Annotated in this window: 47 protein-coding genes and 1 pseudogene (2 of these 48 running past the window's edge); 27 read left to right on the forward strand and 21 right to left on the reverse strand. The window is 66.1% G+C overall.

All coding sequences use genetic code 11. The features are described from left to right. Both AC6I6X_RS03375 and AC6I6X_RS03380 read left to right on the forward strand, forming a co-directional pair. Positions 1 to 714, forward strand: partial view of a metallophosphoesterase gene (locus AC6I6X_RS03375; RefSeq protein ID WP_497929088.1) — the 3' portion only. It extends 87 nt beyond the left edge of the window; 714 of the gene's 801 nt are visible here — the last part of the coding sequence; the start codon falls outside the window, past its left edge; the stop codon is at positions 712 to 714. A 144-nt stretch (positions 715 to 858) separates the two neighbouring features. Continuing rightward, positions 859 to 1329 carry a molybdopterin-dependent oxidoreductase gene (locus AC6I6X_RS03380; RefSeq protein ID WP_497929089.1) on the forward strand — a complete coding sequence of 157 codons (471 nt, stop codon included), beginning with the start codon at positions 859 to 861 and terminating at the stop codon, positions 1327 to 1329. Positions 1330 to 1384: 55 nt separating this feature from the next. On the opposite strand, the gene AC6I6X_RS03385 is transcribed toward AC6I6X_RS03380, so the two are convergent. Then, positions 1385 to 1714 carry a hypothetical protein gene (locus tag AC6I6X_RS03385; RefSeq protein WP_497929090.1) on the reverse strand — a complete coding sequence of 110 codons (330 nt, stop codon included), beginning with the start codon at positions 1712 to 1714 and terminating at the stop codon, positions 1385 to 1387. 232 nt (positions 1715 to 1946) lie between these two features. Here AC6I6X_RS03385 and AC6I6X_RS03390 point away from each other — a divergent pair, with 232 nt between their 5' ends. Beyond that, on the forward strand, positions 1947 to 2189 hold the full coding sequence (locus AC6I6X_RS03390; RefSeq protein WP_497929091.1) for a helix-turn-helix domain-containing protein: 243 nt from the start codon (positions 1947 to 1949) through the stop codon (positions 2187 to 2189). A gap of 60 nt (positions 2190 to 2249) precedes the next feature. On the opposite strand, the gene glnA is transcribed toward AC6I6X_RS03390, so the two are convergent. Continuing rightward, entirely contained in the window at positions 2250 to 3605 is a 1356-nt protein-coding gene (gene glnA / locus AC6I6X_RS03395) for a type I glutamate--ammonia ligase (protein ID WP_497929092.1), read from the reverse strand. Positions 3606 to 3894: 289 nt separating this feature from the next. After that, complete coding sequence (locus tag AC6I6X_RS03400) at positions 3895 to 4218, reverse strand: DUF8106 domain-containing protein (protein ID WP_497929093.1); 324 nt, start codon at positions 4216 to 4218, stop codon at positions 3895 to 3897. Between the two features lie 214 nt (positions 4219 to 4432). Here AC6I6X_RS03400 and AC6I6X_RS03405 point away from each other — a divergent pair, with 214 nt between their 5' ends. After that, entirely contained in the window at positions 4433 to 5200 is a 768-nt protein-coding gene (locus AC6I6X_RS03405; protein WP_497929094.1) for a peptidase M10A and M12B matrixin and adamalysin, read from the forward strand. Positions 5201 to 5448: 248 nt separating this feature from the next. Here the strand turns inward: AC6I6X_RS03405 and AC6I6X_RS03410 are convergent, their stop codons facing one another. From AC6I6X_RS03410 to AC6I6X_RS03420, 3 genes are all read right to left on the reverse strand, one after another. Further along, positions 5449 to 5799, reverse strand: a complete 351-nt coding sequence (locus AC6I6X_RS03410; protein WP_497929095.1) for a winged helix-turn-helix domain-containing protein — start codon at positions 5797 to 5799, stop codon at positions 5449 to 5451. 261 nt (positions 5800 to 6060) lie between these two features. Then, positions 6061 to 6870 carry a trehalose-phosphatase gene (gene otsB / locus AC6I6X_RS03415; RefSeq protein WP_497929096.1) on the reverse strand — a complete coding sequence of 270 codons (810 nt, stop codon included), beginning with the start codon at positions 6868 to 6870 and terminating at the stop codon, positions 6061 to 6063. A 3-nt stretch (positions 6871 to 6873) separates the two neighbouring features. Next, entirely contained in the window at positions 6874 to 8616 is a 1743-nt protein-coding gene (locus AC6I6X_RS03420; protein WP_497929097.1) for an alpha,alpha-trehalose-phosphate synthase (UDP-forming), read from the reverse strand. A 290-nt stretch (positions 8617 to 8906) separates the two neighbouring features. Between AC6I6X_RS03420 and AC6I6X_RS03425 the strand changes: the two genes are divergently transcribed. Beyond that, on the forward strand, positions 8907 to 10112 hold the full coding sequence (locus tag AC6I6X_RS03425; protein WP_497929098.1) for a M24 family metallopeptidase: 1206 nt from the start codon (positions 8907 to 8909) through the stop codon (positions 10110 to 10112). A gap of 642 nt (positions 10113 to 10754) precedes the next feature. Here the strand turns inward: AC6I6X_RS03425 and AC6I6X_RS03430 are convergent. Further along, complete coding sequence (locus AC6I6X_RS03430) at positions 10755 to 11885, reverse strand: iron transporter (RefSeq protein ID WP_497929099.1); 1131 nt, start codon at positions 11883 to 11885, stop codon at positions 10755 to 10757. 154 nt (positions 11886 to 12039) lie between these two features. Between AC6I6X_RS03430 and AC6I6X_RS03435 the strand changes: the two genes are divergently transcribed. From AC6I6X_RS03435 to AC6I6X_RS03465, 7 genes are all read left to right on the forward strand, one after another. Beyond that, positions 12040 to 12843, forward strand: coding sequence for an SCO family protein (locus AC6I6X_RS03435; RefSeq protein ID WP_497929100.1), 804 nt, complete (start codon positions 12040 to 12042; stop codon positions 12841 to 12843). Between the two features lies 1 nt (position 12844). After that, positions 12845 to 13438 carry a TlpA family protein disulfide reductase gene (locus tag AC6I6X_RS03440; RefSeq protein WP_497929101.1) on the forward strand — a complete coding sequence of 198 codons (594 nt, stop codon included), beginning with the start codon at positions 12845 to 12847 and terminating at the stop codon, positions 13436 to 13438. Between the two features lie 62 nt (positions 13439 to 13500). Further along, positions 13501 to 14175, forward strand: a complete 675-nt coding sequence (locus AC6I6X_RS03445) for a cytochrome C biogenesis protein (RefSeq protein ID WP_497929642.1) — start codon at positions 13501 to 13503, stop codon at positions 14173 to 14175. Positions 14176 to 14274: 99 nt separating this feature from the next. Next, on the forward strand, positions 14275 to 14406 hold the full coding sequence (locus AC6I6X_RS03450; protein WP_497929102.1) for a hypothetical protein: 132 nt from the start codon (positions 14275 to 14277) through the stop codon (positions 14404 to 14406). Between the two features lie 102 nt (positions 14407 to 14508). Further along, a complete protein-coding gene (locus tag AC6I6X_RS03455; RefSeq protein WP_497929103.1) occupies positions 14509 to 14934 on the forward strand; it encodes a universal stress protein in 426 nt (141 codons plus the stop codon). Between the two features lie 375 nt (positions 14935 to 15309). After that, positions 15310 to 18474: a bacterio-opsin activator domain-containing protein gene (locus tag AC6I6X_RS03460; protein ID WP_497929104.1), complete on the forward strand. Its 3165-nt coding sequence runs from the start codon at positions 15310 to 15312 to the stop codon at positions 18472 to 18474. A 297-nt stretch (positions 18475 to 18771) separates the two neighbouring features. Next, positions 18772 to 19494 (forward strand): helix-turn-helix domain-containing protein, encoded by a 723-nt coding sequence (locus AC6I6X_RS03465; RefSeq protein ID WP_497929105.1) that lies wholly within the window; start codon positions 18772 to 18774, stop codon positions 19492 to 19494. Between the two features lie 237 nt (positions 19495 to 19731). On the opposite strand, the gene AC6I6X_RS03470 is transcribed toward AC6I6X_RS03465, so the two are convergent. Continuing rightward, complete coding sequence (locus tag AC6I6X_RS03470) at positions 19732 to 19917, reverse strand: DUF5786 family protein (protein ID WP_497929106.1); 186 nt, start codon at positions 19915 to 19917, stop codon at positions 19732 to 19734. Positions 19918 to 20898: 981 nt separating this feature from the next. Between AC6I6X_RS03470 and glmS the strand changes: the two genes are divergently transcribed. Continuing rightward, positions 20899 to 22713, forward strand: coding sequence for a glutamine--fructose-6-phosphate transaminase (isomerizing) (gene glmS / locus AC6I6X_RS03475; RefSeq protein ID WP_497929107.1), 1815 nt, complete (start codon positions 20899 to 20901; stop codon positions 22711 to 22713). A 458-nt stretch (positions 22714 to 23171) separates the two neighbouring features. On the opposite strand, the gene glmU is transcribed toward glmS, so the two are convergent. After that, a complete protein-coding gene (glmU, locus tag AC6I6X_RS03480; RefSeq protein WP_497929108.1) occupies positions 23172 to 24353 on the reverse strand; it encodes a bifunctional sugar-1-phosphate nucleotidylyltransferase/acetyltransferase in 1182 nt (393 codons plus the stop codon). Between the two features lie 403 nt (positions 24354 to 24756). On the opposite strand from glmU, the gene AC6I6X_RS03485 reads away from it, so the two are divergent. Further along, on the forward strand, positions 24757 to 24966 hold the full coding sequence (locus tag AC6I6X_RS03485) for a DUF7563 family protein (protein ID WP_250142577.1): 210 nt from the start codon (positions 24757 to 24759) through the stop codon (positions 24964 to 24966). An 862-nt stretch (positions 24967 to 25828) separates the two neighbouring features. Beyond that, positions 25829 to 26089 (forward strand): MarR family transcriptional regulator, encoded by a 261-nt coding sequence (locus AC6I6X_RS03490; protein WP_497929109.1) that lies wholly within the window; start codon positions 25829 to 25831, stop codon positions 26087 to 26089. Positions 26090 to 26149: 60 nt separating this feature from the next. Here AC6I6X_RS03490 and AC6I6X_RS03495 read toward each other — a convergent pair whose 3' ends face one another. Next, positions 26150 to 27166, reverse strand: coding sequence for a lipid II:glycine glycyltransferase FemX (locus AC6I6X_RS03495; RefSeq protein ID WP_497929110.1), 1017 nt, complete (start codon positions 27164 to 27166; stop codon positions 26150 to 26152). Between the two features lie 2 nt (positions 27167 to 27168). After that, positions 27169 to 28794: an alkaline phosphatase family protein gene (locus AC6I6X_RS03500; protein ID WP_497929111.1), complete on the reverse strand. Its 1626-nt coding sequence runs from the start codon at positions 28792 to 28794 to the stop codon at positions 27169 to 27171. Between the two features lie 224 nt (positions 28795 to 29018). Between AC6I6X_RS03500 and AC6I6X_RS03505 the strand changes: the two genes are divergently transcribed. Further along, on the forward strand, positions 29019 to 30134 hold the full coding sequence (locus AC6I6X_RS03505) for a DegT/DnrJ/EryC1/StrS family aminotransferase (RefSeq protein ID WP_497929112.1): 1116 nt from the start codon (positions 29019 to 29021) through the stop codon (positions 30132 to 30134). 87 nt (positions 30135 to 30221) lie between these two features. On the opposite strand, the gene AC6I6X_RS03510 is transcribed toward AC6I6X_RS03505, so the two are convergent. Beyond that, positions 30222 to 31895, reverse strand: a complete 1674-nt coding sequence (locus AC6I6X_RS03510; protein ID WP_497929113.1) for an ATP-binding protein — start codon at positions 31893 to 31895, stop codon at positions 30222 to 30224. Positions 31896 to 31965: 70 nt separating this feature from the next. Here AC6I6X_RS03510 and AC6I6X_RS03515 point away from each other — a divergent pair, with 70 nt between their 5' ends. After that, entirely contained in the window at positions 31966 to 32238 is a 273-nt protein-coding gene (locus AC6I6X_RS03515; protein ID WP_497929114.1) for a hypothetical protein, read from the forward strand. Between the two features lie 481 nt (positions 32239 to 32719). Next, the gene (locus AC6I6X_RS03520) at positions 32720 to 33049 is read left to right on the forward strand and encodes a hypothetical protein (RefSeq protein ID WP_497929115.1); all 330 of its coding nucleotides are present in this window, start codon (positions 32720 to 32722) and stop codon (positions 33047 to 33049) included. On the opposite strand, the gene AC6I6X_RS03525 is transcribed toward AC6I6X_RS03520, so the two are convergent. Continuing rightward, positions 33046 to 34965, reverse strand: a complete 1920-nt coding sequence (locus tag AC6I6X_RS03525; protein WP_497929116.1) for a DEAD/DEAH box helicase — start codon at positions 34963 to 34965, stop codon at positions 33046 to 33048. The genes AC6I6X_RS03520 and AC6I6X_RS03525 overlap by 4 nt on opposite strands. 425 nt (positions 34966 to 35390) lie before the next feature. On the opposite strand from AC6I6X_RS03525, the gene AC6I6X_RS03530 reads away from it, so the two are divergent. Continuing rightward, positions 35391 to 35567: a hypothetical protein gene (locus AC6I6X_RS03530; protein ID WP_497929117.1), complete on the forward strand. Its 177-nt coding sequence runs from the start codon at positions 35391 to 35393 to the stop codon at positions 35565 to 35567. Here the strand turns inward: AC6I6X_RS03530 and AC6I6X_RS03535 are convergent. After that, positions 35560 to 36510, reverse strand: a complete 951-nt coding sequence (locus AC6I6X_RS03535) for a transcription initiation factor IIB (RefSeq protein ID WP_497929118.1) — start codon at positions 36508 to 36510, stop codon at positions 35560 to 35562. The two genes, AC6I6X_RS03530 and AC6I6X_RS03535, sit on opposite strands and share 8 nt — an antisense overlap. Before the next feature lie 734 nt (positions 36511 to 37244). Between AC6I6X_RS03535 and AC6I6X_RS03540 the strand changes: the two are divergent. Beyond that, positions 37245 to 37840, forward strand: a pseudogene (locus tag AC6I6X_RS03540) (DUF7344 domain-containing protein). 296 nt (positions 37841 to 38136) lie between these two features. On the opposite strand, the gene AC6I6X_RS03545 reads toward AC6I6X_RS03540, so the two are convergent. The 4 genes from AC6I6X_RS03545 to AC6I6X_RS03560 all read right to left on the reverse strand — a co-directional run bounded on the left by AC6I6X_RS03545 (position 38137) and on the right by AC6I6X_RS03560 (position 44916). Beyond that, complete coding sequence (locus AC6I6X_RS03545) at positions 38137 to 39942, reverse strand: hypothetical protein (RefSeq protein ID WP_497929119.1); 1806 nt, start codon at positions 39940 to 39942, stop codon at positions 38137 to 38139. Between the two features lie 617 nt (positions 39943 to 40559). Next, positions 40560 to 41507 carry a hypothetical protein gene (locus AC6I6X_RS03550; protein WP_497929120.1) on the reverse strand — a complete coding sequence of 316 codons (948 nt, stop codon included), beginning with the start codon at positions 41505 to 41507 and terminating at the stop codon, positions 40560 to 40562. Between the two features lie 311 nt (positions 41508 to 41818). Next, positions 41819 to 43051 carry a GNAT family N-acetyltransferase gene (locus AC6I6X_RS03555; protein ID WP_497929121.1) on the reverse strand — a complete coding sequence of 411 codons (1233 nt, stop codon included), beginning with the start codon at positions 43049 to 43051 and terminating at the stop codon, positions 41819 to 41821. A 62-nt stretch (positions 43052 to 43113) separates the two neighbouring features. Then, positions 43114 to 44916 carry a hypothetical protein gene (locus AC6I6X_RS03560; protein WP_497929122.1) on the reverse strand — a complete coding sequence of 601 codons (1803 nt, stop codon included), beginning with the start codon at positions 44914 to 44916 and terminating at the stop codon, positions 43114 to 43116. A 285-nt stretch (positions 44917 to 45201) separates the two neighbouring features. On the opposite strand from AC6I6X_RS03560, the gene AC6I6X_RS03565 reads away from it, so the two are divergent. Beyond that, positions 45202 to 46542, forward strand: a complete 1341-nt coding sequence (locus AC6I6X_RS03565; protein ID WP_497929123.1) for a hypothetical protein — start codon at positions 45202 to 45204, stop codon at positions 46540 to 46542. Between the two features lie 417 nt (positions 46543 to 46959). Here AC6I6X_RS03565 and AC6I6X_RS03570 read toward each other — a convergent pair whose 3' ends face one another. Further along, on the reverse strand, positions 46960 to 48552 hold the full coding sequence (locus AC6I6X_RS03570) for an alkaline phosphatase family protein (RefSeq protein WP_497929124.1): 1593 nt from the start codon (positions 48550 to 48552) through the stop codon (positions 46960 to 46962). A 278-nt stretch (positions 48553 to 48830) separates the two neighbouring features. Here AC6I6X_RS03570 and AC6I6X_RS03575 point away from each other — a divergent pair, with 278 nt between their 5' ends. The 6 genes from AC6I6X_RS03575 to AC6I6X_RS03600 all read left to right on the forward strand — a co-directional run bounded on the left by AC6I6X_RS03575 (position 48831) and on the right by AC6I6X_RS03600 (position 55000). Next, positions 48831 to 49781: a polysaccharide deacetylase family protein gene (locus AC6I6X_RS03575; RefSeq protein ID WP_497929125.1), complete on the forward strand. Its 951-nt coding sequence runs from the start codon at positions 48831 to 48833 to the stop codon at positions 49779 to 49781. Between the two features lie 89 nt (positions 49782 to 49870). Beyond that, positions 49871 to 50971 (forward strand): Gfo/Idh/MocA family protein, encoded by a 1101-nt coding sequence (locus AC6I6X_RS03580; RefSeq protein ID WP_497929126.1) that lies wholly within the window; start codon positions 49871 to 49873, stop codon positions 50969 to 50971. Continuing rightward, positions 50968 to 51882: a hypothetical protein gene (locus AC6I6X_RS03585; RefSeq protein ID WP_497929127.1), complete on the forward strand. Its 915-nt coding sequence runs from the start codon at positions 50968 to 50970 to the stop codon at positions 51880 to 51882. The genes AC6I6X_RS03580 and AC6I6X_RS03585 overlap by 4 nt, the downstream gene beginning before the upstream one ends. A gap of 5 nt (positions 51883 to 51887) precedes the next feature. After that, positions 51888 to 52853 (forward strand): NAD-dependent epimerase/dehydratase family protein, encoded by a 966-nt coding sequence (locus AC6I6X_RS03590; protein ID WP_497929128.1) that lies wholly within the window; start codon positions 51888 to 51890, stop codon positions 52851 to 52853. A gap of 97 nt (positions 52854 to 52950) precedes the next feature. Further along, positions 52951 to 54051 carry a DUF354 domain-containing protein gene (locus AC6I6X_RS03595; protein ID WP_497929129.1) on the forward strand — a complete coding sequence of 367 codons (1101 nt, stop codon included), beginning with the start codon at positions 52951 to 52953 and terminating at the stop codon, positions 54049 to 54051. A 130-nt stretch (positions 54052 to 54181) separates the two neighbouring features. Further along, complete coding sequence (locus AC6I6X_RS03600) at positions 54182 to 55000, forward strand: formyltransferase family protein (RefSeq protein ID WP_497929130.1); 819 nt, start codon at positions 54182 to 54184, stop codon at positions 54998 to 55000. A gap of 79 nt (positions 55001 to 55079) precedes the next feature. Here AC6I6X_RS03600 and AC6I6X_RS03605 read toward each other — a convergent pair whose 3' ends face one another. Beyond that, positions 55080 to 56687, reverse strand: coding sequence for an alkaline phosphatase family protein (locus AC6I6X_RS03605; RefSeq protein WP_497929131.1), 1608 nt, complete (start codon positions 56685 to 56687; stop codon positions 55080 to 55082). Positions 56688 to 56796: 109 nt separating this feature from the next. Continuing rightward, positions 56797 to 57671: the 3' portion of a lipid II:glycine glycyltransferase FemX gene (locus AC6I6X_RS03610; RefSeq protein ID WP_497929132.1), read on the reverse strand. The gene runs 136 nt beyond the window's last position; 875 of the gene's 1011 nt are visible here — the last part of the coding sequence; its start codon lies off the right edge, out of view — the gene reads right to left on this strand; the stop codon is at positions 56797 to 56799.

The following is a 57671-nucleotide window of genomic DNA, read 5'->3' on the forward strand; positions in this document are numbered from 1 at the left end:
CGAACCCTGCTGGTCGCCGACTACCACGCCGGCTACGAGGCCGGACTCCGCTACGAGCGCGGCGTCGACGTACCGAGCCACGCCCCCGACCGACGCGAGCGGCTGCTGAGGCTCGTCGAGCGACTCGCCCCGTCGCGCCTCGTCGTCCTCGGCGATCTCATGCACTCGATCGGCGATCCGGGCGGTGCCGAACGCGGCGAACTCGAGGTCCTGTTCGAACGCCTCCCGGACGCGATCGACGTCACCGTGGTGAAGGGGAACCACGACGGCGGGATCGAGGACTGGCTCGGGGACGCGACCGTCGTCCCGGGCGAGGGAATCGCGCTGGGCGACGTCGGAATCTGTCACGGCCACACTTGGCCCGCCCCGGCGGTCCTCGAGTGCGAGGTCGTCTGTATCGGCCACGAACATCCATGCGTCCGTCTCGAGGACGAGATCGGCGGCAGCCGCGTCGAGCGGGCGTGGCTCCGCGGACGACTCGATCCGTCCGTCTTCAGGGATCGATCGGCCTACGACGGCCTGTCGTGGCTCGCGGAGGACGGCCCGGAACCGCCGCGACTGGTCGTCGTGCCCGCGTTCAACGACCTCGTCGGCGGCACGTGGATCAACGTCTCCGGGCAGTCCTTTCTCGCGCCGTTTCTCCCGGACGGCCTGGCCGACGGCGAGGCCTATCTGCTCGACGGGACGCGCCTCGGCCCGTACCGATCGGTCTGACGGCCGACCCGACTGGACCGGTCGCGGACGCGAACCCACTCACTGGGAATCGAGGGTAGGCATTAGGAGCGTCGCGTTCGATCGTTGACTACACGCGGGCCAGTACGCTCTGGCCGGGGACGCACCGGCGGCCGAACGACGACCATGACCGAAAACGACCACCAGCAACTCGTCGCGGCGCTCGCCTCGCCGATCCGAATCGTCGGCGAGCGGTGCGTGACCGTCTCCCCCGACGAACTCGTCGATCTCCCGATTCGCAGTCGCGAGGTCGAAATCGTCTGTGACTCCGGCGATCGACACACCGACCGCTGGCAGGGTGTCCCGGTCCTCGACCTGCTCGAGCGTGTCTCGGTTCCGGCGGAGACGACCCACCTCCTCGTCGAATCCGCTGACGACTACCGCGTCTGCGTCGATATCGAGGCCGCGCTCGATGGGGTCGTCGCCGTCGCCAGAAACGGCACCCCGCTTGCCGACGCCTCGGAATACGAATCACGGTTCGTCTCGGACGCGACGCGGGGACCGCGCACGGTGAAAGACGTCAGGCGGATCGAACCCCGATCGCTCGCCCCCGGCGAGGATCCGGACGCGTACGAACGGTTCGACGCGAACGATTGACCGATCCTGCGACGTGAGCGACCGCATTCCGGTCGTCTCACAGCCGATGGGCACGTCACCGCGTGACGGCCTTCGATCGGATTTCGTCGTCCTCGCGCCACTGGTAGTAGTAGTACGTCGTGCCGGCGACTTCCTCCACCGAGACGGTCGCCGTGTCGGGAACGCCGCTGGGGACGGGCACGTCAGCGGGGCTGCCAGCGTCGTCGGCCGGTCGCCTTGCATCCGATTCGCGCTCGTCCCTGCGCTCGGCCCACGAGGCGAGGCCGTCGACGTACGCCGCGACGGACCGGATCGTCTCGCCGTCTTCGTCCCCGAGCGCCGCGAGAAATGCGCGGAGATCCTCGTCCAGGTCGTCCGGCGGAATCGGTCGATCGTCTGCGTCCATACTGGGTACGATTGGAACGACGACGATAAAACTCCGTTCGTTGCGTCCCGTCGACCGGAGCAACCGGTTTCGGTGGAGTGGAATCGATCTCATCGGTTCGCAACATGTGGTCGACTGACAGCACGTGACGATCGCTGAGTGGTACCACAGCTCATATTAATTCACCGTATGCGTCTTAAACCCAACCGGGTCGAAGAGTTATATATCGGAACGTGGTGCTACAGACCGACTCATGATAACTGAACAACACCACAAGCGACTCGCTCCGGAACGGGTCGAACCGGTGCCGGACGACCTCGACTCCGCACAGGCGAAACTCGTCTACCTCTATCTCGCGGCGACGGGTGGAACGACCGTCGAAGACCTGAGTCGGACGCTGGCGATGAAGAAAATCACCGTCCTGAGCCTACTCAACACCCTCTCGAGCGGCGGCTACGTTACACAACGCGACGAGACGTACGTCGTCACCGAGTGATCGATCGGCAACCGGCCAGCGAGAACGGCCGCGACGACCCAGTGCGGAGACCGCGACCGATCAGAACGTCTCGAGGTACCGATCGAGTTCCCACTGGGAGACGTCGACGAGGTACTCCTCGAACTCCTGGCGCTTGGCCTCGACGAACTTGGGCGCGACGTGGTCGCCGAGCGCCTCGTAGACGGTCTCGTCCTCCTCGAGCGCGTCGACGGCCGCGCCGAGGTTCGAGGGGAGCGTGTCGATGCCGTACTCCTGGCGTTTCTGCTCGTCGAACTCGTAGATGTTCTCGCGAACCGGGTCGGGAGCCTCGAGGTCCCGCTCGATGCCGTCCAGACCGGCGTGGATCATCGCCGCGAACGCCAGGTACGGGTTACAGGACGGGTCGGGTGAGCGAAGTTCGATCCGCGATGCGGCGGGGACGCGGGCCGCGGGCTTGCGGATCAGCGCCGAGCGGTTGCGATCGGACCACGCCACGTAGACGGGGGCCTCGTAGCCCGGGACGAGTCGTTTGTAGCTGTTGACCGTCGGGTTCGCGACGGCCGTGATCGCGGGCGCGTGTTCGAGGATGCCCGCGAGGAACGAGTGGGCGGTCTCGCTCAGGTTGAACTCGTCGTCCTCGTCGTGGAAGGCGTTCTCGCCGTCCTCGGTCAGCAGCGAGAGGTGGGTGTGCATCCCCGAGCCGTTGATCTTCGGGATCGGCTTGGGCATGAACGTCGCGTGGAGGTCGTGTTCGGCCGCGATGGCGCGGACGACGGTACGGAACGTGCCGACGTTGTCCGCCGTCGTGAGCGCGTCGTCGTACTCGAAGTTGATCTCGTACTGACCGCGAGCGACCTCGTGGTGGCTGGCCTCGATCTCGAAGCCCATGTCCTCCAGCCCGTAGATCATGTCCCGACGGACGTCGCTCGCGAGGTCTTTCGGTGCGAGGTCGAAGTAGCCGCCGTGGTCCGCGGTTTTCGTCGTCGCGCGGCCCTCCTCGTCCTCCTCGAACATGAAGAACTCGGGTTCTGGGGCCGCACTGACCGTATAGCCGAGGTCGTCCGCGCGCTCGAGCGCCTGCTTGAGCACGTAGCGGGGATCGCCTTCGAACGGTTCGCCCGTCGAGGTGTCGTAGACGTCACAGATCATCCGCGCCGCCGCGCTGTCCTCGGTGCGTCTCCACGGGAGGATCGCGAACGTCTCCGGGTCGGGCACGAGACGCATGTCCGATTCCTGGATGCGCACGAAGCCCTCGATCGAGGAGCCGTCGAAGTAGATTCCCTCCGTGAAGGCCTTCTCGGCCTGACGTGACGGCACCGAGACGTTCTTGACCGTCCCCAGGATGTCGGTGAACTGGAGCCGGAGGAAGTCGACGTCCTCGTCTTCGATTCGTTCGATCACGTCCTCTTCTACCGAAGTCAGGTTCCCATCTGTCATCTTCTACTCGACCCGAACAACGATGTCCATTATTAAAGCTTTGCTGTTGTGGGCGAATATCCTCCATATGGCGAATGAGATGGACATTCGTGGTATAATTTTGGTGGTTAAGACGCCCTGTGGTTGACGACGTGAGACGATCCGGGTTCAAACTGGACAATGATCCGCTGTCCGTAGCGAAGGCTGCCCGCGAACTGTCTCGAGGACGCCCAGAGAATCCGAACGATCGAGGAAATGTATCACTCGGGTCGATCTGCTGGATCGACCCTATCGATTCCGCTCAGTCATCCTATCGATTCCGCCCGGTCAGGTGCGTCAACGCACGCACACCGTGCAGACTCGCGTCGACGCTTGCTCGCCAGACGTCGATCGATCGCCAGGCGACACGTCCCCACACCGTCGCGGGCACCGCGTGGTGGTCGGCCTCGCCCGATCGCGGGCGCCGCGTAATCGGCGTCCCACACACCGGACAGGCGTACTCGACGCTCCCCGTCCGCACGCGCCGAGTCCAGTCACCGTCGATCGCGTTCGCGTGGTTACACTCCGGGCAGTACAGCGTCGACTTCCGTCGAACTGGTCCCGTTTCGCGACCGTGTGTCGTGGGCCGAATCATCGTCCGGGCTACGGTGGCGACCCGTAAAGACCCTGTCCAGCACGATTTTTCGTCCAGAACGCCCGGCCAGGGTGACTGAATCCGCGGCCGCGACGGCGTCGGTCCGGTATCGGGCAGTTCCGGAACCGATCGGATACGATGGGTTCGCGAGGGTATATAAAGTCGACACAGATTAACCAGCACGGTTACCACACCCTGCTCGGAACCCGCGATCGTGAACCGCCGGGCCTTCCTGGGGACTCTCGGTACCGTCGCGTCGCTCGGGACGATCGGGTACGCGACCCGAGACGCCGACGATCGACTCGAGGTACGCGTGTGGCTCACGGAGCGCGCTGCGGAGTACGACGCGGTCACGACCCGTATCCGAGACTATCTCGGCCGGATTCTCGACCTCGATCGCTGGTCGCTCGACCTCTCGTTCGGGGGTGTCGTCCCCGTCTCGACAGAGGACGGCGCGCGCGTCACCAACCGGGGCGAGTGGCCCCGCGCCGTCGCCGCCGGCGCGATCGGCCGGCGCGACATCGAGCCAGCGGCCGACGTCAATCTGCTCCTCACCGACGGCCAGATGGAGGACGCACCGACGGGGTACGGCGTCCCCCACGTCGCGTCGGTCGGTGGGGCCAGGTACATCGCCACGCTTCCGCCGTTCGACGAGTTGCTCGCCTCGATGTCCGCGGGCGAACGCTCCCGGAAGATCGTCCCGAACACGACGTCGACCCGGACGATCCAGGTAGTCGTCCACGAGATCGGTCACGCGCTCGGACTCACGCACGAGCACGGCGTCGCCTACCGGTACGGCGACTCGATCGTGACGTCGCCGATGCTCAGCAGTTACGCGTGGTCTCCAGACTACGACGGCGACGAGTCCGCGTGTGGCACGAGCTATCCCGATCCGGACGGACTCGACCGGAAGCTCAGCCTCGTGTTTTCGACGTGCACGAAGCGGGCGCTGACGGAGTACGACGGTAGTCTCACCGCCTGAGTACGGGCCCCTCGGCAAATCGTGCGGGACGATCGGGATCGACAGCCACGGGCGTGTCGACTCCCACGCGGCTCGTGGTTGTGTCCCGGCGACGCGTACTCCGCTACGATCGTCCCGAGAACGCGTACACGCCGCTGGTGACGTCGCTACTTCGCTTCGGGAGCCGTTACGCTATCGGATACCCTCGACCTGTCCTCGAGAAAGTCGTCCGGTACGACGGGACCGCCCCATCGATCGGGCCGAGTCCGTTATTCGTCGTCGTTTCCGTCGCTGTCTCCGCGCGCAAAATTGACTTGCTGGTCGCCCTCCGCCGACGCACTGGCGTCGGGACCCTCGATAAGCGATTCGAAGTCGTCAGCGTCGTCGTATTGATCGCGGTAGACGAGAGCCGCTTTCCCCATCGACGTGATCTCGTAGAGTCCGGAGCGCTCCGCAGGCCCGATCTTGGTGACCAGGCCGTAGTCCTCGAGGACCGGCAGTCTGGTGTTGATGTTCTTTCGGCTCTTGCCCGTATGCTCGGCCAGATTCGTTGCCACGTTCCGCCCCTTGTCCTCGAGTTCCTCGAGGATCAAGAAGTCAGTCGGCTGACGTAATTTCACGTTCAGTCACGCCCCTACTCCCCCATATTTCCAGCGGCGACTAATTCTTTCGAATCAGTTCCTTGGATTTGGAATGGTGATCGGTTCCAGAATAGTTGTATTTGTTATATTTTGTCCGGCGGATCCACATCGTAGAAGTACGCCGAATCGACGACCGCGACGATCGGGACGATCGGATCGACGAGCACGATACCCGGGACGAGGGTGCGACGACCACGGTAATCGGTACGAACGGATCGACGAACTCGCCGATCGATCCGACTACCGGTCGAGCAGTTCGACGCCGGTCGACTCGAACCACTCGAGCACCGTCGCGACAGCGTCGGGAGACCCGACTCGCAGAGACGCGGCCGACGGCTCGTCACCGCCGACGCGGATCCCGAATCCGCTCGATTCGACGGCCCGAAACGCCGATTCGTCGGTGACGTCGTCGCCGACGTAGACCGACACCGTCTCGCCGGGGACGTCCGCCTCGATCAGTTCCACCGCGTTCCCCTTCCCCCACGGAATCGCCGGTCCAATCTCGAGGATGCACTTCCCGGGGGAGAGCGCGATTTCGTCCCCGCCGAACCGATCGACGATCGCTCGCGTCCATCGACGAACGACGGGTCGGACGGCTTCCGGAACCGATCGCAGGTGTACCGTGCCCGTCAGTCGCTTGTTCTCGATGCGACAGTTCGGAATCGTCCCGACGGTCCGCTCCAGGAGCGAACAGAGCCGCGCGATTCTGGTGGCCCGGTTCCGGGCGACCGGGTGAACGGCGATCGATCCGTCGCGCTCGAGTTCGAGGCCGTGATTCCCCGCGTAAACGTCCGGCCCGTCGACGCGTTCCCGGACGTCCGGGAGTGCGCGGCCGCTCACGACGGCCGTCGTGACGCGTGGCTCGGCCGCGAGCGTCGCCACCGCAGCCTCGTTCGCCGGCGTCGCGCTGGCGGCGTCGGGTTCCACGACGATGGGGGCGAGCGTCCCGTCGAAGTCCAGACAGAGTACCAGCCGCGAGGCGTTCCGGACGGCCCGGCGCACTCGCTCGGTACCCTCATCGAACGGGATCGGTGGCGTCTGGGTCGCCATTCGTCAGACCGGGGGCGTCCGCTCGCGTGGATTGCGGTCGTGATCGGATCCGGGGCCACTGCCGCCCGTTCTGCCGTGGACGCGCCTGATCCAGTCGAACTGCGTTCGCATCCACGACTCGATATCGGCGTCGAACACCCGCGCGCGAAGAGTGTTCATTCGTCGCTGTCGTTCGTACGACGGCATCGTGAGCGCGCGTTCTAGCTGATCCGCGAACTGGGCCGTATCAGTCGGGTCGATCGACAGCGCGTGGCTCCCGAGGCGATCGTGGGCCCCGGTCCGATCGCTCAACACCAGGCAACTGTCGGCGTCGACGCTCGCCGCCACGAACTCCTGTGAGACCAGATTCATCCCGTCGAGCAGAGGGCTCACGACCATCACGTCCGCGTGCCGGTAATACGCCGCGAGCGTCTCGGCGTCCAGGTACTCCTCGGTGTAGACGATCGGCTGCCACCCGTCCCGTTCGAAGCGGCGATTGATCCGTTCGACCTCGCTTCTGACCAGTTCCCCGTGGCGTTCGTAGGACCCGATCTCCGTCCGGGACGGCGTCGCCTTCTGGACGAACGTGAATTCGCCCCGCCAGGACGGATTGCGTTCGAAGAACCGCTCGATCGCCGCCAGCCGTTCCGGGATCCCTTTCGTGTAATCGAGCCGATCGACCCCGAGGCCGAGCGCGGTGCCACGGGGAATGTCGAGCGACTCGAGCAGGGCCGATCGATCGAGATCGGCTGCGAGGGCGTCGTCGGCATAGGACTGGGCATCCACGCCCATCGGCGTCGCCACGACCTGCGTCGTCCTCCCGCCGTGGTGGACGGATCGAGCCCCCCAGTCGACGGTGGCCTCGGGGAGGTATCGATCGACGCTCTCGAGAAAGTTATCGACGTACCAATCGACGTGAAACCCGAGCAGATCGTTGCCGAGCAGCCCCTCGAGCAGTCGTCGCCCGGCCGGACAGTACCGGAACGTTTCCGCTGACGGCCACGGGACGTGCCAGAACTGGGCGACGGTCGCCGATGCCGGGACGCCCGCCCGGATCGTGCGTGGCGCGAGCGCGAAGTGATAGTCCTGGATCCAGATCACCGCGTCTTCCGTCGCGTGCTCGATCGTCGCGTTCGCGAACCGCTCGTTGACGGTCCGGTACCACTCGAAGTCGTTCGATCGATCCTCGACCAGATCGAGGAACTCGTGACACAGCGGCCAGAGGACGCGATTACTGAACCCGCGATAGTAGGAGTCGACCGCTTCGTCGGAAAGCTGGATTCGACGAAGGGTGTAGGCCTCCTCGCCGGGCGGGACGGCCACGCAGTGTTGCTCGTCGGTCACCGCGAAGTCCGCGTCGCCGTCGCCCCACGCGATCCACGTCCCGTTAGTCTGCTGGACGACCGGGTCGAGGCCCGAGGTAAGTCCCCCGGTCGGTTCGTCGACCGAAATCGATCGCTCCCCGGGTGTCCGTTCGACGGTCCCCTCGGGACGCGGGACGGCCCCGGTATTCGATCGTGAGTCCGCGGCCCTCGATCGTGAGTCGGCGCTCGAGCCATCCGTGTCGTCCGTTTCGGCGTTCGAATCACCCATTTCAGCGTCCGAATCGTACGAGTGGCGGTATGGCTGCCGGTTCGAGACGACGATCAACGTTCCCGGACAGGACGATCCGTCGGCCTCCGTCTCCGTCGTTCGGCCGTTTCCATCGGATCGCAATTGTCGGTTATACACAGTCGTCGACGACACGTACTCCTCGGGAACTCGCATTCGCTACGTCAAGACAGCCTCGTCACCGGTTGATTCGTCGCCTGCAACCGCATGGAGATTTAATACCCCCCTTCTAGTAGTCAGCCGCACGATACCGTTCGGATTCGGCGACCATTCCGATCGGCCGATCGAGTCGGTGAGTACCGAGGACCGACTGGAGAGCTACAACTACCGGCCGGAATTTCCGAATACTGACCGTGGATAGACGAACACCGGCAGTGGAACCCTGTGTTTCGAGGGACGACCCTCGATCGCGAAACGTTCTTTTCTCGAACGGTCGAACGCGACATATGAGTTCCCCTCCGAGTTCCGTCCTCGAAACGCGAGTCAGTGCCCTCCAGCACCGACTCGATGCGGTGGACGCCGACCTCGCGGTCTGTGTCCCCGGGCCGAACTTGACCTACCTCACCGGGTTCGACGAATCGCCGTCGGAACGACACCTTCTCCTGTTCGTCCCGAGAACGGGTGCGCCGACACTCCTCGCGCCGGCGATGTACGAGCACCAGCTCCGTGCGTGTCCGATCGACGACCTGCGACTGTGGGACGACGAGGAGGATCCGCTGGCAGTCCTCGCGACCGTCGTTTCGGACCTCGCCGTGGCCGACGACATCGCGTCCGCTGACTCGACGGAATCGACGCCGGACGAGGGTCCCACGGTCCTCGTGGACGATCGCATGTGGGCGACGTTCACCCAGGACCTCCGTGACGTACTGCCGACTGCGACGTTCGACCTCGTGAGTACCGCGATCGAGGACCTACGGATTCGAAAGGACGAGACCGAACTCGACGCACTTCGTCGCGCCGCGTCGATCGCCGATCGGGTGTCCATCGAGATACGCGCGCGCGGGACCGACCTGATCGGGACGACCGAGGCGGCGTTGGCGACCGAAATCGAGTCCTTCCTCGAATCCGCCGGCGGCGACGGGACGTCGTTTGCCACCATCGTCGCGTCGGGACCGAACGCCGCACTGCCCCATCACCACAGCGGTTCGCGTGAAATCGAGGCCGGCGATCCGATCGTCGTCGACTTCGGGACGTACGTGGACGCGAACGGTGACAACGAACTGGGACGGTATCCCAGCGACCAGACCAGGACGTTCGTCGTCGGCGATCCGTCCCAGAAGTACGAGCGCGTCCACGAAGTCGTTCGTGAAGCACAGTCGGCCGCGATCGAGACCATCGAACCGGGGGTCACGGCCGGGGCGGTCGATCGGGCCGCCCGGTCGGTCATCGAGGCGGCCGGCTACGGGGAGGCGTTCGTCCACCGGACCGGGCACGGCGTCGGCCTCGAGGTCCACGAACCGCCGTACATCGTGGCGGACAGCGATCGGGAACTCGAACCCGGGATGGTGTTCAGCGTCGAACCCGGGATCTACCTGCCAGAGGAGTTCGGCGTCAGGATCGAGGACCTGGTCGTCGTGACCGACGCGGGCGTCGAGCGATTGAACGAGTCGCCACGAGGGTGGGAGAGTGGGGATCGAATGCGAGGCGATTGAGAGTGGGGATCGGATGCGAGATTATCCCGCTCTAACTGTCTACTCCCTGGCGCAGGACTCAATAGTAGTAGAGTTCCAGTTCGTGGCCGCAGTTTCCACAGGTAGCCTCCTTTCCCTGTAAACGGCTGGAATCGTCTGCGCCCCCGATCCCGGGGCCGGGAGGGACGGTCGTGGAAACGTCAGTATCGCACTCCGGGCATCCGATCGTCATCCCTGATTGGTTCGCACGAGACATGACCCGCACGTTGTCGACGTCACCCATTAGTTATACTAATCGTACGACGTTACTTGGGTTCGGTTTCCACTGTTCACGTGTTCTATGAGAAGATTTATTCGCTCCGATCGGCCTGAACAGTGCCACCACTGGGTGCGGGTCAGTTCAACTGCTCGGGGCTATAGTAGCAACTGAAAGTCAATGCGCACCTGATCGCAGGACGGCTTTGCGATCAGTGTGTAAATCGTTTCAGTTGCTACTATAACTGGATGCCGGCTGTTTCAACCGATCGTCGGCCAATGTCGAAGAGCGACCCCCGAGCGCACTGGTCGATCGGTCGGCGTCCGTTCCCCGGAGCACCGAACCTGAACGATTACACCGAATCCGTGCGATCCACTCAACCGAGCGACTACACCGACTACGCGCGATTACACCAGGTACGTGACGTCTTCGAAGTCGAAAAATGCCGTTTCGTAACCGTCGTGGCGCGACACCTGCGGCGGGGTGTCGATCGAAATCGTGATCTCGTCGCCCGACTCGAGTCGATCGAGCCCCGTCCCGTAGTGGTGTCCGAACTCGTCGTCGAGCGTCTCGTTGAGCGGTCCCTCGTGGACGACTGTCCCCTCGCGTTCGATCGCGACGGACAGCGAGGTGAACGGCAGGATAACGTCGTTGTACGGCGTTCGGGGGCAGACTGCCAGCGACGTCGAGCCGTCGGAATACCGATCGTCGTCGGCGACGACGGCGGAAATCTTCGCATCTCCGCTTCGCTCGGTGCCGAGCACGTCGCCGGGAAGGTCGTCGATCGGCGGTCCCCGCGACGTCGGTGCGGGGCCGACGTCGTGATCGGTGCCCGATCCGGTATCGTCGTGATCGGTATGGGCCCCGGATTCGTGGTCGTCGTGCTCCATCAGGGGGAGTGCATCTCGCGTCCCCCGTCGCTCTTCGTCGATCAGTTCGACGTCGATGTCGTGAACGTCCGACTCCGCGTACTCGAAGTCGACCGCGAGCGTCGCGGTCGTGTCGAGACGCCCCTCGAACGCGCCGGTCCGGTCCGCGTCGACGGGTCCGACCCGGGCACGAACCGTGTACGATCCCTCGCCCGGCAACGGAACGTTGTCCCCGTAGTGAAACCCCATTCGCTGGGCGAGCATCGGCCACGGCGAGTTCCCGACGCCGTCGATCGGGTCGCCGTCCCGGAGGATCTCGTACTGGACGTTCACCGGAAGGACGGTGTCCGTCTCGCGATCCCAGACGGTGAGCATCAGGTGGAGGCTGTCGTCCGGGTCGACGTCGACGAGACTGCCCCCTTCGCCCGGGATCCAGAATCGGTGTGGAATCGTGTACGTTACCTCGATGGCGACGTCGCCGTCGGCCGCCCGTCCGTACGTGTCCATCATCTCCCTGCCAGCGGGGAGGTAGACGGCGTCGGGTCGATCCTCGACGATCGGCGGGTTCGCCCAGGCCGACTGTTCTTCGAAGCCGAGGCGTTCGAGACAGCCGGCGGTTGCGACACCGCCAGCGACGGCCGTTCCACGGAGAAAGCCCCGACGATTCATTGTCGATGGATTGGCAGTGCCCGAAAAAACCGCTGTCGGTTCGATCGTCGAAAACGATACGAAATCGCCTGACAGTTCGATGGTCGAACGTGAGACACGGGCGTTCGTCGATCGAACCAACGACCATTTGGCGCTCCCATCCGTGGGGTGAACTATGGAACGGCGGACCTATCTACGCTCACTCGGGGTCGCAGGCCTCGCCGGCGTCGCCGGCTGTCTCGACGATGGACTCGCTGGAATCGGTTCGAACGACGGGACGGTCCTCGATCCGCCCGAGATGAACCGCGGCGATCCGTCACATCCGATCCACGGCGAGGAGTTCCCGTCGTTTTCGCTTCCCGATCCGATCACCGGCGAGATGGTGTCGCGGGACGATTTCGTCGGCGAAAAGTCGTTCGTGATGACGTACTTCTACTCGTCCTGCCCGGACGGTGCCTGTCCGGCCCTGCTCTTGCGGCTGCGGCGGATCCAGGAGGACGCCGCGGAACGGGGGTACGAGGACGACGTCGGTCTCCTCGCGGTGACGTTCGATCCCGAACGGGATACGGGGGAGACCTTAGAGCAGTACGCCGTCGAACAGGGCGTCGACCTCGACGCTGGAAACTGGCACTTCCTTCGGCCCGAGGACGAGGACGAGGCCAGAGCGGTCATCTACGAGGATTTCGGAATGCGGTACGAACGCGTCGACGACATGGACGAACTCGAGGACGGGACCCACGACGAGAACGGCGGAGACGCGAACGGGAACGAAAGCGAGCAGGGATCCCACGGAAACGAGACCGGAAGCGACCACGAGGAACACGATCACGGCGAGTACATGTTCACCCACTACAACCTGATCACCCTCGTCAACGAGGACGGGATCGTCGAACGCGCCTATCCGAACGCGATCGGCGATCGCGAGGACGTCAGTATCGAGACGATCGTCGAGGACACGCGAACGGTGGTGACCGACTGAGATGCGACGGCGAGAGGCCCTCGCGGGGATCGCCAGCGGGGGTGTTATCGTCGCGGGGAGTGCGATCGCCGTTCTCGGACTTCCCTCGGGCGAGGACTTGCCCGGCGAGTTCGGATCGTCCGAAGACGGATCGTACGAGGTGTCCGACGACCCGCTCGCGATCGAGACCGTCGACGCGCCGGGAAGCGAGGCCGGGGAGGTGGTCGTGCCGTCGCCGGATCGTGCCACGTTCGTCGACATCTTCGGCACCTGGTGTCCGCCGTGTATCGAGCAAATGCCGGCACTCGCCGAGGCACACGATCGGATCGGCGACGAGGTGCTGTTCATCTCGGTCACGAACGAATCGGTCGGCGAAGATCGCGCGATCACCGAGGCCGAACTCGTCGACTGGTGGGACGAACACGGCGGGAACTGGACGCTCGGCCTCGATCCCCGGGCGGAACTGACGGAGCGGTACCTGGAAGGTGGCTACCCCACGGCTGCGGCCATCGACGCTACGGGGACGGTCCAGTGGGCAGATTCTGGTGTCAAGTCGGCGGACGAACTCGTCGCCGGAATCGAGCAGGCACTCGCCGCCGGGGAGGACGGAACATGATCGCGGCGGTTTCGGGACCGCAGATCCTGGCGAGTCTGGCATCGGTCCCCGACGCGGCGTTGTTGACCTCGGACGCGGCACTGCTAACGACGCTCGTATTCGCGCTCACGGCGGGCGTTGCGACCTTCTTCTCTCCCTGTGCGTTCCCGCTGTTACCCGGGTACGTCGGCTTCTACGTGAGCCAGACGGAGGGCGACGACGCGTCGCTCGGCGGCGCCGTCAGTCGCGGCCTCGTCGCGGGCGTGGGCGTTCTCGCCACGTTCGTCGCCCTGGTCGGGGCGGCCTACTGGGTCGGTCACACGACGCTGTCGAACGTGGTCGTGTTCGAACCGATCGTCGGGGCCGTGCTCGTCGTCCTCGGCGTGGTCGTCGTCCTCGATCGCGCGCCGACGCTGTCCGTTCGCCTCCCGAAGCGGCGATCGAACGTCCTCGGGTTCGGGATCTTCGGCGCTGGCTACGCGCTCGCGGCGGCCGGCTGTGTCGCGCCGCTTTTCGTCGGCGTGGTGGGGCGGGCGCTGTCGTATCCGCCGGCGGAAGCGGCGCTCGTCGTCGGCACGTACGTCGGGATCGTCGTCCTGCTCATGGCGTCGCTGACGGTCGCGACCGGCATGGGACTGGTCGCTGGTGGCCGGTTCGTTGCCCACAGCAAGACGATCAAGCGGATCGCCGGCGCCGTGATGATCGTCGCCGGCCTGGGGCAGTTGTACCTCGCTATCTTCGTGCTCGACGTGCTCTGAATACGCGACGCGCCGTGCCCCATCGGCTCACGTCGTTCACCGTGCTCCCAACGCCTGTTGGTGGATCGTTTACGGACCGCCGTCGGGACTAGCGCATTCGTGAGACGTGAACGGTGCCCGAACTGTCTGGAGCGGTGCGGGCAGGAAGTCGATCGAGCAGTTACCGATGCCGGACTCGAGCGGGCGTTCGAGTGCGAGAACTGCGGCAACGCCTGGACGGTGGTCTTCTGAGATGCGATCGGCACCGGTTCGTTCGGGACAGGGCAGGGCCGGTTCGGCCGGCAGGGGCAGGTCCGGGATGTATTGGGATCCCCGACGAAGTGTCGCCGAGAAATGTACCAGGACCTGTTGATCGCGACCGACGACAGTGACGGGTCTCGACGGGCGACCGAGCACGCGATCGCCCTCGCCGACCAGCTCGGCGCGAGGCTTCACGTTCTGTCGGTCTCCGAGGAGGGGCCCCACAGTACGGAGAAGAAGGACAAACTGCGATCGGATCCCGAAAGCGAAGCACACCGGGCCGTCGAGCACGCCGCGGAGATGGCGTCGGAACGGGGCGTCGAGGTGACGACTGACGTCCGCCAGGGCGTCCCACAGGAGCAGATCGTCGACTTCGCCGAGACGAACGATATCGACATGATCGTCGTCGGGACGGTCGGCCGGAGCGGCCTCGATCAACTCGTCGTCGGCAGCGTCGCCGAGGAGGTCGTTCGCGAGGCGACGATGCCCGTCGTGACGGTCCGGGAGACGTCCGCGTAACGGGCCGGAACGCGCCCCCGTTCGGATCGGTCCCGCCCGGTGCCCACCGTTCGGAGGTCGGACGCGAGTCCCGCTCGATTCCGGCCGTTCGGAAGCCAGCTCCGTCAGGCTCCGACCTCGGTCCCGATCGGAGCCGACCGTCGTCCGGCGCCGGTACGCACGAATTCGGTAAGCCAGTGTTACTCACGAATACGGAATCGATAATTAACGGCACGGGCCGCCAAGCACGGCTATCGTGGCTGTCCGTCCCGGCGTCGCGCGCCGAACGCCGATCGACGTCGGTTCGTTCGACCGGGGGTGCCGGCTGGAGACCCCGACCGCGACCGTTCTCGGCCCCGGCCCACGGTCCGATCGGCGTCCGGAGGTGATCGCTCCGTGAGCGACAGTGGCGCAACCGTTGTCGGCGACGTGGTTCGCGTGCTCGTCGTCGGGGAATCGGACCGGATCGACGCGACGGCGACCGCGCTGTCCTCGGCGTTCGAACCCGTCTCACTGCTTCGCGAACGGACGGTCGCGGACGCCCGACAGCGACTCGCGGCGACCGACGTTCACTGTCTCGTCTGCGCGTACGATCGGGCGGACGGGGAGTCGCCCCTCGATCGGTTGCTCGAGGCGGACGGCGACGTGCCGATCGTCGCGGTCACCGACGAATCCTCCGCCGAAGCGGCGATCGAGGCGGGTGCGACCGACGTGATCGATCCGGCGTCGTCGGGTCGTCTCGTCGCCGCGCGCGTCAGGAACGCCGCTGAGCGGTATCGACTCGAGACGGAAGCGACTGGACCGACGGAGCGTCGCTATCGGTCGATTCTCGAGGGATCGACCGCACTCGTCTGCGTCGTCGACGAGTCGGGGGCGATCGACTACGTGAACCCGGCGGTCGACGACAGGATGGGGTACACGCCGGCGGAACTCGAACGAACGACGCTTTTCAGGCTGATCCATCCCGACGATCGATCGATCGCCCGTGAGACGCTCTCGGCGGCGGCCGACGGGTCGCTGGGGGCGACGGAACGAACGACGATTCGGCTGGGTCACGCGGACGGCACGTGGCACGTCTCGGATCTCGCCGTCGTCAACCGCGAGTCGGACCCGAACGTCGACGGGCTCGTCGTGACCGTCACGAGCGCCACGCCTGACGGGCTGGCGGACGACGCGCTCGCGGACGCGATCGACCGACTCGACGCCGCGTTCTTCACGGTCGGAACCCGGTGGGAGCTACAGTTCGTCAACGAGCGGGCGCGCACGCTGTTTACCGACGCGCCGCCGGAACCGGGAACCGTCGTCTGGGACGCGTTGCCCGAGTCGGTCCGCGGCGAGTTCGCCGATCGGCTTCGGGAGGCGTCGGCGACGGGATCGGTGGTCGCGTTCGAGTCGACGCATCCGGCCGTCGACGATCGGCTCGTGATCGAGGCCCACCCATCGGAGAGCGGCGTCTCCGTGACCGCACGGGTGAGAGCCGACGCGACGACGACCGCAATCGAACGGGAGCGTCTCGAGCAGTTCGAAGCGATCGTCGACGCCCTCGAGGACGGGATCGCGGTCCTGGAGGGGGCGACCATCACCTACGCCAATCCCGCGTTGTTCGATCTCGCGGACGCCGAGACGCTCGTCGGACGCGATATCGAGACGCTCGTCGACGACGATCTCGCGGCCGAGATTCGGGAGCGAGCCGACTCCCCGCTCGTGCGGTGGATGGAACCGCTCACCGGCACGATCGAGATCAACGGCGATCAGCGACCGGTCGACGTCTCCGTCGTAGCGCTCGGATCGGCCGACGGCGATCGAACGTGCTGTGTCGTCCGCGATCGACGCGGGTCGCCGTCTGCGGCCGTCTCGACGCTCGCGAAGGCCGCCACGTCGCTCCGACGAGCCGAGACCCGATCCGACGTTCGCGAGGCGATCGTCGACGCAGTGGGTTCGTATTCGGCCGCCGACGTGACTGTCTGGTACGACGTCGACGAATCGATGATCCGGCCGGCGGCCGTCGCCACGTCGACCACGGACGACGCGGATCTGCCGGCGATCGATCGCCGTGACGACCCGTTCGCGGGGGTGTTCGGCGACGGGGGTGTCAGCGTCGCCGATCCCGACGAAATCGAACCGGTACTCTCCCGATCGGGTATCCGGGCGGAACGAGTGCTCACCGTTCCCATCGGCGAGGACGGGATCCTGCTCGCGACCAGTTCGGATCCGATGGGGTTCGACGGGATCGATCTCGCGCCGATCGAGACGCTGGCGACGATGGCTGCCACCGCGCTCGACTGGCTCGCGGCCGAGAGCCGACGTCGGACCCTCGAGCGCGATCGGACGGATCTCGAGGGACTCCTCGAGCGAGCGGACGCGGTCCTGGACCTCGAACGGGACCTGTTCGCGGCGAGTACCCGGCCGGCCGTCGAGAACCGACTGGCGTCGGGACTCATCGCGCTCGATACTGCCGGCGGAACCGGGTCCATCGAACTCGCCTGGATCGGCGAGGCCGCCGTCGGGAGCGACGCGGTGACGCTGCGAACGCGGGCCGGTCGTGACGGATCGTTCCTCGAATCGCTGCCCCTCACGGTCGATCCGGAGACGGGAGACCCGGCCGGCCGGACGGCTGCGAGCCGCGAGCCGACCCTCGTCGAGGATCTCGCGGAGGGCGACCCGGATCGATGGCAACGGCTCGCGCTCGATCGCGAGTTCCGCGCGGCACTGAGCGTCCCGCTCGGCTACGACGACCTCTCGTACGGGACGGTGACGGTGTACGCCGATCGGCCGGGGGCGTTCGACGAGCGAACGCGGGCGATCTGCGAGCATCTGGCGACGGTCGCCGGGTACGTGATCACGGCCATCGAACGCAAACGCGCGCTGGTCAGCGACAGCGTCACCGAACTCGAGGTCGCGGTCCCCGCGGAATCGGATCCGTTGACGACGCTCGCGGATCGCCTCGACGGACGGATCGACGTCCGAACCGTCGTTCCGCGGTCCTCCGGCGGGACCACCGTCTTCTGTACGATTCCGGACGCGGACGAGACGGCGATTCGCGACGCCGTGGCCGCGATCGACGCGATCGAACGATCCCGGTTCGTCGGCGACGGAGCTGCCGATTCGCTCGTGGAACTCGGCTGCGCCGACGAGACCGTCGCGGAGACGCTCGCGGAGCACGGGGCCGTCCTCAGGTCGATTTCGCCGGACGAGGATCGGACTCGCCTCGTAATCGACCTCTCGAGTACCGTCGACGTGCGGTCGTTCGTCGACATGCTCGATCGGAAGTACACCGGTGCGGAACTGACTGCGCGTCGCGAACACGACCGGACGGGACGACCCGATCGCTCGTTCGACGCGGAACTCCGCGATCGACTCTCCGAACGGCAGCTACGAACGCTGGAGACGGCCTACTACAGCGGCTTCTTCGAGTGGCCCCGGGAGAGTACCGGCGAGGAAGTCGCCGAGTCGCTCGGAGTCTCCCAGCCGACGTTCAGCCGACACTTCCGGCTGGCCCAGCAGAAGGTGTTCACGCTCCTGTTCGAGGAGACCGATCGGTCGTTCGCCAATGAGGGGTGAGCGGTGCGATCGCCGTCGGAACCGATCGTCTGGTACGCCGTTCAACGGTGGTAGTGCCGTCTTACTGGACGAAACACCTCGGGTAACACGGGATTTCCCGGTATCGAAGTTCGCGCCCTCGCCGCGTCGATACGCGTCGGATACCCGACCGATGAATAGGTATTGACGACAGCTAACTGATCGATTCCGTATCTAGCGTCTACGATCATGTGCTCGGCGTCGAAATGGGCTGTTAATGAGTGAGTTCGTGGTAAGCCAGTCTTACACCGGCCGTTCATCCGGACGGCGGATGTCGCTGTGAGCATCGAGATCGCCGACGCCGAACGCACCGCGACGCCGGAGCGGACCGGGGTGCGTTCGGTGGCCGACGGCGGGATCGTCGCGCAACTCCGTCTCGATCACTCGGCGCTGTTTCTACAGCCGACCCTGCGGCGCGAACGGGACGTGACGGTCGAACCCGACTACTGGACCACTACCGAGGGGGGCCGAACGCTCGTCTTCGTCACCGCGTACGGCTCCGACGGCGACTTCGATCGGTTCGAGGGCAATCTGGAGATGGATCCGACCGTTTCCGAACCGGTCTGCGTCGATCGCTATCCAGATCGACGCGTCTACCGGATCGCGATCGCGGACCAGACGATCCGCTTCGTGTCCAAGACGGCCGAACTCGACGGGCGACTCCTCGACTGCTGTAGCAGTCGCGACGGCTGGCTGGTCCAGCTCCGGTTCCCGAACCGGGACGCGCTCGTGGACTTCAACGAGTTCTGCCGGGACCAAGACGTCTCGGTCGCGGTCGAACACCTGCGCGTCTCCGACGACGGGGACGACGGCGTCGTCGCCCTGACGGAGAAACAACAGGAGTTGCTCACGGTCGCCCACGAGGAGGGTTACTTCGACGTTCCCCGGGGCATCTCTCAGGACGAACTGGCCGATCGCCTCGGCGTCTCGAAGTCGGCGATCTCTCAGCGCCTCCGGCGCGCGATCGGCGCGCTCTGTACGTCGTCGCTGTCAGCCCGGTAGCGGGACCCGTCACGCCGATCGGAGCGGGGAAGACGGTCAAATCGGGCGAAACGCGTTATCCCGTGCGAGTCAGCACTGGGTCGTCTCGACTCGTCTCAGCGATCCAGCCTGGGACGGAAACCTCGTCTCCGCGATCCAGCCTCGGACCCGACGCTGACGAGACGCTGTTCGCTGTCTGTCTACCGGTATCGAACGCGAAAAGGCCGAAATCAGGCGCCGAACCGCGACCGTGACGAGTTAGTCGTCCGACTCGTCGTCTTTCATCGAGCCGAGCTGGGAGACGAGTTCGTCCGTCGAGACGTCGGACTCGAAGGACATCTGGCCGTCGTGATCGTTCTCGTGGACGTTGACGGCCTCTACGTCGTCCTCGTCGTCGGCCGTCTGTTGCTGTTGTTCGGATTCGTCGTAGCTACCAAAACCCATATACGTACGTGTGACCCCGCCGGTCAAAGGCGTGCCGGTTCGGAACCGTTTCGCGACTCGTTCACGTCCCGTTCGATCGTCGATAGCGAGGCTCACCGAAGCCGTTCTCGATGCTTTCGACGGTTCTGGGACGTTGCCGTCTGAACCTGAGGATATCGTGCGTCGCCGGTTCCACCGTTATTCGCGAGCCGAACAGTCGTTCTACCCAGACAGACCGATGTTCGAACCGCTGTGTCGGTCCGGCCGGATGCGCCTGGTCGTCGAAGATCGGGGTCCGAAGCAGTGGCTGTCCGCGGAGCGTCGAATCGGTGATCTCGGTAGAAGCCAGTAGTCGATCGACTGGTAGATTGAATGATCTTTCACCAATTTTCGCTTGCAGGCGAAGTATATGGTGTATGTTGGCACGAAACCACAACTAAGTGAGTGCCTGTGCATCGATAGACCGACGATCGAGTGAAAGCGTTTCCTTTCGATCGACCGCCGGATCGCTGCTGGAGTGGGCTCGACACCCCGTGTGTCGCCCCATACTGTCGATTCATCTGGTGCTACAGCTGAGGTTCCGGACGTTGCTGTCTCGATTGCAGAACATACTGCGTGTTGTGGGCCTATCTGGGCAGGATATTCGCACAAAACGAAGAATAATTGAATATTCAGTAGAAAAACCCTCCGGAACAGACCACAGTCATCGCTCCGGTATGGACGCGGTGCGAAGGCGGATCTCCCGTTTTACCCGGCAACTACGGCTTCTGGTAGCCCGTCTATAGTAATGGATTCGTGCCTGCTTCCCTGTAGCATGTCCGTCCACCGGTCGTCATCTCGACGGGTCTTCACGGACGATCAACTGATCATGAAACGCCAACGATTGTCACGGGCGGCGGTTCGACGTCGGCGGTTCCACGTCTCTCCACGCACCGGTCTCGATTCGACGACTGATCGCTCTCTGCGGCCGACCGACTCCACGGCGGGCGGGAGGTAGTTTCGATGTGTGGAATCATCGGCCGGGTGGGATCCGGCAACGCAATCGAGACGCTCCTGACGGGACTCGAGAACCTCGAGTACCGTGGCTACGACTCCGCCGGCGTCGCCGTCCAGAACGGGTCCGGTATCGCCGTCCAGAAACGCTCCGGGAAGGTAGCGGAACTCAAGGCGTCGATCGACGACCGCTCGATCGAGGGCGAGGTCGGGATCGGTCACACCCGCTGGAGTACGCACGGGCCGCCGACCGACGAGAACGCCCATCCTCACACCGACGGGACCGAGGACGTGGCGGTCGTCCACAACGGGATCATCGAGAACTACGCCGAACTGAAGTCCTGGCTCCGCGATCGGGGCCACGAGTTCACCAGCGACACCGACACCGAGGTCATTCCGCACCTCGTCCAGTACTACCTCGACGAGGGGCTCCCGAACGAGGCTGCCTTCCGGCGGGCGATCGACGATCTCGAGGGGAGTTACGCCGTCACCGCCATGCTCTCCGGCGAACACGTCCTCTACGCCGCGCGGCAGGGGTCCCCGCTGGTCGTCGGCATGGAGGATGGCGAGTACTTCCTCGCGAGCGACGTCCCCGCATTCCTCGAGTACACCGAGACTGTCGTCTACCTCGAGGACGGCGACGTCGTGGTCGTCGACGAGGACGGCGTCGAGTTCACCGACCTGGAAGGAAACCCCGTTTCCCGCGAACCGGAGACCGTCGAGTGGGACCCGGAACAGGCGGGCAAGGGCGAGTACGATCACTTCATGCACAAGGAGATCCACGAGCAGCCGACCGCGCTGGCCCAGGCGATCGAGGGCCGGATCGAACCCGGATCCGGCCGGATCGCCCTCGACGACTTCGAACCCGGGGCGTTCGAGGGAATCGAGAGCGTCCAGCTCGTCGCTTGTGGCACGTCCTACCACGCCGCGCTGTACGGCTCGCTCGCCCTGAACGCGGCCGGCATTCGTGCGACGGCGCTGCTGGCGAACGAGTACAGCGTGTCGGCACCGCCGGTCGACGACGACACGCTGGTCATCGCGGTCACCCAGAGCGGCGAGACGGCGGACACGCTGAACGCCCTCCGGCAGGCTCGCGCCAACGGTGCCAGGACGCTCACGCTCACCAACGTGGTCGGATCGACCGCCGCACGCGAAGCCGACGACGCACTCTTTATACGTGCGGGCCCGGAGATCGGCGTCGCCGCGACCAAGACGTTCTCGTCCCAGGCGGTCATGTTGCTGTTGCTCGCCCAGCGACTGGCCGCGGACGTCCGCGGTGAGCCACACGCCGATCTCGACTCGCTCCTGCCGGAACTCGCCGCCATGCCCGATCGAATCGACGCGGTACTCGCGGCCTCGACCGCCGAGCGGGTCGCGCGGCGGTACGCGGACAGCGAGTCGTACTTCTTCATCGGCCGGGGGCTTGGCTTCCCGGTCGCACTCGAGGGGGCCCTGAAATTCAAGGAGATTACCTACGAGCACGCCGAGGGGTTCGCGTCGGGCGAACTCAAACACGGGCCGCTCGCGCTCGTGACCCCGGAGACGCCGGTCTTCGCGATCTTCACCGGCGAGGAAGACGAGAAGACGCTGAAGAACGCCGAGGAGGCCCAGACTCGCGGTGCGCCGGTCGTCGCGGTCTGTCCCGATGGCCACCGGGCGGTCGCGGTCGCGGACGACCATCTCCGGATTCCCGAGACGGACGCGGACCTCGCGGGACTGCTCGCGAACGTCCAGCTCCAGCTCCTGTCGTACCACGCGGCGGACCTCCTCGATCGGCCGATCGACAAGCCGCGGAACCTCGCGAAGAGCGTTACCGTCGAGTAGCGCCCGGTCCGTCGCGGGACGATTCGGGTCGCTCTCGAAACACGGTTCGCTTCGGGAGAACACCTTCGTGTCGTCGGGTAGCGAGGCCGCTATCGGGTATTCGATAGCGGTCCGGAACCTCGATCGAGTACGGATCATCGAGGTCGAAGGACCCGGGACCACCCCCATAGTCCCGGGTCCACACGACCTCGGTGACGACCCGAACTCGAACGACGTCGGAATCGTACCTGGAGGGGCAGTGGCGATCGAACAACGTGTGGTACCGATCGATTCCCTCCAGTTCGACTAGCTATTCCAGGTCTTATAAATCCCACACCTGATAACTACGGCCGTAGCGACAGGTCTCTCGGAGTAGCCGCGAGACCACCCGCGTCACGCGATCGGACGCCGATCGAGACGATTCAGCCGATCGATCGGTCGCCCGGTCTCGGCGTCGACGGAGCGACGCCCGCCGTTCGTCAGAGATCGCGGTCGACGACTTCGCCGGGGCGGGTCGTCGCGCCGGTCGAGAGTTTCAGACCGGGCGTGAGGCTGGTGTTGATCCCGGTCTTGACGCCGTCACCGGCGACGATCCCGAACTTCCGTCGACCGGTCGAGACGCGGTCGCCTTTGACGGTGAACCGGACGTCCCCGTCGTCGTGTCGCAGGTTCGCGACGGTCGTCCCCGCGCCGAAGTTCACGTCCCGCCCGAGGACGCTGTCGCCCACGTACGAGAGGTGGTTGACCGCAGCACCCTGTGAGAGTACGCTGTTTTTCACTTCGACGCCGTTACCGACCGACGCGTTCCGTCCGATCAGCGTCGCGCCGCGAACGTAGGCGTTCGGCCCGACCGACGCGCCCGATCGGATCAGGGCCGGGCCCTCGACGAGAACGCCCGGTTCGATCGTGGCTCCGAACTCGACCACCACGTTTCCCTCCAGGTGGGCCGCGTCGCTCACCTCGCCGTCGATTCGTCGGTCCTGGTCGGCGAGTTTCCACTCGTTGGCCTCCAGCAGTTCCCACGGTCGACCGACGTCGAGCCACCGATCGAGGGTGATCGGCGTGACGGCGAACCGGTCGACGACGGTCGCGAGGACGTCCGTGATCTCGTGTTCGCCGCGTTCGCTCGCGGGCACGTCGAGCCACTCGGTCGCCCGCTCCGGAAACGCGTATGCCCCGGCGTTCGCGAGGTTCGTCGGGGGATCTGCCGGTTTCTCGACGATGTCGGTGACGGTGCCGTCGGCAGTGCTGAGGACGCCGTAGTTGCTGGGGTCCGCCACTTCGACGGCACAGACTGCCGGACAGGCGTCGAACAGCCGTTCGATCCCGGCCGGGTCGTAGAGGTTGTCACCGTTCAGGACCGCGAACGGGCCGTCGAGGCGATCGCTCGCGGTTTCGACGGCGTCGGCAGTCCCGGCCTGCTCGTGCTGTTCGGCGTAGGTGACCGGGACGCCGCGATACTCCGCCCCGAAGTAGTCTCGAACCGTCTCCTGCTCGTAGCCGACGACCAGTACGATCTCGTCCGCCCCAGCGTCGATCGCTGCGTCGACCGTGTGGGCCACGAGCGGCCTGTCCGCGACGGGCAACATCGGTTTCGGCAGCGATTCGGAGAGCGGTCGAATCCGGGTTCCCTGACCGGCTGCGAGAACGACGGCTTGCATAGCGATGGCTGACGGTGATCGAGGGGATTACTATACAGCCACTACTCACCCGCCGTCGGTTCCGGCCCGGATCCGGGGCGGCCGGTCCGGCGATTTCCGACTGAATCGACCGATCATCGGCCGATCGATCGGCCCGGGTCGCCACCGTTCGGTCGGTTCGGGCCGGACCGGTTCCGCCCGGGTCTCGGTCGGTCGGGAGAGTGGCTCGAATCCGCCCTCGAATGGACATTAAACTCCGTGTTACTGTCTATAAATGATGGGTTTCTGGCGATATGAACCGTAACACTGCCGATCTCTGAACTGTGTCGTTTGGCAGTTAATTCGGGTTGAAATGTCCCACTACGTCGCTCGTCGCGAGTTATGCGGTCTATATTAAATACCGTTCTGTGGCAACGCGTTGGTGATGTCGACTGAACCAACCGACGCCAAGTGGACGCCGATGACGTCCGGTCAGCAAACGAGTGCCCCCCGCTGTGTCAACTGTGGTCACCAGGTCACCCGCCAGTTCGCCCGCGTGTTCGGAGACAACCGCGACGTGGTCCACGCCTGTCCCGAGTGTGCGACCTACCGCGAAATGAAGACCTCCGACTTCATCCCGAAAGAACGACGCTAGTCACGGATCGGCGACTCACGGATCGGTGGCCCGGCCGACTGCGCGCTCGGCCGGATCGATTGACGGCGGGGTCGAACTGGGTGGCGGCGTGGCGATGGGGGGCTGATTTCAGGGAATCAGAATGACGGCGTGTTCGTCTCCATCGCCCATCGCGACCTCATCGACCCAAACACGAACCAGTTGCCCGTCGAAGGACGTCTCGGCGGCGTCCACCGTTCTCGTCCCGGCACCCTGCGTGCGATTGCGTGTCCCCGCACGGAGCAGGTGTCGGCCACATCCGGTTCGATACCCCGACATCGTATCGACACGAGAGCGGCCGTCGTCGACGGCTCCCGCTGGCGTCGGCTCGCTGTGAGCGCCTCGGTGAACGGTCGACCGGTGGCGTGAGCGTTTCGTCCCACCACGGCCCCCATCGGAGGTGACCCGACCTCCGCGAGCGCGTGTTCGGCGGTGTCGGCCGATCCGACTTTTCCACGGATCACGGCCCGCCGGACGGGCGCGCCCGTTCTCGCACTCACTCGCAATTCTACGGCGTGCCTACCGGACCTCGGGACGAGCCCAGCGATGGCGCGTACGGGACGATTTCGCCGTGCGGGAGGGTGTTTTGCCCTCGTTATTCCGATGGGACGATCGCACGCAACAGTGGTGAGCGTTCACGTGGAGATTAGTCACGACCTATATTTTTGAACGTTCGTCATCGTATAACCGTCCCACTCACCCACGATTGCGTACAGATGGATTCACCAGTACCCCCACGCTCGACCCCGGGTCCTGCCACGGGTTGGGCACGACCGCAGGCACGACGCGAAGCGTCACGATCGACCCCGACGCGAGACGATCACCGTGGCCGATCGGGGCAACGATGAGCACGTCCGAACACGAGTCCGAGATCGAGGGAGAGGCGTCGACCCCGTCGCTCGGTGAGCTTCCACCCAGTTCGAAACTCGTCTACAAGGTCCTCGAGTACGAGGGGCAGCTAACACAGGACGAGATCGCACGGGAGTCACGACTGTGCGCCCGAACGGTTCGCTACGCGCTCGGAAAACTCGAGGGGGCGGACCTCGTCGCCAGTCGGGTCTGTCTGAACGACGCCCGGAAGTCCACGTACTGGATCGAGAAGTAACCGTCCCGTCGACGACACCGGGCCTGCCACGTTGGATTTTTCGGCTGCAACGAACCGTGTTCAGGCCCAGTGGCGCTTGCGATACGTATCGATCATGAGGTCGACCCCGAACGACCCGGCCGTGATGGTGTAGTTCGTCTCGAGTCGCGGATCGAATTTCGCCTTGTACCAGTTGATGCTCGGGACGCCGGCCCCGACGAGGTCGTATCGCTCGGTCCCCGATCGGAGTCCATCCCGCATGACGTGCCAGTCCAGCAGGTCGTTGACGGCCAGGTCGACGTCCGCGTCCGGCTTGACGCCGCCTTGCCACCGGTAGCGCGTCCGATCGGATTCGACGACGAGGATGCCGCCCAGAAAATCGCCGTCGACGCGGCAGACGTACGGTCGAATCGATCCGTCGGGAAGGGTCTCGTACATCGACCGGGCGAATCCGGTGCCCAGGTGGAACGCTCGGCCCTGGTTCTCGTAGCGCCGCCGGACCTGTTCGACGATCCGCTCGACGTCGTCGGCGGTGCCCTCCCGAATCGTGTAGGCGTCTTCGTCCGCGTTGCGGACGTTACTCCGGGCGTCGCTGCTGAACCGATCGAGCAGACCGTCCGCGGAGCCCTCGAGGTCGACGACGTAGGTGTACTCCGGTTCGACGTCGTACCCGTTCCAGACGAACGGGCGCACGTCGTCGAACTCGGCGGCCACGATCCGGGTGTACAGCGGCGCGATCTCGTCGTCGATCCACTCGAGACAGCCGTCGACGAACCCCCGGATCCGCCGATCGGCCGTCCGCCGTTTGAGGTTGGCGACGTCGAGGACCGACGGACCGAGATAACACGACCACGACCGCGGTGCGGGGGAGAACGCGCCGGTGACCGGCCCCTTCGCGTACTCGAAGACCGGAAAGAGGCCGACTGGCTCCTGGCCCTTGATCCCAGCCAGGAGGTGCGGCGTCGTCCCGGTGTCCTCGGCCTGCAGCCGGAGCGCCTCGGCCCGACAGAACGGGTTCGTCCCGTCGGATCGCTCCACGTATCGGTTCCACGTGTCCGCGTCGCCTCGCGGATCGAGCGCTGTGACCTCGACGCTCATCGTTACAGGTACCCGAGATCCGACAGCCGGTCCTCGACGGTTTCGTCGTCGGTGACCGCTATCGCGTCCCCGTCGTAGGCCGGGTACTCCCGGGTCGCGCTCTCGTCGACGATCGGTAACGGACGGCCGTCCATCGCTGCGTCGACGGGCACGTCGAAGACCGAACAGATCGTCGGCGCGACGTCGAAGATCGACGCGTCGGTGAGCGGGACCGACTCGTCGAACGCCGGTCCGGAGGCGGCGATCACGCCGGTTCGCTTGTGGTTCCACGGCTCCATCGGGTCGCCGAAGGTCCCCATTCCGAGATCGGCGGCGATCGCGTTGTCGAACGCCGTCGGCACCGTTACGATGTCCGGGGCCGCCTCGACGTGAGGTCCCTCGAAGACGGTCTCTCTCGGCGCGACGGTTTCGAACATCGGCTCGCCGTCGGGCGTCTCGACGACCGACAGTTGCTCGACGAGTTCGTCCCGGATCCGGTCGTACTCTTCCCGGGGGACCTGCCCGTTCGGTTCCCGGCCCTCGAGGTTGATCCGAACGCCGAGTTCGCTTTTCGACCGCACGTACGCGCGCGAGTGACGGAAGTCGACCTGTTCGCTCGCCGCCCTGATCGCGTCGTTGGGAACGCGACTGCCGATCGGTTCCTTCAGGCCGACCAGGTCCAGCGCGGCGGCGACCCGCTGGGTCGTGAGTCCGACCGTCGCGGCGGCGTTCATCGCTCGCTGGAGGGGCCCCGGATCGCGTTCGCTCGCGTTTTCGCCCTCGAGGAGGTCGTTCTCCCAGGCCGTCGTCCAGTTGGGCATTCCCTTGCCCCCGCTCCGGGCGCTGACGTAGCCCCGCTCGCGCAGGAACTCGTTGACCCGGAACTCGTGGCCCTCGACTTTCCCCATACCGTGATCGCTGACGACGAGGACGTTTTCGGGATCGATCGCCGCCATCGTCTCGGCGATCTGTCGATCGACCGCGCCGTAGACCGCTTCGATCGCCCGCCTGTCGCCGGGCCGTTCGTGGAAGACCGAATCCGTAAGCTGGAACTGGAGGAATCCGAAATCCGGATCGAACCGGTCGCAGAGGTACCTGAACGCCGCCCCCCGACTCGCGAGCGTTCGCTCGTATCCCTCGATCGATCGATCGGGTTCGGGGCCGCTCCGGGGGTAGATCCGGTACTCGCCGCAGGCCCGTTCGACGTCCGCGAGGATGCCCTCGGGGTGACAGGCCGGCTCCTCGGGTGCCGTCAGTCCGGGAATCAGTGCGCCGTCGAACTCGCGCGCCGGATGGGTGACCGGGAGGTTGACGACGACGCTCGTCCGTCCGCGATCGCTCAGCAGTTCCCAGATCGCGCGCGCTCTGACGTGGGTCGCGTTGACGACGTCCCAGTCGTAGCCGTCGAACGAGAGGAAGTCGTAGACGCCGTGCTTGCCGGGGTTCTTCCCTGTGAAGAGCGACGGCCACGCACTCGCCGACCACGGGGGAATCTGTGACTCCAGCGGACCGCTCGTCCCCCCGTCGAACAGCCGCCCGACGGTCGGCATCACCCCCGACTCGAACAGTGGCTCGAGGACAGGTCGACAGCCGGCGTCCAGCCCGATCACGAGGAGCCGAACGCCGTCGTCGTCCGTCGCACGTTCCATGGGCTGGTGGTGCGTTCGTTCGGGCTTTGTTATGCAACCGCTTTGAACGGGTGTATGCCTCCGCTTCGCGCTCGCCGTCGACGACGGGAAGCGCGGGCGTAGACCGGCTAAGTTCCGCCTGTCGCCACCGGTCGTCGTGTACCCTGTGCATCACTAACCGCTCCGCTGACGACTGACGACGTCGTGACGGTACTGGCGCACTCATCGGGCTGCCGTTCGAGAGGATGATCAGCGATTCGCCGTCCCTGTTCGAGGGGATCACGATCGATCACTCGTCGCCCCGCATCGAGAGGGTTCTCGATCGACACGCCGGCGACACTACGTTCTACGGATCGGGTAAGGTCGCCCTCCGGGACGGTCTCGCCGCGCTCGTCGATTCCGGGGATACCGTCCTCGTTCCGGCCTACCTTCCGGACGCAGTCGTCGAACCGTTCCACGACCTCGGTCTCGAGTCGCGGTACTACGCGGTCGGGGAGGCCCTCGCACCGGACCTTTCGGATCTCGAGACCAGGATCGACCACCGGACGGCGGCGGTGATGTCGGTCAACTACTTCGGATTTCCGATGCCAGGGCTCGGGGAGTTCACGGCGCTCGTCGAGGAGTACGACTGCTACCACGTCGACGACAACGCGCACGGCCCGATAAGCGTCGACGACGGAACCCTCCTCGGGACGCGGGGCCACCTCGGCGTCACGAGTCTGTGGAAACTCCTGCCGATCCCCGATGGCGCGGTGCTCTACTGCAACGACGACGCCGTCGCCGAGGCCTACACGCCCTCCCGCTGTGCCGGCGTTCGCGATCGGCTGACCGCGGCCGACCTCCGGTACGCCCTCACGTCGCTCGTCTCGCACGGACTCGTTCGCGACGGTCGAGTTCGGGAGGTGATCGACGCGATCGTCCCCGACCGGGTTCGCCCATCCGTTCCCGGCCCGCGGGAGCGATACGAGGCGGGCAAAGCCCCCATGTCGAAGCTGTCGGCGTGCGTACTCGCCGACGCGGACCCGTTGGCCATTCGTCGCGCCCGCCGCGAGAACTATCGCGCGTGGCGTCGGGTCCTCGATTCGTACGACGACGTCGACCTCTTGTACGAGTCGCTACGGCCAGGAATCTGTCCGCAGGTGGTTCCCGTCCGGGCGTCGGATCCCCGACGATTTCGGGAGACGCTCGATCGCTGTGGCGTCTCGAACCCCAAGACGTGGCCCCGTCTCTCGCCGTCTGTTCTCGGAGATTCCCGGTACGAGACCGCGACGCGGCTCTCGCGGCAGGTCGTCGTTCTCCCCGTTCACCAGGGCCTCGATCCGGCGTCGATCGAGGCGGTCGGAACGCGTCTCCCCAGATAGCGGCGGTATCATACGGACTGCTGTAGTCACTTACCGCCGATCGCCGACCCCGTGGTGATCGCCGGGAAATAGTTACAGCAATCCGTATCAGTCCCCGGCGATCGCCGCCCGCAGTTTCGATCGGGTCGTCTCGCTCAGCGTGTACGTTCGTTCCGCGGGCCGGTCGAGGACGGACTCGGTACGCAGTTCCGAGAGGAGACTCTGGACGGCGACCGGCGACCGCCCGACGGCCCGTGCGACCGCTTCCGACTCGAGCGGGTCCGATTGGGCGAGTTCGACCACGACCTCACGCGCGGTCGGCTCCGAACACTGTGAATTCTCGCACGCGCGGGTGATCCTGTCGTCGAGCCACGTCAGCCCGAATTCGCCGAGAGCGTCCGACCCGTCGTCGGCGACGAGGATCTCCCCATCCGAACCCAGTTCCGCTTCGTTCGTGTAGCCGAACTCGTGATCGTCCCCGGCAGCCTGGACGATCCCGTCCCCGGCCGCGTCGCGCTCGGAGCCGCCGCCGGCGTCACTCCTCGTTTCCTCGAGTCGGTCCCGGAGCCGTTCGTTCTCGGTGCGCAGTCGATCGACTTCCGCCTCGAGGTCGTGGATCCGGTCGGCCCGATCGGCGAGTTCGTCTTCGAGCGCGTCCCGCTCGGCCGCCAGATCGTCGCGCTCCGCCTCGAGTTCGGCCAGTTCCTCGTGGAGTCGCCGCCGATCCTCGTCGGTGTTCGGGAGGTGGGTCTGGACGGTTTCGGGCCGCGTCAGCGCGTCGGCCATCTGCTTCGCCGCACTCGAGACGTCCCGTGCCGACTCGAGTTCGTTTTCGAGCGTCTCGATGCGTTTTTCTTTCTTCTCGAGTTCGTTCTCCAGTTCGACGATCCGGTTCTCTTCTCGTTCCTTGCGCTCCGAGATGTCCTGGAGGTCGCCGACGAGGGCGTCGGAGACTGACTTCAGTTCGGGCCGTTCGAAGTCGTCGAGCCCCGGCGTCGCCCCGGCGTCGAAGGTTCGCTTGCGACGGAACTGCACCTTCCGGACGTCGACCTCGGTCCAGTCGGTCTGGACGAACGCCTGACCGTCGTTCAGGTCCGAGACGAGTTCCGAGTACTCGGTGTCGATGATCCGGCCGACGACTTTCGTATCGTTGTCCCAGGTCAGCCGGTGCCAGACGAGCCAGTTCGCCTGCGTAATGAAGTCCTTCTTCACGTCTGCTGGCCGCTGACTGATCCCCAGAATTCCGAGGCCGTGTTTCCGACCGCGCTTGCTGATCTTGATCAGGAGCTTGCCGGTTTCGCCGACACCGCCCCCTTCGGGGATGTACTCGTGGACCTCCTCGACGATCAGCAGGAACGGTTTCTTCAGCTTCTTCTCCTTGACGAACAGCTGGCGGGCGATCTTCCGGAGGAGTTCGTCGGCCACTTCCTCGTCGAGGTAGCCCGAGACGTCGAGGATGACCGGGACGTTCTCCTCGAGCGCGAGGGTGGCCATCTGTTCGGCGTGTTCCGGCCCGATCTGGATGTCACACTCCTCGTCGGCCCCGGCGTGGAGCATCTCGTACTCCTCTTTGAGCCCGTAGTACTCGCCGTCAGTGTCGACGATCAGCAGGGGATACCCCGCGTCGAGCAACTCCTCGGCCAGGACGGAGGCCGTGTTCGACTTCCCGGACCCCGATTTCCCGGTGACGAACCCGCGACCGGTCAGGATCTCGACGACGGGCAGGTGCAGATCGGTGCCGTGGGCGCTCTCGCCGACGTGTATCTCCCGCTGCTCGCTCACCGATCACCCACCCCGATTGAGCACGACTCGTTCATGTTATCCATACAGTTCCGTCACGTGACCTTGAATATTGGCCCCGATTTGCACCGATCGTCCCGACTTCGCGTCCGCCGATCGTCCCTTCGCCCACCGGTTTGCAGGCCTGAGCGAGGCGGTCGAGGAGGAGGCCGAGACGAATCCCGAGGACGAGGTCGAGACCGAGACGGGCGTGGACGACGACACCGACGAGACGACTGGGTCGGACGAATCGTCGTCGGCTTCCGATCGGGTCCCGGGACCTGGAGCGTCGTCACCGTGCGATCGGGCCCGCACTTCGATCGCCCCGACAGTGTGGCCAACGTGAACACACCTCGGTAACAATTATGTCATCGTCGCCGGATGTATACGATACGTTCCGACCGATGATCCCGACCATTCCATCGACTCGCGTTCCGGCACTCACGTATGCCGGGAAGCGCGTCCTCGCGTCTAGCCCGAATCGCGCTGGGCTCGCGATCGGTGGCAGTGGACGGGATCTCGCCCGCTCCGGTTCGACGGGGCCGGTCGGATTCGCCGCCGTCCACGCCGCGTGATCCCGCGCCCGGCCGGACGGCGACACTGTTTTCGGACACGTCTCGACGCGTGTGCAAGGAGTGTGCTGCGAGTCCGGTTCGAGCGCCTCGCGTGACGTGGGTCCCCCCGATGCCTACTGTCGGTCGCCGAAAGCGTGGTCGGTTCGTCGGTCGATCCCGACGAATCCCACGCTCCGGTCCAGCCGACGGAGCGGAAGCGGCCGGACCCACTCGCGGGTCCGGCCGCCGAGTTCGACTCTCGGCGGGGGGCGTATGAACAGCATCAGTACTGTCGTCACCGCGACGCTCACCGTTCGCGTCCCGTTGCGCGCGGCCGGTGACCTCGCGGACGGCGCACGACGTATCGTCGAACGAACCGACGCGGTCGAATGCCTCGAACGCGCGACCGTCCGGGGCGTCTCGCCCGGCCTGAACGACACGACCGTCGATCTGGATGCACGGGTCGCGCTCGAGGGCGTCGATCGGGGTGCCGACGAGGCGCTCCTGCGACGCGAACTCGAGCGGGGTGCCGTCGTCGTCAGCGTCGACGCCGTCGAGTCGGCCGACGCCGACACGCCGCCGCTCGAGACGGAGGTCGGCTAGCGGTCGCGATCGCCGTCGCGATCCACGTTCTCTTCGCGGACCGTGATCCCCTTGCGCCCGAGGTGCTGGAGCTGGCGACGGGCGAAGTCCTCCTCGCGGGTGCCGCGCGTCGCGAGCACGTACACGAGTGCGCCGCCGGCGGGACGCATCGTCCGACCGGCGCGCTGTGTGCCCTGCCGGCGCGACCCGCCGAGGCCGGACGCGACGATCGCCAGGTCGGCGGTCGGCAGGTCGATCCCCTCGTCGCCGACCCGCGAGACGACGAGCAGGTCGCGTTCGTCCTGGCGGAACTCGTCGAGCAAGCGTCGCCGCTCGTGGTGTGGGGTGTCCCCGCTGAGGAAGGGGACGTCGAGGGCGGCCGCGATGTCCCGACCCTGCTCGAGGTAGTCGACGAAGACGAGCGCCTTCGCGTCGGGATGGGCCGACAGCAGGTAGCGGACCTCGTCGACCTTGCCCCGGTTCCGCGCGGCGATCCGGTACTTCTCGCGGCCCTCCGCGGACGCGTAGGCGTTGCCCTGTTCCTCGTCGCCCCACGGGACGTACCGGATCTCGAGTTCCGGTTCGGCCACGAAGCCGGCCTCGAACAGCGCCTCCCAGTCGGTGCCAATCGGCGGGCCGACGAGGGTGAAGATCTCCTGCTGGCGATCGTCCTCCCGGATCGGACTCGCCGAGAGCCCGAGGCGGTGTCGCGACTGCAGGTGGGTGCTCCGCCGATAGACGTCCGAGGGGACGTGCTGGCACTCGTCGAAGATCACGAGACCCCACTCGCGGTCGTCGAACAGCGATCGGTGTCGATCCATCCCCGCGATCTGGTACGTCGCGATCGTCACCGGCCGGACCTCCTTCCGACCGCCGTGGTACTGGCCGACCTGCTGGGGTTCGAGCGAGGTGTATTCGAGGACGGCGTCGGCCCACTGGCGAGCGAGGTCCCGGCTCGGCACCAGAATCAGGGTCTCGCCTTCGACGTGCGCCATCGCGCCCACGGCCGCGACGGTCTTGCCGCTCCCCGGCGGGCCGACGAAGACGCCCTCGCCGGCCTCCGCGAACCGATCGACCCACGTCCGCTGGTAGTCCCGGAGCCGAACCTCGAGGTCGATCGGGAGGGCATCGCCGGAGTCCAGGTCCCGGTGGTCCTGGACCGGGTAGCCCGCCTCGTAGAGGATCCGCTTGATCGCGGCTTCCGATCCCTCGCGAACCCAGTCCTCCGTGTCGGAGATCGGCGCGTGGACGTGCTCCTCGTCGAGTTTCTGGCGAGCGACGTTCCCCATGATCTCGGCACTCTTGGCCTCCAGGACGGTGTAGCCCTCCTCGTGGGTCGTCAGTCGGAACTGGTGGGCCCGGTCCCACTGGCTCTCGACCCAGTCCTCTAACGCGTCCGATCGCCCGCCGATCGCCTGTCGCATCGTTCGGCGGAGGGCCTCGAAGCTGTCGTGGGGCGTCCCCCAGACGTCCTCGGGTCTGACGACGTAGCGGTAGCCGTCGTCGCCGTTGGCGTCCGCGAGGTGGGCGAACTGGGAGAGTTGTGCGCGCGTGAACTGTGCGGGACGATCGACGACGATCTCGCGGCGCTTCGGGAACACGATCACGCGCTCCCGATCGGTCAGGTCCTCCAGTTCGCTGGGGTACCAGACGACGGGATCGGTCCCGACCGAGAGTCGCTGGAGGTCGCCGCCGTCGGCCAGCGCCTCGAGCGCCTCGCTGGCCGCCTCGTGGGTGAGATCGAGCGCGCGGGAGACGGCAGCCGCGGTCAGTACCGGTCGGCCGACCGCCTGGGAGGCGTCGTGAAAGTCCGCGAGCGAGAGGCGATCGATCGCGTCGCTGGCGTCGGCCTCCTCGGATGACGCGTCCCTGCTCGCTGACTGCTCGCTGTCGGGCGATTCGTCGGGATCGGCTGGCGAGGACCGGTCGTCAGTCACTGCCGGGGCTAACGGCGGTGGGGGTAAACCGATTTCGCTCGGCGGTGCGGGAGCGGGCGCTCGGGGTGACCGAGAGACTGCTGCGTCGATGGGCCGGCGACGCGAGAATCCTCGCCCGGTCGGTGACCGGACGGGTGCGGTAGTGGTGAGCGGATACCGCGTCCGATCGTTGCGATGCAAAATCAATAACTATTATGGTAATACTATCGCAAACCGGCAGCCTGCGGGGCCGGCCGAGTTGTCACGGACCAGTTCGATCACCGGGGTGAGGACGGGAGTCGAACAGCGGATCGGTTCGGTCCCGATCGATCGGCCGTCCCCCTGCTCCCGTGTGCGGTCTGGTCGCGATCGAGGGAATCGGCGGGGCACCCGGCCGCTGGCGTCTCGCCCAACAGTATATTCTCGTGGACGGTGTACCGGATCGTATGTTCCGTGCGATTCTACCGGAGGGACAGATCACCTGTGAGCGGTACGAGCAGGTGGCGGAGGGAGTCGAACTGTACGACGAGAACGACCAGTTTATCGCCTTCGTCCCGTACGACAACCTCCACGCGGTGGTCGACGAGGACACCTACCTGCGCGACGATCGATCGATCATGTAGCCGGCGATTGATCGATCGCCTCGAGCTGTTCGCGATACCGGTTCCTGACCGTGACGACCGTCGTCTGGGCGGTGTCGGCGACCGCACGCTGCGGGATCGTCTCGTCACAGAGCAGGCCGGCAGCGTAGATCGCGGCGGCGGCGAACCCGGTCGGCGATTTGCCCGAGTGGAGCCCCTGTTCGGTCGTCTCGTCGATGATCTCGACCGCCTTGGTCTCGACGTTCTTGTCGACGTCGAGTTCCGAGCAGAACCGCGGCACGAACTGACGAGGGTTCGTCGGCTCCAGGTTGATGCCGAGTTCGTCGGCGATGTACCGGTAGGTGCGGCCGATCTCGCGCTGGTCGACCCTGGAGACGGAGGTAACCTCCTCGAGACTGCGCGGAATGCCCTCCTTCCTGCAGGCCGTATAGAGCGCGCTGGTCGCGACCCCCTCGATCGATCGGCCGCGGATGAGGTCCTGTTCGAGCGCCTGCCGGTAGATGACGCTCGCCGTCTCCTTGACCGGTTTCGGAACGCCGAGTGCACTGACCATCCGGTCGATCTCGGACAGGGCGTACTTGAGGTTTCGTTCGCCGGCGTTTTTCGTCCTGATTCGTTCCTGCCAGACACGGAGCCGGTGGAGTTGGCCGTGCTTGTCGGCCGACATCGAGTGACCGTTCGCGTCCCGGTTGCGCCAGTCGATCGTCGTCGTCAGCCCCCGATCGTGCATCGACTGGGTGAGCGGTGCACCGACGCGGGAGAGTTCGTCGTGCTCCTGTGCGTTGAAGGCCCGCCACTCCGGACCGTAGTCGATCGGATCCTCCGTGAGGACCAGTCCACACTCTTCACAGACACGTTCGCTTCGGTCCGGGTCGTGGACGATCGTGTCGGTTTCGCAGTCGGGACACAGGCCGGGCTCCGTCTCCTCGGATTCGGTCCTGGTGTCGATGATAGACCGCGTCATCAGTACCGGGTGAAAACCGTGCAGGCACTGTAAGGGGTTCACATGGTTTCGCGGGAAACCCCGACTTACTGTGAACCCCCAAAGAGAGGAGGAAGATGACCGACACGCCCGTTCGAGCCGTCCCGAACGGACGGTCGACGATCGTGTCGAAATCGTGTCCCATCGGGTCGTCCGGGCGCGACGGACCGATCGAGGGTCCGTCGCCCCAGCGTGAGCGACGTGAACGTGGCACATGAAACGTTTCCATCGTTCCAGCGAGGTCGCAAAGTAAATCGAGTGTTCACCGCGTAAATGGGTGTTTCCGGGACGAACCGACGTTTGCTTTTATGTCGCTGCAGTCGAATGTTCTTTCCCACTGCCGTGTTGCTGACCTGCCCGCCGGACCGTGGTCGACGCTCGCATCACCGATCCCGACAGCGACGTACGCGAACGATACGTTCACACAATCGTTCGATACCGGCAGTCGTCTCGCTCGGCGGACCGCAACGTCGCTCGCGTTCGCGGGCTTCGAGCGGTCATAAGCCCCGAAGACGATCCGTACCGTGTTTGCAGCCGGTGCAAAACGTGGCCGTGCTTAAGAGTGTCTCTGTTGGTGTACCACTTGGTGTGTCAATCGTGATTGCGAGCCCAACGAACGTACAACGGTCACTGTCGGTCCGACAGTCCGGGGATCTTTTCGATCGTCGACTCTGGGACCGCTGGCGTGGACGACGCGCGTCCGGAGGTCAGCGATAATGTCCTCGATCGATACATCGTTACCTGACGAAATCGCCTCGGTCGCGGATTCCGACGAAGACGAGCGACTCTCGAAGGACGTCATTTTCGAACTCCTGAAGAACCGCCGCCGCCGAGAAGTCCTCACGTACCTGCTCGAGGCCGACGAGACGGTTACCCTCGGCGAACTCGCCGAACAGATCGCCGCCTGGGAGAACGACACGGATGTCAACGCGCTCAGTTCGGACCAGCGTAAACGGGTGTACGTCGCCCTCTACCAGACCCACCTCCCGAAGATGGACGACGCCGGAATCGTCGAATACGATCAGGACCGGGGCTGATCTCGCTTGCGGACAACGCCGATCTGTTGATGATGTACCTTGATACGGACACTCATCGCCAGGACCGCTGGGATCGGTGGTACGCCGTGCTTAGCGTGGTCGGAGCGACCCTCGTCGGCGGCGCGTTCCTCGGCGTTCCGGTACTGTCTGCGATACCCACGATCGCACTCGCGGGCGTCGTCGTCGCCGCGTTTTTCCTGCTGTCGGTGGCCCACGTCGTGACGAACCGGGAACGAGAGCGGACCGTGGACGGGAAACTGTCTCGGATCGAGTGACCGCGGACGTTGGATTCGCGACCCAGTTCGCTTCGCCGATCGCGTTCGCCTGTCTCTCCGTGGTACCGGTCCCAGGGCGACCACGTTGCCGGGAAGGACTTTTACTGTGAACGCTCCTACAGCCTATCGGCTCCCGGTGACCGTCAGCCAGTACCGGAACGGATCGCGTGCCAGCTCGCCGCTCCGGGCGCGGGAGCCACCCTTGCTTTCGACGTGCCGACGCCGGTCACCACGGAAAAATCGTCTCCGGTACTGATCGTGTACGCGGCAGAAACGCGCAGAACCCGTGAGCCGGGCTACCGGTTGCGAGCGTTGTGCTGGACGTCGACGGTCGCGTCCCCGACGAGCGTGAACTCCTCGATGTTCCCGTCGAACCAGTAGGCGTCGAGCCAGTCTCCGACGACGCCGCGCACGGCCGATCCCTCGACGACGTCTTCGTCGTCGATCGACGCGCCGCGATAGTCGGACCGGACGACCGAGCCGCTGGCTTCGAAGGCGTAACTCGAAGCGCCATCGGAGTCGGTGCCGTCGATGACCAGCGCGTGCGGCAGGAACTCGTGCTCGCCGTACTCGTCGACGTCGATCGCCTCGCCGTCGAGGACGACGTCGGCGTCGCCGTTGATGAAGCTCACGTCGGTCAGCGCACCGGCGAACCGGAACGTCTGTGTCCCGTCGTCGATCGAACTCTGGACGGTCGATCCGGAAACCGTGGTGACGTCGTCGTCGTCCGGGTCCGCGTTCCCGTCGAGTTCGATCCGCCCGTCGACGGTAATCTCGTAGCTCGCCGGCGTCCCGTCTCCCCTGACTTCGAGGACGTGGGGCAGGTCGGGCCCGAATTCGGCCGGATCGACTTCGTCGCCGTTGACCAGGACCGTCCCCGGCCCGTCGACGGTCAGCCCTTCGAGGTCGCCGCTGAACCGGAACGCGTCCTTCCAGTCGGCGACGATGCCCTGGACGACGCCGTCCTCGATCGTGTCTTCGCCGTCGACCGAGGCACCCTCGGCGGTCGACTTCTCGACCGCCCCATCGACCTCGAACTCGTAGCGGGTGACGTCCGCAGCGTCGCCGTCGATCAGGACGACGTTCGAGAGGTCCTCGTCGCCGTCCGCGCCGACGGAGGTGCTGGCACTCGATCCGACGCTCCCGCCAGACGCGGCCGCTTCCGCGGACGTCGGGACGCCCTCGGGGATCGAGAGATCCGGATCGCGCGAGACGCTGCTGGCGACGTTCACGGTGGAACCGCTCGCCCGCCGGATCGTCCCGCGGTAGCCGCCGCTCTCGAAGGTCGCGCGACCGGGCGAGCCGTTGGCCCCGGCGACCATCGAGTACGAGTACGGTCCGTCGGCGAAGTGGGAGTCGCGGATCGTGACGGTTCCGCCGTTCCAGACCCAGACCGGTCGCCCGCTCGTCTCCGAGAACCCGCCGTAGCCGGGACCGTAGTCGGTCGTGTCGTTGTACGCGACGCAGTTGACGATCTCGTCGTTACCGCCGGCACACCGGAACGTCGAGACGCCGTTGTTCTTGCCGAAACAGTTCTCGAAGCGGACGCTGCCGCCGGTTGCGGTGTTGGAGCAGTAAAAGCCGTTGTTGGGGTAGCCCTGTACGTTACAGCGGCGGAACGTCACGTCCGCGTTACTGCGCTTGTGCATGAAGACGGCACCGGGGCCGTGGACGAAACTCGCCCCCTCTTTCGTCGCCCCGTCGCCGAGGTAGACGTTCTCGACGAGGACGTCGCCGCTGCCGGCGGTGATCGAGATGATGAACTGGCTCCCGCGGTAGAGTCCCTCGAACCCGACGTTCCGGATCGTGGCGTCCCCGCCTTCGACGAGGATCAGGAAGTCGTTCCCGGTCGTGAGGTCGATCAGTTTGTTCTCGTAGGTTTCGCCGGCACCGACCCGGACGACCTGGCCGCGTGCCTCGACGACGTCGTAGTCGTCGTCCGCGCCGGCGGTGCCGGCGACGGCTGCCGCCACGGTCGTCGCCCCGGCGAGTTTCATGTACGATCGCCGGTGCAGTAATCCGTCGTTATCGCGCTCGTCGGCCGATTCGGCGTCGGCGTCGACGGCGTCCGCGTCGTCCAGTACCGAAGGTTCGCGTGCCATATAGACGGTAATTCGAGACTACCCGAATAAACTTTCCGCTACTACAACCCTAAAATTAACAGACTGTAATAGACATCGTCGTGTTCGTTACGTATTCCATGAGTGTTTTCCGACGGAAACATCGGGATCGAAAATTCAGGGCACCAGTCGAGTAACTCGATATTACTCGGCCGCGACGTCACAGTGGCCACAAAACCCGATACGCGGCTGTATCCGCGGTATGGAAGCGCCACTGATCGCTCTACAACCGATCGACGTCCCGAGAGGTCGGTCGATCGATCGGCGGTAATTCGGTGTTACTCCTGCGACCGGACGGCAACGAGTCGAACGTCGAGGGTGCCTGGACCGTCCGTACGCTTGCGACCCGGACGTCGATTCCCGGCCGGAATCGATCGGAGCAGTCGTCGCGTTGCGGAGCTATGGTGACGAGAAACGCGGCTGGAGTGAGACGCGACCGCGGTACCTGGGAGACGTCGGCGAAACGATCCAGCGAGCAACAGAACTGTGGGGAGGACCGCACGGCGTCGGCGGGGAGTCTCGATGGGCCGATGCGTCAGCGGGGGACCGTCGGAGGGAGCGTCAGCGGGTCGAAGAACTGCCGTCGCGGGAGCTCGTCGTTACTCACCGGAGCCGCTGGCGGCCGCCTCGGGGGAGGTCGGGACGCCGTCCGGGATGAACGCCTCGGGATCGGTGCCGACGTCGTCCTCGAGTTGGACGTTCGAGCCGGCGTGTTCGGCGATGCCGGCCTGCTCGTCGTAGTCGGTGTCGCGGACGGAGACGGTCGTCGCGCTCCCGTTCGCGCCGGCGTCGATCGCCGTGTTCTGGCCGTTCATCTCGATCTGGCAGCCCTCGACCTCGATCGTGCCGGGTGCCCACGCCCAGACCCCACGGCCGGCGTACCCCTCCTCGTCGACGTAGACGCTGGAGTTGGTGACCTTGCTGCCCTCGGTCGCGAGTCGGAAGTGCGAGACGTAACAGTTGGCGGCGAAACTGCTGTCGATGTGGACCGTCCCGCCGCCGCCCGTCCCGGGCGCGGACGCGTAGATCGCGTTGTCCGCGTAGCCCTGGACGTTGACGTTCTGGATGTCGAGGTGGCCGCTGTGGTCGGGGTGGACCCAGAACGCGGTCTGGCCGTGACCGCTCGAACTCGCGTTGCGATCGTCGGCGCCGTCGCCGAGGTAGACGTTCTCGACGGTACTCGTGTTCCCACCCGTGTCGGCGACCCCGAACGTCGCGGAGCCGGTCCCGGAGGTGTTCTTGCCCTTGAACCCGACGTTGCGAATCGTCCAGTCGGTTCCCTGGGCCGTGATGACGATGTCCCCACCGGTGGTGAGGTCGATCAGCTTGTTTTCCCAGGTCTCTCCATCGCCGATGTCGATGGTCTGGCCCTCGGCAGGGATTTCCTCGTACTCCTCGTCGGCCGAAGCGGAACCGGCCGCGCCGGCGGTAACCGTCGCGGCTGCGGCGGTCGCGATCGTTCGCACGTAGGTACGGCGGCTTAATCGCGTGTTACTGCCGTTGTTCGGAGCGGTGTCCGCTTCGGACGTACGGGGGTTCTGCGCCATACACTTCCGTAACTTCGGCTTACGCTCATAAACTTTTCTTTGCCGATATGGATTAAATTTACAGAATATATTCTTCGCGCTACAGAAACGATCAGAATGTACGACGAAACTGTTCCAAAGTTATGACTACGGTCGCTGAATCGAAGCGATCGATCGCCGCGACAAACTCCATGTTACCCGAGTAAATAGCTCACTAGCGCCCTATTGCGGCCGTATAACCGGTTGTAGAGCCCGATCGGTTGCGTCGGGTCTGTCGGAGAAACGGTCGACCGGACCGGGCAGTTGCGGATTACGATCGGCAGAAGCGGTCATTACCACGCCCGGTCGGCGAACGTGAGCGCCCAGTTCGACGGGTCGGCGATCGCTCTTCCGGCGACGGTCCACTCGTGACCGCCGCTGTCGGGGGCGAGCGGGACGGCCAGCTGCGTCGTCGGCGAGGTGACCCGCGAGAGCGGGCCCGAGTCGTCGGCGAGGAACCCGAACTGGCCGAGCACCGGGCCGGGTATCGCGGTGCCGCTCGCGGCGAGGAGATCGACGTCCCGGCGATCCGCGACGAGGCGATCGAGGATCGCCCGAAGGCCGTCGTCCCGGCATCGCGTCGGTGCGAGGGGCGCGACCTCGAAGAGGCAGGTCAGCTCCGTCCCGTCGCGTTCGGTCTTCGTTCCCGTGATGACGCCCGCGATCGGGTCGCCCCGGCGGGTCGCGAGGTACGCGTCGATCGACCAGAGCGGGTTCCGGAACCGCCACTCGTAGAACCGCTCGTCCCGGGTCGCGTGTAGCGCCCCCGGTGACGCCTGGGCCGCGAGCGTCACGAACTGTCGAACGGGAACGTCGGCGAACCGGTGGACAATCACGTCCGACGGCCGCTCGGCCAGCCGCTCACGTGCGCGGTGATACACTAAAGCCAGTGGACGTGCCACGCGCGAGCGGTGCGTCGATCGCTCCCCGCCGCCGAGTATCGCAGTCGGTCGCTGCAGCCGGTAGTACGTCGGGACCGTTCCGACGGGCTCCCAACCGAGTTCTCGTCGCCTCGCGACGTCCCTGCCGCTAGCGAAGGTGGTACAGAGGGCGAGGTCACGGGTCCGGCAGTGCGTTTCGAGCCGTCCGAGAAGGTCCGACTCGAGTCCCTGGTCGCGTTCGTCGGGCCGGCTCTCGAGGTCGGCGGGCTGGCCCACGCGGAGACGTCGATCGCCGACCGAAAACGCGAGCGAAAAACACGGTGCAGCGGCGACGATCTCGCCGCCCCGCTCGGCGACCACCATCGGGACGCCGTCGGCGTACGGATTCTCCTCGTACTTCCACCGGAACCACGACTCGACCTGCCGTCGCCCGATCGATTCGTACAGCGCCACGACGGCGTCCCGATCGGCAGTCGTGTAGGGTCTGACGTCGCGGTCGTCGTCTCTCGCCGCTACAGTCGGCTGGTCGGCCGATCGGTCCGGCCCGCGACCGCGCTTTGCGGCGCGATCGGTCTCGGTAGCCGGCCCGCGGGTAGATTCCGGTTCCGGGCTGGTCGATCGGCTCACTGACTCGTCCCTGGCCATCGTGACTCGGTGAACCGAACCGTGGACCGGCGCGGGCTTTGTTAGGAGCGTCTTTGGATCGGTTACGACGCGGCGGGCGAGTCGCTGTCGACGGCGTACAGCCTGTACCCGTCGTTGGAGATCACCTTGTTCGCGCCCGGATCGGTCTCGAGACCGGCCATGCCGTCCTCGCTGTAGTGGAGTTCGTTGTAGACGCCGATCTCGCGGGTTTCGTCCCACTCGGTGATCGAGAGGTAGTAGTCGGAACCGTGGTAGGCTCCGCTGTAGTTCCCGGCTTCGAACTCGGTGGCGTTGACCTCGCCGCTCGCGGCCGACGCCCCGCTCAGCACTCCCTCGCGTTCGACGCCGTTGATCCCGTGGTCGTACCGGTAGGGGTCGTAGCCGAGACCGACGTGCGGACGGTCCTCGACGCCGTGTTCGAACGCCGATTCGTAGCCGCTGAACTGCTCGTCGGTCACGTGCTGGCCGGGATCGTAGATGATCGGCGACGAGAAGACCGTCATCAGTCCGAGGACGAGACAGGCCCCGAGTACCACCGCGGCGATCGCGTTCGCGCCGGGACGCGAGACGATCCCGGAGAGGCCGCCGATCGCCTGTGCGATGGCGATCCCGGCGAGGATCGTCACGAGGACGAAGATGAACCCGACCTGGCGAAACGCCATCGTCGGCGTGCCGAGCATGTAGACCAGGAAGATCCCGCCGAGCGGCACCAGCGCGAGGCCGAAGTAGGTGACGAACGACTTCGTCTCCCGATCGAGTTTCGTCCGGCCGATCCACGTCGCGAGGACGAACAGGCCGACGACGAGGGCGATCAGCGCCATCTCGAAGAACAGTTTGACGAACAGTTCGCCGAGACTGCCGCCGATATCCGTCAGCGACGACTCGGTCTGGTCGACTTCGGCACCGGCGCCGACGTCCTCCGAGAGCAGACCGATGACCAGGCCCCCGACGGCGCGCCTGAACGTCTCTTTGCTCATCGCCCAGAGGCCAAAGAGCGCCCCCAGGACGACCGTGTGGGCGTAGGTCGTCGAGTGGTCGACGATCGGGTGGTCGTCGTACCGTCGGCGGGCGAGGAACTGGACGCCGGCGATCGCCCCGAGCAGGACGACAACGTTGAGCATCTGCTGGGGGTGAACGAGCAGCAGCGTGATCCCGGTCAGGTAGATGAGGACGCTGAACGGCGAGAGGCCGAACGGCAGCCGTTCGATCGTCGCCCGTCGCCGGAGGTAGGAGACGAACGCGAAGATGGCGACCGGTGCCAGGAAGAGCGCGTTCGAGTTCGTGTGCACCCCCATGTGCGTCGCGATGTTGTTGATGGGCAGGATCATCCAGGAGACGATCGCCGCGACGCCGATCGCCAGTTCGTCGCCGGTCACGTCCCGGACGACGAGGGGGACGAACAGCAGGAACGGGACGAACAGCGCGACCACGGACAGGAGCAGGCCGCGCTCGATCGGGACGCCGCCGACGAAGTGAAAGACCGACGCCAGCGAGTGAACGCCCGGATAGAACAGTTCGTGCGGGGCGACCTGTCCCTCGACGATGTCGCGCGTCCACCCCAGGTGCGTCAGCGCGTCACCCATGCCGGAAAAGCGGTAGTTCCTGATCAGCGGCAGGCTCACGATCGCCGTCGTCGTCAGCGCGCCCAGTCCGATCCCGATCGTCTGCGGGCGGCCGCGACAGGCCAGGGCCGTACTGACGGCGATCGCCAGCGCGATCGCGAACGCGGCCCACGTCACCGTCGGCGTCGCCGCGTACAGCGACGCCTCGTACGCCGTCGCCGGGTTGGCCCGCGCGACGAGGATCCCGATCGCGACGGCGGCGAACCCCGCGGCGAAGGTGACGTCGAGTCTCGACCGTCTCATCTCGCCTCCCTCCCGGCGCGTTCCGATGGGGTCTCGATACGCATGTGTCGAGCAGAGTCACGTTCATCGTGCGGTTTGTTATAGTGATCTTACGCTCGCGAGCCGAATTCGCCGCCGTTGGGCGCTCGTTCCGCTGCTCCGCCGATCGATCGGGCGACGACTGTACGGAATCCCTGACGGTCCGGCGCGTGTCGCTACGAGTCGGTTTCCGAGACGCCGGGAATTCAACGGTGGTCGCGATTTTTGTACGCGTCCGTGATTCGTCCAGGGCGAACGCGACTCCCAATGTCCTTTACCATTACCGATCTCACGGCTGACGGGACGCTCCTCGAGTGTACGGTCCGGGCGTCACCCGATCTCCGGCGGTTTCTCACGGGCGAACCGTTCAGGACCAGCTACGACGTCCCGATCGAGGACGTTCCAGAGGGCGTGCTCGCCGTCCCCGTGCTCGCACAGCTCTGTCCCGTCGCGTGGGCCAACGGGGCCGACGTCTACGTCGACGAGGTGGACGCGACGTTCGCCCGCGCGCTCGAGGACGTCAAGGCCACGCTGCTCTCGCTGTACGACTTCATGGAGGGCGGACAGCTCTACGCCCGCCGGACGATCGATCCGGACCCGGCTCACGGGTCCGGCGCACCCGATTCGAATCGCGCCGGGGATGCGGACGGCGGGAGCGGCCTGCTGTTCACCGGTGGCGTCGATTCGATGTGTTCGTACGTCCGCCACCGGGAGGACTCCCCGACCCTGATCAGCGTTCGCGGCTGGACGATCACGCCCGATCGGGCCGACGACGAGAAGTGGGACCAGTTGCGCACGCGCGTTACTCGATTCGCCGACGACCACGACCTCGACGCGGCGTTCGTCGAGTCGAACATGCTCGCCGCGCTCGACCACCCGATGTTGCTGGCCCACTACAAGCGGTTCGTCGACGGGGCGTGGTACAGTTCCGTCGGCCACGGCCTCGGACTGCTCGGCCTCTGTGCGCCGCTCGCCTACGCCCGCGGGATGAGCGATATCTACGTCGCCGCGACCCACTGGGATGGCATCGATCTCGAATGGGGGTCCCGGCCGGACATCGACGACCACGTCAGGTGGGCCGGTACGCAGTGTCACCACGACGGCTACGAACTCACTCGGCAGGAACGGGTGGACGTGATCGCGGACTACGTTCGCGACGCGGACCCCGACCTCCAGTTGCAGACCTGCAACGATCGCATGGACGGCAACTGCGGCGACTGCGAGAAGTGCTACCGGACCGCCGTCGGGCTTCGACTTTCGGGACTGGACCCGACCGACCACGGCTACCCCTTCGACGACGCGGATTACCGCGACCTGCGCCGATCGCTCGACCGTGGCGAGTGGGTGCTCGGCCAAGACGAGCGATACATGTGGGAGGACATCCGCGAGCGGATTCGGGAGACAGAGCCGACCTCGCCGCCGGAGCGCGCCTTCTTCGAGTGGCTCGTCGACGCCGACCTCGACGACCTCGTCGCGGAGTCGTCCCCGCCGCTTCTCGATCGACTTCTCCGCGCGAGCGCGCGCAACGCCCCCAGTAGCGCCTACAACGCGCTCTACCCCGCCTACGCGACGGCGAAGTCCGGGATCGATCGGGTCCGATCGCGGTGATCGCCGGGCGCGCCGAGCGGGGCCCCAGTCGTGCCGGACGGCTCTGAGGCGGGACCGCGTCCCTCGTCGCCGACGAACTCGGTATGGATGGTACGATTGCAGAAATCGCGATTTCTGCAATCGTAGTTTCTTCCTCCCGGCGTCGGGTTCTGGGACAGCCACCAGGAACCGTTCTGCGACGCCCTGTCTGCAAATTCGTCTCCGATACCCGACTAACGCCGGCCGTGACGGTTCGCCATACTCGTAGCACGTGTAGAACGTGTACGCCGTGTAGACTGTTTAGATCGTCTGGGACGGCCTCACGACTCGGTTACTCTGAGCGATCGGCTCGGTGATGCGCTCGAGTCTCGGAGATGATCCAAACGACGGACCGATCGCGTTCGACCGAAGCCTCCCTCACGTCCGAACGTCCTGCCGTCACTCCATGTAGCCGAGTCCCTTCAGCCGGTCCTCGACGTCGGTGAAATCGTCGTCGACCGACCCGGCCTGTTCGCGACGCGTTACGTCGATTCGTTCGACTTTCGTCGTCGACGGCGTCGCACCCGGGTCGAACGCGTCGAACAGCACCCGCCCGTCGGCGTTGCTCGGGACCGGTTCGCCGATCCCGTGCAGGAGCGTCGGTGCGACGTCGACGACGCGTGCGCCGCGCAACGTCGCCCCCGGGTCGATCGACGGGCCGCGGCAGCAGACGATTCCTTCCGTGCGGTGGCTCGCTGCGGTCGATCCGGTGTCGCCGAACGGTTCGTCCGTGATCGAGTTGCGCGCCTCGTAGCCGTCGACGCCGTTGACGATGAGATCGGGGGAAGTCTCGTCGGTGGGGAACAGTTCGTCGCCGTCGAAGACCTGGAGGACGGACTTGCCGTCTTCGTCAGTGACCGACTCGAAGAGATCGGTGAGTTCTTCCTTGAGCGTCGGGACCTCGCTCGGATCGACGACGCCGTCCTCGAAGCGGTCGGTGTCGTTGACGTAGACGTTGCCGGCGTCGTGGACGAACGCCCTGGTTCGATCGTAATCGACGTCGTAGAGCGCGTGATCGCCCGGGATCTGCTCGGCGACCGAGTCGACCAGTCGTCGCGGGAGCGTCGAGACGATCACCTCCTCGGAGATTCCCACTCGATCGAGCGCGTCCGTGATCCGGTCCCGGGAGATCCCGAGACTCGCGAGCGCACCCCGCGTGCCGTCGTCTTCCTCCCGGAACAGGTACCCGTTCCGCTCGAGGAAGTGATTGACGTAGACCAGTTCGTGGATCGGCCCGAACCCGTGATCGGAGACCACGTAGAGGTCGGCGTCGTGGTCGTCGGTGTAGGCCATGACTTCGCCCAGCAGGTCGTCGAGCAGTTCGTAATGCTCGAGCAACAGGTCCTCGTCCCAGACGAGGTGCTGGAAGCGATCGGGAGCCGTGAAGACGAAGAAGAAGAGTCGCCAGTCGTCGCCCGCCTCTTCCATCTGCAGCCGGAGGAGTTCCCGGCGCTTCGCGAGCATCTCCGCGACGGCGTCCCGAAACTCGTCGAGGCGACCGGCGTAATCGGGGTAGTCAAGACTGATCTCGTAACCGGGGATCCGATCGTCGATCTCGTCGCGGAGTTCGGGGGGATGGGTGAACTCCCGATCCGTCGACGGCGTCATCATCCCGGTCACCATGGTGCCGTCGATTCCGCGGGCTGGGTAGGTCATCGGGACGTTCCCGACGTGGGCCGGGCCGACCTGCTCCCAGAGCGTCGGTTGCCGCACGTCGTGGCCCGTGTACATCTCGTGGGAGTACTCCGCCGAGAGGTTCTGGAACCCGTAGATGCCGTGTTTGTCGGGCCATACACCCGTGGCGATCGACGGCCACGCGAGCGGAGTCGTCGGCGGGCGGGTGCTCTCTAGCGGTCCGGAGGCTCCCTCCTCGCGCAGTCGGGCGAAGTTGGGAAGATCACCGCCCTCGCTCCACTGTTCGATGAGTCGCCACGGCACGCCGTCGAGACCGAGCACGAACGCTCGCTCGGCCGTCTGTGGGGATCCGCTCATGATTGAGTAGTGAGTATCGAATCGGGAGACTGCCCGCTGAAATGCAGGTGGCGAGACGAGCGCTTTGTTATAGAGACGTAACAGCCCCCTGCGGTTGCCCGGCGAGGGGTGTTCGCTCCCCCTACCGATCGACGCGTATTAGTCTTTTGAACGTTTCGGGCTCTGATTCACCTTACTGGAATACTCTCGGTCACCGTCAGGATCGAAAAGTGATCAATAACAAAACGACCAAACCGAATTCGACACGGGTATGTCACACCGTAACCAGGGTGGGTGCTGTGGGTAGCGTCGTGCTCTCGCTCGATGCCGAACTCGGGTGGGGGTTTCACGACTTCACGTCGCCGCCGCCGCGACGGATCGAGGCGGGCCGTCGCGGCTGGGCGACCATGCTTTCGTTGCTGGACGAGTTCGATATTCCCGCGACCTGGGGCGTGGTGGGCCACCTGATGCTCTCGTCCTGCGACGGTCGCCACGCCGATCATCCCGCGCCCGACGGCTGGTTCGAGCGGGAACGGACCGACTGGCGCGATCGGGCGGACCTCCGGTTCGGCCCCGACCTCGTGACGGATCTGCTCGAGGCCGACGTCGACCACGAGTTCGCCAGCCACTCGTTCTCCCACGTCCTGTTCGGGCACCCGAAGACGGACCGCGAACTCGCGGTCGCCGAACTCGAGCGCAGCCGCGAGATCGCGGCCGAGTGGGACCTGACGATCGACTCGTTCATCTACCCACGCAACGACGTCGGCCACCGCGACGTGCTGGCCGAACAGGGGCTCACCGCCTACCGCGGCCGGACGCCGAACCGCCACGGGGCCCGCGCCGTCTTCGACTCGACGGTCCGCGACCGGTCGTTCCTCGTCGAACCGATCGTCGACGAGTACGGGCTGGTGAACGTGCCGGCCTCGCTGTTCCTCTTCGGGTTCGAGGGGGCCGCACGGACCGTCGCGGAGTCGATCTGGACGGATCCGATGGTGATGGTCGCGCGGCGGGGGATCGACGAGGCGGCGCGATCGGACGGCGTCTTCCACATGTGGCTCCATCCGAACAATCTCACGCACGAGCGCGACGATCGCCGAATGCGGACGATCCTCTCGTATCTCGACCGGAAGCGCGCCGAGACGGATCTCGCGGTCGAGACGATCGGCGACGTCGCGCGTCGCGTCGACGTCCCCAGCGGGGTCGATGGAACCGTAAGCCCGGTCAACAGCCAGCCGATGAGCGGCTATTGAGCGCCTGCGATCGGAACTGTGGGCTACAGCGGCGCCGTCTGCTGTACGACGACGATAACAAAGCCCGCCGACGCCCCGTTCTCGGGCAGATGAGAGCACGACTTTTCGACCGGCGTTCCGACTCCGGCGCGCTCACCGTCGGCGTGCTGGGGGTCGGGAACATCGGCATGGTCCATCTACAATCGGCGCTTGCGATGCCGGACGTCTCGGTCGTCGCCGTCGCCGACGCCTTGCCGGAGAACCGGGAACGCGCGGAGGGTGCCGGCGTCCCGCGAACGTACGACGACTACGTCGACCTCCTCGAGCGCGAGACGATCGACGCGGCGATCGTTGCGCTGCCGCCCTCCCTCCACGCCGATGCCGTCAGCCACGCCGCCGACGCCGGCGTCGACGTCTTCGTCGAGAAGCCGCTCGCTCGCTCGACCGAGGAGGCGGACGAGTTGCTCGCGGCCGCCGATCGCGGCGGGATCGCGGTCGGCGTCGATCACACGCTCCGCTACCAGTCTGACATGCGCGGCGTCCGGCGGGCCTACGAGGAGGGCCGGGTCGGACACGTTCCCTACGCCTCGATGACGCGGCTCAACGACAGTCCGCTCGGTCGGCCGCCCGCCGAGGACGAACCGCCCGCGTGGCCGCACGACCCGGACGCCGCGGGCGGCGGTTCCCTGTTCGAACTCGGCATTCACTGCCTCGATCTCCTCGAGTGGATCTTCGGCGACCTCGAGGTCCGCGACGCGGCGACGGGCCACTCGCTCGACGTGCCGGTCGAGGACGCGGCCACCGTCCTCCTGCGGTCGCCGGAGACGGAGACCACGATCACCCTCCACTGTGGCTCCTACCAGTGGGAGGAGCTCCCCGAGGTGAACACCCGCCTGCGCCTCGAGGGGATCACGGGGTCGATCAGCAACGACCAGTTCCTCCCCGAGAACTTCTACGCGAGTGCCGCTCGCGCCGCCCTCGAAAACGTCGCGAAGCGATTCACCGGCGAGGGGCCGGACGTTTTCGCCCCGACGTTCTACCTCGAGGCGCACTACGACGCGCTGGCGGACTTCTGTGACGCGATCCGTGCGAACGAACGCCCGCCGATCGGCGGCGCGGACGGACGACGGGCGCTCGAACTGGCGGAGGCGGCCTACGACTGCGTGGGGACGGACGAGACGGAGACGGAACTGTCGGAGGTGATGCCGTGAGCACCGTCCGCGGCGTCACGATCGACGAACACGAACGCGGCCGCGGCTGGACGCCGGACGTCGACGCGCGCATGGCGGCCCTCGAGACGCCGGTCCGTCGACTGCTCGAGCCGCGCGCCGCGTCGCTTGCCGACGCCGACCGGATCACGCTCGTTCCCGACGCACACTACCCGTTCCACCCGTCCTCCGGCGTGATCACCGACCCGGCCGTGATCGGGGCGCTCGTAGCCTATCTCGAACGCGAGACGAACGCCGCCGTCGCCGTCGCCGGATCGAGCGAGTACCTGTCCGCCGATCGCACGGGCGAGTACCTCAACTACGACGACGTCCTCGACCGGTTCGACGCGTCGCTGTTCGATCCCGCCGACACCCCCCGGACCGACGAAACGGTCCGGCTCGGCGACCAGCCCGTCGCGCTCGCGGTCCCGGATCGGCTGGCGTCGGGGACCGTGATTCCGGTCCCGGCGTTGCGACCCACCCGGGACGGCCCGCTCGCCGGCGGGATGCGGACGCTCGCCCGCCACGTCGAGTGCTCGATCGACGGGGGCGTCGCCGCGGCCGCGGTCGCGGCTGTCGTCGACCCCGAACTCGCCGTGCTCGACGCGACGGTCGCGTACGCGGGCGAGCCGTACGCGGCCGAGACGCTGTTCGCCGGGCCGGTCGCCGCCGTCGACGCCGTCGGAGCCAGGCTACTCGACAGATCGATCGCCGACGACGAGGCATTCGAGTACGCGCTCGGGGACGCCGACGGGATCCGCGTCGACGGCGTCGACGTGGCGGCGCTCCGCGATCGGTGCCCGTCCGGCGAGTTGCCGCCGCCCACCGATCCGCATCCGGCCGTCTCGATCGCCTACCGGACCTACGCGGCCGTCAGCGGCGACGGCGTGCCCCCTCAACTCGACGGTCGGTGACAACGATGGGACCGAAGACCGCGGCCGTCACCGGCGCGACCGGCTTTCTCGGCACCCACCTCTGCGATCGACTGCTCGCGGACGGCTGGACGGTCCGGGGACTCAGCCGGCCCACCTCCGATCGGGAGCGACGCGAGGGCGTCGAGTGGTACGTCGGCGACCTGTTCGACGGCGGGACGCTTCGATCGCTCGTCGACGGGGCCGACGTCGTCTTCCACCTCGCCGGCGTCGGGCTCTGGAGCGCCGATCCCGAGACGGTCGAACGGGTCAACCGGGACGGGACCCGGGCCGTCGTCGAGGCCTGCGGGGCATGTGACACCGGACGACTCGTCTTCACGAGTACGGCCGGGACGCGCCGCCCGAAGACCGAGGGTGAGGTCGCCGACGAGACCGACGTCGCCGAACCGATCGGGGCCTACCAGTCCGCGAAGGCGGCGGCGGAGGACATCGTCGACGAGTACGCCGCGACCGGCGACGCCGTGACCGTCCATCCGACGTCGATCTTCGGGCCCGGCGACGACGCGTTCACGGCCCAGTTGATCGCGATGGGGTACGAGTCGACGATGCCCGCGTACCTCCCGGGCGGCCTGAGTATCGTCGGGGTCGACGACGTCGTCGACGGCCTGCTCGCGGCCGCCGGGCACGGCGTGTCCGGGGAGCACTACCTCCTCGGCGGCGAGAACCTCTCCTACGATCGGGCCGTCTCGCGAATCGCCGCGTACACCGGCGGATCCCCCGCCCGGGTTCGGGTTCCCGCGACGGCGATCCACGCCGCCGGGCCGGTCGCCGAGGCCGCACGGGCCGTCGCCGATCGACACGTGTTCCCGTTCGACCGGGAGATGGCCCGACTCGCAACGCGACGGCTCTTTTATTCCTCGCGGAAAGCCCACGAGGACCTGGGCTACACCTACCGGCCGATCGAGGCGCACCTGCCGGCGACGATGGAGTGGTACCGATCGGAACCGCAGTAGCGCGGTCGCCGGTCGAACAGGCGCCGACCCGGGACCCCGCGATCGGTTCGCTGTACGTGTACTATTACAATGGGTCGACGACGGATACCCCCACCCAATGCGGATTCTCGTTTTCGCCAACACGCCCGCCCACGTTCATCTGTATCGCAACGCTGTCGATCGGCTCCGGGACGCAGACCACGACGTACTCGTCCTGACCCGGGAGTACGCCTGTACGACGGACTTACTCGAGTACTTCGGGCTCCCCTACCGGGTGTACGGGACCCACGAGACGGCCGGCTACTCGGCGCTCGGCTTCGCGCGGGAACTGGGGGGGCAACTCCGATCGATCGCGACCGAGACGCTCCGGTTCGGGCCCGACGTCGTCTTCGGGCGCGGCCCGTACGCGGCGGCCGCCGGAACACTCTCACGCACCCCGATCGTGCTCGTCCTCGACGACGAACCGGCCGATTTCAATCACACCGTCTCCCGTCCCTTCGCCGACTGTATCCTCTCGCCCGCGGTCACCCGTCGGGACCTCGGCGACGCCCACTACACGTTCGACGGCTTCAAGGAGTGTGCGTACCTCCACCCCGAGGTCTTTGAACCGGACGGCACCGTTCGCGAGGCGCTCGGCGTCGGCCCTGACGAGCAGTACGTCCTCGTCCGGTTCAACGCGCTCGACGCCCTGCACGACACCGATCTGGAGGGGTTCACCCGCGACCAGCGTCGGGACCTGATCGAGGGACTCGCCGGTCGGGCGACCGTCGTCGTCTCCGACGAGGGCGACGAGATGGCGTTCGACGACCTCCCGGCGCGGCCGTACGACCTCCACCCGGCGAAGATTCACGACGCGATGGCCGGGGCGGCCCTCGTCGTCTCCGACACCGGGACGATGGTCACCGAGGCCGCCCTGCTCGGCACGCCGGCGTTTCGCTACCGGGGCACCGACGACCACGAGTACGGCGAGTTCCGGGAACTCGAACGGGTCGGTCTCGCCGAACAGTTCGACTCCTACGACCGAATCCGCGATCGATCGCTCGCGATCCTCGCCGACGACGACGCCGATCGACGGTGGCAACAGCGCCGAGCGGCGTACGTCGGCGACCTCGTGAACCTGACCGACGTGCTCGTCGCCGTCGCCGAATCCCGCGGCGCGATCGATCGACTCGAATCCTCGACGCGGCGATCGTTGCGGGCGCGATCGGCGTCCGCGTAACCCGAATGCGGGGCTGTCGAACCGTGCGGTCGCCAGCGTGGCAATCACGGGAACCATCGTTCGACAGGCGCCGGCTACTGCGCTCACGCTGCTCATACTTACTGCGATCCGTACCCCAGAGCCAGTATCGATGCGCGACGAACGACTGGCCGTCGGGATCCTTCTGGCGGAACCCGCGATGGAACGGTGGGCTGCGGAGGCCGTCAAAGAGGCGGTCCGGACCGCCGGTGTCTCCGTCGAACAGGTGATTCTGCCCGTCGAATCGGAGTCGGCCTCGTCGAACCGCTGGGAGCGGTACGCGACGTCCGTCCTGGAGTACGGCGCGTGGACCCCCGTCCTCGCCTGGCACCGACTCGTGAACACGCCGGCGTACCTCGAGAAGGTCCCGATCGACGACCTCTCGTGGCTCGACGGCGCCGAGCGGATTCGGACCAGTCCCGAACCTGCCGACGGGATCGGCCAGCGACTCCCCGCCTCGACGATCGATCGGATCGAGTCGGCGGGGATCGACCTGCTGTTCCGTCGCGGCTTCGGCATCCTCCGGGGCGACGTCCTGACCGCGCCGACCCACGGCGTGCTCAGTTACCACCACGGGAACGTCCGGGAGTACCGGGGTCGACCGCCCGGCGTCTGGGAATTCGCCAACGGCGAATCCACGGCCGGGATCACGCTCCAGCGCCTGACGCCGACGCTCGACGGCGGCGAGATCATCGTCGAGAAGACGATCGACGTGGCGGACTGTCGAACGTGGCAGGCGGTCGAACGAACCCTGTTCGAGCGCTCGACCGACATGCTGGCGACCGCGTGTACGCGGCTCACGGAGCCGACGTTCGAGGCGACGACCCCCGACGACCTCGGGCCGCTGTACACCTGTCCCGGGGCGGTCGACACCGTCCGGATCGAACTCGAGAACGTGCGAGGAAAAGTGGCGAACGCGATCGGGGACTGAGTGCCCGAGACCGGTACGACGATCGATCGTTCGACGAACTGTCCTTGTCCGATCACTCGACGTACTGTCCGTCACCCGTTCACTCGAGGTAGCCGAGATCGGCGAGCCGTTTCTCGACGTCTTCGTCCGCCGTCTCGATCGATTCGCGGCCGTCGAACCGCGGGTACGCTCTCGTCCCGGGCGAGTCGACGGCGGGGAGCGGCGTGCCGTCCATCCGCTCGTCGACCGGGACCTCGAGCGTCGACAGCACGGTCGGTGCGACGTCGAAGAGGTGAGCGTTCCCGATGCCGCTGTCGGCGTCGATCGCCTCGCCCCGGAGCGCGATCGTCCCGTCGCGCTTGTGGTTCCAGGGCTCCGCCGGCGGCCCGAACTGCTCGTCGCGAAGGGTCGCCGAGAGGAAGTGATCGAAGCCGGCGGGCACCGTGACGACGTCGACGGCGCGATCGCTCTCCGGGCCGTCGAAGAACTCCTCGCGGCGGGTGACCGTTTCGAAGACGGGATCCCCGTCGGGCGTCCTGACGCGGCGCAGGTCCTCGATCAGCCGATCGCGGACGGCCTCGTACTCCTCGGGCGGGACGACGCCTTCGGGGTCGCGCCCCGCGAGGTTGATGCGGACGCCGAGTTCGATCCGCGATCGCACGTACGCCCGGGAGGCGGGGAAGTCGACCTGCGTCGCGCCCGCGTTGACCAGCCCCGCCGGGACGTGTCTCGCGACGACGTCGTCGATTCCGAGCCGTTCGAGGACGGCACCGATCCGCTGGCTCGTCAGCCCGACGCGGGCGGCAGCCGCCATCGCGCGTTCGGCGAGTCCGGGATCGCGATCGGTGGCGTCTCGCCCCTGCTTGAGATTGCCGTCGCGGATCGTCGCCCAGGTGGGCATTCCCTCGCCGCCGTCGACGGTCTCGACGTCCCCCCGTTCCCGGAGGAACTGGTTCGCGCGGAACTCGTAGCCGTCGTAGGGCCCCATCCCGTGATCGCTGGCGACGATCACCGTGTCCGGATCGCACGCCTCGAGCGTCTCGGCGAGCTGGCGATCGACCTCGCGATAGATCGAGTCGATCGTCGCGTCGTTCTCCGGGTCCTCGTGGAAGATCGAGTCGGTCGCCTGGAACTCGACGAACCCGAACTCGGGATCGAACCGATCGGCGAGGTAGCGAAACGCCTCGCCGCGCATCCGCACGCAATCGGTGTACGCCGTCCCGAGATCCTCGTCCTCGTCGGGGTAGACGCGATACTCGCCGATCACGTCCCGGACGTCCTCGAGCAGGCCGGCGGGATGGCACTCGGGATCCTCGGGGGCGGTGTATCCCGGAATCAGAGCGCCGTCGAACGATCGCGGCGGGTGCGTTACCGGAACGTTGACGACGACGCTCGTGAGCCCGTGGCGATCGAGCAGTTCCCACAGCGTTCGCTCGCGCACGTCGGTCGCGTTGACCACGTCCCAGTCGTACCCCTCGAACGTGAGAAAGCTGAAGACGCCGTGTTTCCCCGGATTCATCCCCGTGTACAGCGAGGGCCACGCCGAGGCCGTCCACGGGGGAATCTGGGACTCGAGCGGGCCTGTGCTCCCATCCTCGTAGATCGTTTCGAGCGTCGGGAGGTCGCCGGCCTCGAAGCGCGGTGCGAGCACTCGATCGCAGGCGGCGTCGATCCCGACCAGCAACGTCCGGAGGGAGGAATCACTCATTGCTGACGGTTCCCCGATGTCGGACCTTCGTTATGGTGCAAATTACGCGCCGGTCGATCGTCCGCGACCGACCGTCGGCTCTCGCATCCGCGCGAACGCCACGGGACCGTCACTTGACGGAGTTGTACAGCGACGCGATCGTCTGCATCCCCCACGAGCCGTACTCGATGCTGTAGTAGGTCCGGAGTTCCGGGTTAAACTTCGCCTTGTATCGGTTGATCCGCGGGGTGTCCGCGCCGATCAGGTCGTAGCCCTCGAGTCCGCGATCGAGTCCGTCGCGCATGACCGCCCAGTCGAGCAGGTCGTTGGTCGGCAGGTCGACGTCCGCGTCGGTTCGGACGCCGCCGAGCCACCGGCCGGTCGTGTCGCCGTACTCCAGGGCCAGGATGCCGCCGACGAACTCGCCGTCGACCCGGAGCGTGTACGGCCGGACCGCGCCGTTTGCGGTTCGATCGGCGAGGTCCAGGACGAACGATTCGGTGACGCCGAAGTCGATCCCCTGGGACTCGTACCGCCGTCGGACCTGGTCGACGATGAGCCGGATCTCCTCGTCGCCGCCGACCTCGATCTCGTAGGCATCGTCGTCGGCGTTCGTCACGTTGTTCCGGGCGTCACTGCTGAACGTCATGAGGAGGTCGTCCTCGCTCGGCGAGAGGTCGACGACGTACGTGTACTCCGGCGAGACGTCGTACCCGTTCCACTTGAACGGGCGCGAATCAGCGAACGCCGTACTGGTCCGCAGGTGCGCGTACCGCGGCGCGAGTTCCGACTCGATCCAGTCGAAACAGCCCTCGACGAACCGTTCCTGGCGCTTGTCCCGCTTGCGCCGTTTCAGCTTCCCCATGTTCAGGAACGCGGGCCCGAGGTACGGCACCCGGAGGTGCGGCGGCGGCGAGAACACCGTCGTGACGAACCCCTTCTCGATTTTGAACACGGGGAAGAGGCCCACCGGTTCCTGCCCTTTGAACCCGATCAGCGGGTGGA

The organism is Halosolutus sp. YCN4 (assembly GCF_059736495.1).

Coding starts and splice junctions, on each gene's coding strand:
- AC6I6X_RS03490 (WP_497929109.1), top strand. CDS start 25,829: ATGAGCACGTCCGAACACGAGTCCGAGATCGAGGGAGAGGCGTCGACC.
- AC6I6X_RS03440 (WP_497929101.1), top strand. CDS start 12,845: ATGCGACGGCGAGAGGCCCTCGCGGGGATCGCCAGCGGGGGTGTTATC.
- AC6I6X_RS03595 (WP_497929129.1), top strand. CDS start 52,951: ATGCGGATTCTCGTTTTCGCCAACACGCCCGCCCACGTTCATCTGTAT.
- AC6I6X_RS03520 (WP_497929115.1), top strand. CDS start 32,720: ATGAACAGCATCAGTACTGTCGTCACCGCGACGCTCACCGTTCGCGTC.
- AC6I6X_RS03590 (WP_497929128.1), top strand. CDS start 51,888: ATGGGACCGAAGACCGCGGCCGTCACCGGCGCGACCGGCTTTCTCGGC.
- otsB (WP_497929096.1), bottom strand. CDS start 6,870: ATGGCGACCCAGACGCCACCGATCCCGTTCGATGAGGGTACCGAGCGA.
- AC6I6X_RS03545 (WP_497929119.1), bottom strand. CDS start 39,942: ATGGCACGCGAACCTTCGGTACTGGACGACGCGGACGCCGTCGACGCC.
- AC6I6X_RS03555 (WP_497929121.1), bottom strand. CDS start 43,051: ATGGCCAGGGACGAGTCAGTGAGCCGATCGACCAGCCCGGAACCGGAA.
- AC6I6X_RS03430 (WP_497929099.1), bottom strand. CDS start 11,885: ATGAATCGTCGGGGCTTTCTCCGTGGAACGGCCGTCGCTGGCGGTGTC.
- AC6I6X_RS03425 (WP_497929098.1), top strand. CDS start 8,907: ATGAGTTCCCCTCCGAGTTCCGTCCTCGAAACGCGAGTCAGTGCCCTC.
- AC6I6X_RS03570 (WP_497929124.1), bottom strand. CDS start 48,552: ATGAGCGGATCCCCACAGACGGCCGAGCGAGCGTTCGTGCTCGGTCTC.
- AC6I6X_RS03495 (WP_497929110.1), bottom strand. CDS start 27,166: ATGAGCGTCGAGGTCACAGCGCTCGATCCGCGAGGCGACGCGGACACG.
- AC6I6X_RS03390 (WP_497929091.1), top strand. CDS start 1,947: ATGATAACTGAACAACACCACAAGCGACTCGCTCCGGAACGGGTCGAA.
- AC6I6X_RS03435 (WP_497929100.1), top strand. CDS start 12,040: ATGGAACGGCGGACCTATCTACGCTCACTCGGGGTCGCAGGCCTCGCC.
- AC6I6X_RS03600 (WP_497929130.1), top strand. CDS start 54,182: ATGCGCGACGAACGACTGGCCGTCGGGATCCTTCTGGCGGAACCCGCG.
- AC6I6X_RS03550 (WP_497929120.1), bottom strand. CDS start 41,507: ATGGCGCAGAACCCCCGTACGTCCGAAGCGGACACCGCTCCGAACAAC.
- glnA (WP_497929092.1), bottom strand. CDS start 3,605: ATGACAGATGGGAACCTGACTTCGGTAGAAGAGGACGTGATCGAACGA.
- AC6I6X_RS03400 (WP_497929093.1), bottom strand. CDS start 4,218: ATGATTCGGCCCACGACACACGGTCGCGAAACGGGACCAGTTCGACGG.
- AC6I6X_RS03455 (WP_497929103.1), top strand. CDS start 14,509: ATGTACCAGGACCTGTTGATCGCGACCGACGACAGTGACGGGTCTCGA.
- AC6I6X_RS03535 (WP_497929118.1), bottom strand. CDS start 36,510: ATGACGCGGTCTATCATCGACACCAGGACCGAATCCGAGGAGACGGAG.
- AC6I6X_RS03605 (WP_497929131.1), bottom strand. CDS start 56,687: ATGAGTGATTCCTCCCTCCGGACGTTGCTGGTCGGGATCGACGCCGCC.
- AC6I6X_RS03420 (WP_497929097.1), bottom strand. CDS start 8,616: ATGCGAGTTCCCGAGGAGTACGTGTCGTCGACGACTGTGTATAACCGA.
- AC6I6X_RS03470 (WP_497929106.1), bottom strand. CDS start 19,917: ATGGGTTTTGGTAGCTACGACGAATCCGAACAACAGCAACAGACGGCC.
- glmU (WP_497929108.1), bottom strand. CDS start 24,353: ATGCAAGCCGTCGTTCTCGCAGCCGGTCAGGGAACCCGGATTCGACCG.
- AC6I6X_RS03560 (WP_497929122.1), bottom strand. CDS start 44,916: ATGAGACGGTCGAGACTCGACGTCACCTTCGCCGCGGGGTTCGCCGCC.
- AC6I6X_RS03505 (WP_497929112.1), top strand. CDS start 29,019: ATGATCAGCGATTCGCCGTCCCTGTTCGAGGGGATCACGATCGATCAC.
- AC6I6X_RS03580 (WP_497929126.1), top strand. CDS start 49,871: ATGAGAGCACGACTTTTCGACCGGCGTTCCGACTCCGGCGCGCTCACC.
- AC6I6X_RS03500 (WP_497929111.1), bottom strand. CDS start 28,794: ATGGAACGTGCGACGGACGACGACGGCGTTCGGCTCCTCGTGATCGGG.
- AC6I6X_RS03485 (WP_250142577.1), top strand. CDS start 24,757: ATGTCGACTGAACCAACCGACGCCAAGTGGACGCCGATGACGTCCGGT.
- AC6I6X_RS03380 (WP_497929089.1), top strand. CDS start 859: ATGACCGAAAACGACCACCAGCAACTCGTCGCGGCGCTCGCCTCGCCG.
- AC6I6X_RS03385 (WP_497929090.1), bottom strand. CDS start 1,714: ATGGACGCAGACGATCGACCGATTCCGCCGGACGACCTGGACGAGGAT.
- glmS (WP_497929107.1), top strand. CDS start 20,899: ATGTGTGGAATCATCGGCCGGGTGGGATCCGGCAACGCAATCGAGACG.
- AC6I6X_RS03530 (WP_497929117.1), top strand. CDS start 35,391: ATGTTCCGTGCGATTCTACCGGAGGGACAGATCACCTGTGAGCGGTAC.
- AC6I6X_RS03565 (WP_497929123.1), top strand. CDS start 45,202: ATGTCCTTTACCATTACCGATCTCACGGCTGACGGGACGCTCCTCGAG.